This window comes from Pseudoalteromonas sp. CO342X, assembly GCF_004208915.1.
In the GTDB taxonomy this organism is placed as follows: Bacteria; Pseudomonadota; Gammaproteobacteria; order Enterobacterales; family Alteromonadaceae; genus Pseudoalteromonas; species Pseudoalteromonas maricaloris.
The window spans coordinates 1-57,671 of record NZ_SGPH01000010.1 but is presented as its reverse complement, the minus strand read 5'-3'; the positions used below and the strand labels follow the sequence as shown (position 1 = coordinate 57,671).

Genomic DNA, 57,671 nt, shown 5'->3' with positions numbered 1-57,671 from the left:
AGCGCCAACCCCATCGGCGGCCGCTGAACTAGTGAGCCCAGACTCAGAAGCACTAAAATTGCGTACTTCGCAGTTACTACAATATCTCAATCAAGCTTTTAAACGTCGCCTTGAAGGTGCATCACAGCGTTTGGCAAACTTTGAAGCCCGACTGCAGCTACAACACCCTAAGAATCAACTTATGCAGCAAACACAGCGAGTTGATGAGTTAGAACAGCGATTAATTCGTGCTCAAGCCCATCACTTACGTCAAAAGCAATCGCAATTCCATCTGCTGCAGCATAGATTTGATCGATTACATCCAGAACAAAGGATCGCTCAGTTCAAGCAATTGGTCGCACAACTCGGTGATAAGTTGCAGTATGCAATGGAGCAAAAGCTTAACACGCAAAGACACCAACTCGCGGTATCAAGCGCAAAACTAGACAGCGTCAGTCCACTGGCGGTATTAGCTCGAGGCTATAGTATTGCCAAGCAGGAAGATAGAGTGATTAAGTCAGTGGCGGATATCGACCCAGAAAAGCCGATAATCACACAACTGGCTGATGGTGAGGTGGTGTCTATGGTAAAAGCAACCCAATAAGCGGATATAAAAATGGGGAAGTGATTTCCCCATTTTTAATCTAATAACCTTACAACATCGCTGAAGTGATTGACTCATTTTCAAGCTTATCATCATCTTCGAGGAAGTTTTGGTTCATACTCTCTGCAGGGCATGGGCATGATGGCTTACCAACCACCTTAGCTGGTATCCCCACTACCGTAGTGTGCGGTGCAACAGGGCTGAGTACCACGGAACCTGCTCCAATTCGAGCGCCCTCTCCTACTTCAATGTTGCCAAGTACTTTGGCACCAGCACCAATCAATACACCGGCGCGGATTTTCGGGTGACGGTCACCCTGCTCGTTACCCGTACCACCAAGTGTGACTGATTGCAGAATAGAAACATTATCTTCAATAACCGCGGTTTCACCAATGACTATACCAGTCGCATGGTCAAACATAATACCATGACCGACTTTACAAGCAGGATGGATGTCAACACCGAATACTTCAGAGGTTCTGCTCTGTATAAAGCGAGCCAGCTCTTTTCTGTCTTGACGCCATAAGCAGTATGCCAATCGATGTGCTTGGATTGCATGAAAACCTTTCAGATTTAAAATTACGTTGAGATAACTATCGGCAGCTGGGTCGCGATCTTTAACGGCTTTTATATCATGTGCAACATGAGTCAGCATGGTATCGCAGTGCACAAAGGCCTGATCGAACAACTCACGAATTGTAAATGCTGACACCACGGCATCCGCCAACTTATTTGCAACGATAAAGCTTAATGCAGAACCAAGACACTCGTGATTTAAAATACTCGAGTAAACGTGACTAGCAAGCAATGGTTCGCGAGCGACCAACTCATTGGCTTCTTCGCGTAACTTATTCCAAATCTCATGTCTCATATGACGAACTTCCGATAATACTGATACTTCTCATAGTGTAACGCTTAGAGTCATTAAGTGTCATGTATTATAAAAAATCAGGCTTCAAACACTTGGTTATATCTAATAACCAACCAACATATTTTAGTCCGGTTTTAAATGCCCTCTGTTGGACCAAAGATTCTTACAATTTAGCACTGTCGAACTGAACAGATCTTCGTATAATAACGCCCCATTGAATACTACCAACGCGGGATCGCTAATATGTCGATAAAGATCAAGACAACGGATACCAACAAACCAAATGGCACAGGGCTTGCGCGGATAATCAAAGCAACGCATTGCTCAGCGAAAGGAATGAAAGCGGCCTATAAAGAAGAGTCGGCATTTAGACAAGAAACGTGGTTACTGGTGGCAAGTCTTCCTTTATCAATCATATTGGCGCAAAGTATTGCTCAGTGGGCATTATTGGTCGGTAGTGTACTGTTGATATTGGTCATAGAACTTATCAACTCGGCAATCGAAGCGCTGACAGATCGAGTGAGTACAGAGCATCACTTACTATCTGGTCGTGCAAAAGATATGGCATCAGCGGCCGTTACGCTGACATTATTAATTAGCTCATTAATTTGGATAGCTGCCGCAGTGGAGTGGTTCAACACCATAACCTAAAATTACGCGTGGTTTTGACACAATAAAAATGGCGGCTAAATTTTTAGCCGCCATTTTTATTAAGCTGAATAATCGTTATTCAAACACTTTTTCTACATCTAACGTTTTAATATTCTTACTTGGAATATTGAGCGGGTATGTAGCAATTTCAGCATCTTCTGCCAGTAATACATCTGGCTTTTTCGTGTTATAAGTCATAGGAGATGACTGCTCAGCACTTAGGCGCTGCGCCATATCTTTTGCATCACCAGTGATAAACACATAGTGAATATCTTCGGTCTGCAAGTTCTCTTTGATAACTCGATTGATGTCTTCAACAGACAGCGACGCTAGCTGCTTTGTCACATAAGCAACAAATTCATCGGTGTTGTAGAACTGGCTATCAAGTGCATAACCTAGCTGTCTATCTTGGCTCGCCACCATTTGTGGCACAAAGTTGATTAAGAAGTTACGTGTTGCTTCAAAGTCTGCTTTGCTCATCCCTTCTTTGATCAGCTTATCGAGTTCAAACAATGCGGTGCGCGTTGCAAAATGGGCATCGTTATTAGAGCGAAGTGGGCGTAACCACACCTGGAAAATTTGCTCACTACGACCTAAGTTTGCATCTGGCTTAGTTTGGAACATGCCACGTGGGAAGTATTCGATATAAGCGTAGTCACCATAGTTCATACCACGTACCTGACGGATACGCTGGTACAAGTGGCTGTTTGAACTGCGGTGCTCACCAAAGTATGAACGCACTAACCAAAGCGCAGCCCAGTCTTTGCTGCTACGAACCGTGTCGATTGGGAAACCAAAAGACACCGCTGTTGATTTTGCATTCTTTTCTACGATGGTTGCGTGATGGCCAGATAGCTTAGGGGCATCTGGCACTTGTAAACGCGCCTCTTCGCCTTTAGGTAAAGCCGCAAGGTCGTTAAACATCGCTTCTTTTAGCTGTTTATCGAGTGCACCTGTGATACCCACATTTAGTTTAGCTTGAGTAAATTGCTGAGCGTAAAAAGCCTTAACGTCGTCTAAAGTGATTGCTTCTAAGTCTGATAAATCACCAAAGTTATAGCTTTCGTATGGGTGGCCTTTGTACAACTCGTGATAAAGCACTTCTTTACCAAGCTCTTCATCATTTGACGCTTTCAAACCAGCCTTAATGCCGTCGATTAGCTCTTTTTTCAGACGTTTAAAATCATCTTCTCTGAACCCTGGGCTCAGTAGTTGCTGGCTCACAATGCCATACCATTGATCAGCATTGTCTTTATGAATACGACCACGTAAAGAAATCATTTCTTTATCGATTTGATAACCAAAGCTACCAGCGATCGGGTACAGCGCCTTTTGAATTTCTTTGTATGATTGCGATTCACTTCCACCATTGGCAATCATAGCCGCAGTAAGCGCAGCAAGACCTTTTTTACCTACAGGATCGGCAGCAGCACCTGTGTAAAAAAGAAAATTCACATCCACCAGCGGTGAATTATTCGTTTTATCTAGTACGTTGAAATGACGCGTTACTGGCTTGTCCATTTTTGCCACTAACTTGTCTAAGTTAACTTCCTTATCAAAACCAGAGACAGACTCAAGTGCAGACATAGTCACCGTTGTGCGGCTGCTGTCCACAAAGTATTTATTGGCAATATCACGAATATCTTTTGCAGTGACTTTATCAGCACTTGCGTATAGTGCATTCACCACTTCAGGGTCACGCTCAAAATGCATGTAGCTTGCAAGCGTCGAAGCAATAGATTGTGATGAGTCAAGGCCGTTAATAAAGCTGTACTTTAGGTTTGATTTAAGTGCAGCAAGTTTATTTTCATCTACCAGCTCTGTGCGTGCTTTTGCGTAAGTGTTATTGATTGCATCACGCACTGTCGCCAAATCTTTTTCATCTTCTACTTTAACGAAAACATGTAGAAGACCAGGGTCTTTGGTTTCAGGGTTATAGGTAAACATTTGGCTTGCAAGCTGTTTGTCTACCACAAGCTCTTGATACAGCGCTGAGTTTTCAGAGAAATAAAGCTGTGAGATCAGATCAAGTGCCGCTCGGTCCTTTTTCTTCGGCTCCCACGCTGCCCCTTTATACGAAACTAGCAACCAGTGACCCGGTAAGCCATCATATTTTTCGTGAACGTAACGCGCTTTGTCTTGCTTTGGCTCAACAGGAATATCGGCTTGGTAGTCACCCTTTTTCCAATTACCCCAATGCTTCTTCACCATAGCCATAGTTGCTTTAGGATCTACATCACCTACGATCACAAGTGATACATACTCAGGCTTATAAAAACGCTCAAAGAAGGTTTTACCATAGGCCATCTGATCTGGCATTGCTTCGATGTCTTCAAAAAAGCCCATTGTCATGTGTTTATAGGTATGCTTATCAAACGCTTCTTTTCTTACCGCAGAAAGCAGTTTTCGAACTGGACTGGCATTATTTTTAAGGTATTCACCTTTCACAGTTAGTGCTTCAGTACGAAACTGCTCTTCACTGTATGTTAGGTTTTGAAAGATATCCGCTTCGATTTCTAATACTTTATCTAAATGCTGCTTTGAGAAATTTAAATGGTAGTTCGTGTAATCATTGGTGGTGTAGGCACGATTATCAACACCTGAATTTTTCAAAATGTCCGAATAAACGTCTTGTGGATACTTTTCTGAGCCTTTGAACATCATATGCTCAAAGAAGTGAGCAAAGCCGGTTTTACCCGCTTCTACTTCATTACGCGAACCAACAGAAACCGGAATTTGTAGCGATACCACATCAGGATAGTTAGTTTTAACTACCATGACGCGAAGGCCGTTTTCTAGCTCTTCCAAAACATAATCTTGGGCGAATACTTTATTGGATTGGGCAGCTTGAGTACTTTCAGCTGACTGTTGAGCTTGGTCTGAATTCGTCGCTGCGCAGCCACTAAGCGCTAAGCTTACGGCAAAGCTGGTTGCTAGTAATTTGAATTTCATGAATTTGGTCCTAATCATATTTTTTATTCTAAGTAAGTCGTGTTCACTTACGTTAGCAAACCTCCTGATTATGCCCCAAAGTCATACTAATTCGCTAATTTCCAAGGTGATTTACCATCCTAATGTGTAAACAAATATGAAATTTTGATTTGAGCGCTTGAGATAAATTCATAATTATTGAAATTCTTTCATTAAAAAAATCTATCTAGACGTCTAAATGGCTGCTATATTAGTAAAGAGATACAGAAATGCTTTTGTGGAATGAGGATTATGGCTTTAACGCTTCAAGAGAAAATCATTGACCCTAACCAAGGGGTATATTTAATTGGGACCACACCACCTAAGATTGGCACCGACCCAGAGCAGCTAAAATCAATTGCCGCTAAGCTTTTGGGCCGTTTACATGAGATTGAATACGACGGCGTGATCATCTATGACATTCAAGATGAAAGCAGCCGTACTCAAGTACCACGTCCATTTCCTTTTAAGCACACCGTTGATCCGTGTGAATATAGTCAGTTGATCCGCGAATTGTCACACCTTGATGTAATTACGTATAAAAGTGTGGCACAGCGCGATAGTGAAGCTTTTGGCAATTGGTTAAGCAGCACCAAACAGCAATATGGGTTAAACAATCTAGTATTAGTGGGCAGTCCGTCTTCACAAGGCGATATTAAGTTGCCGCTTTCTGAAGCCTATAAGGTATTGAAGCATCATCAAGATGACTTTTTCTTAGGTGGTGTAACCATCGCAGAGCGCCACGCCAGTAAGCGTAATGAACACGAAAGGTTAATTGATAAAACAGAGCAAGGCTGCCAATTCTTTGTTTCCCAAGCGGTGTATGACGCTCAAGCAACCATAGATCTTATCACGAGCTACGCTCGCACCTGTAAACAGCAAGGGCAAACACCAAAGCGCATTATTCTTACCTTTACTCCATGTGGTGGGGAAAAAACCTTGCAGTTTATGGAATGGCTGGGGATCTCAGTACCAGAAGCAACCAAATGGCGCATGTTAGATTCAGAAAACACACTAAGTGAGTCAATTCGTATTTGTAGAGAGAATCTAGATCAAATTTTAAAAAGCTGCTCACATCTAGATATTTCTCTTGGCTTAAATATTGAGAGCTTAACAAACCGCAAAGAAGAAATTGACGCGTCAATAAACCTTTATAGGCTATTGAAGGCGACCATGGAATTATGCCTTGCGGAAAAGCAAATTGCTTAATGCAGTCTAGGGCCTGTTGATCTTCCAAGTTTGTTTTTGCAGCAGTTCGATTGGTATTTATACAAGGCAGAGCCTGCGTAGCATAGTCATTCTATGTAAGTCTGGCGATAAAGACTTTGTGTTCCTGCAAAGTCACCTTACCCCACATCCTTGTGGGGCAACACAGAAGAAATGCCAATCAAGCGCTGCCCTTTGGGTTCACCTGAGTGCGCTTTGTTCATTGTTGCTCAACTTTTGCCTAGATTACTAGGCGGCAAGTCGAGCGTCGCGACCAAAACACACTCAGAAGAACAAAAATCAAACAGCGAAGGCCTACAGGCCCTATAGCCAGCTTCATCTAGCTGGCTTTTCTGTTAACCTTGCTGACTTATTCAAAGCCTAGATTAACTTAGGCTCAAGAAAGCGATTAATCCCACCCCAAGTAACAAGCGGTAAATGACAAATGGCATCATACCCATGCGCTCTATGATTTTCAGAAAAAAGAAGATACAGGCATAAGCCGAGATAAACGACAGTGCCGCACCACTTAATAACGCATTCCAATCAACCACTTCATCGCCGGTAGCAAGCTCTAAACTGTAATACAATCCCATCATAGAAATGACTGGAATAGACATTAAAAACGAAAAGCGCGCCGCACTTTTCTTATCAAGCCCGAGTAATAAACCTGCGGTGATGGTAATGCCTGAACGCGATGTGCCGGGAATAACAGCGGTAATTTGCGCAAGTCCCAATATCAGCGCGCTTTTCCAGTTTAAGGCAAATTCGTCTTTGATTTGTTTCGCTTTCACGTCGGCGTACCAAAGCAGTAAACCAAATACTATCGTCGATGTTGCAATCACCCAAGCACTACGTAAGTAAACTTCTACGATGTCTTTAAGTAGTGGGGCTAAGATCACGAATGGAATGGTGGCAACCACAATACACCAAGTCAGCCGGCTTTCTTTCGAGTGCGTACCTGAGAATGACTTGAACCATCCTGCCAGTAGACTGACAATGTCTTGTCGAAAATAAATAACGACAGCCAGCAAAGTACCAACATGAACAGCAACGTCAAAGGCAAGGCCCTGATCTTGCCAACCTAGTACCTGAGAAGGTAGCAGTAAGTGGGCAGAACTCGAAATAGGTAAAAATTCAGTGAGACCTTGAATAATTGCAAGGACGACAATCTCAATAAAGCTCATTGCTTGGGAAACTCCACTTTCCATAATTTTTGAGTTGGGTTGTGATACTCCTGCCATAACTGAGCAATGGTTTTACCCTCAACAGGATGGATAAAATCAGGAGCTAGTTCAGCTAATGGCTGAAGCACGAAGGCATTTTTGGTTATTTCATCCCGAGGCAACTGAGCAGGTGATGAACAAATAAGGTGGTCATAAAAGAGAATATCGAGATCTAATGTGCGTGGACTAAACTTCTTTTCACTACAGCGACGACCATGATCGTATTCTATCGACTTGAGCAGTTTATACACTTCGTCTAAAGACAGCTGTGTTTGTGCAGCAAAGACCGAGTTATAAAAGTTATTTCCTGCAAATCCGACGGCTTCACTCTCAAAAACACTCGAATGTTGAAAATCCGGAAAGTGTTTTATCAATACCCTCAAGCCACTCAGCAAATTTTTTTCTTTTTCTATGTTTGAGCCGAGACTGATAAAAATTTGTGCCATGATAATTCTACTTCTTACGCACAATTTCTACACCAACCGTTTGTGCTTGTGGCACGGCAGCAGGTTTACTCACTTTTATAAGCACTTGTTGTACATTAAATTCATTTAGGATCATTGCAGCAAGCTGTTCAACTAAAGTTTCTAATAGCTCAACTGGTTTTGCTTGGGTATGCGCAATAATACGCTCACTCACTTTGGCATAATCAACCGCCAAATTAATATCGTCATGACGAGCGGCAGCGCTAATATCGGTCAACATCTCAACATCAAAGTAAAGGCTTTGTTTACTTTCTTTTTCAAAGTCGTACACTCCTATTATGGCTTCGACGTGTAGCTGTGAGATATAGACTTTATCCATGTAAACTCCAAACATGTTTATCGCTGTAATTCACCCGCATTTTCTAATCGCAATTCGCGATCTGTGCAGGACTTAAGACCGCCGATCATAGCCCAAAACAACGCAATAAAAAATAAGGAAGACAGTGTTAATCAGTTTAATGTGCGTATGTGCTTATTTATTGGGATCGATTTCCTCAGCGATTCTGGTTTGTCGGTTATTCCATCTACCAGATCCACGCTTTAATGGTTCTAATAATCCAGGCGCAACCAATGTATTAAGATTGGGAGGAAAGATCCCAGCTGCGCTAGTGCTCGTCTTCGATATTTTAAAGGGAACCATCCCGGTGTGGGGAGCTTACTTTCTGAAAATAGAGCCTGTATGGCTAGGTGCAATAGCCGTAAGCGCATGCCTAGGTCACATTTATCCTATTTTCTTCCACTTTAACGGTGGTAAAGCAGTAGCAACAGCATTTGGTGCGCTATTACCCATCGGCTTGTCATTGGGTGGGCTATTGATCAGTACGTGGCTCGTGGTGCTAGCGATAACGCGCTACTCTTCACTCGCAGCGATTGTCGCAGTCGCAGCTGCTCCACTTTACACATGGTGGATAAAACCGCTTTATACGGTGCCGGTAAGCTTTTTAACTGTGGTGATTATTATTCGTCATAGAGCAAATATTAAAAGGCTCTTGAGTGGTAAAGAGCCCAAGGTGGGGAAAAAGTCTAAAGACTAGACTTTTTCTAGACTATCCAGCGGCCAACGCGGTTTAGTCTTCATATCAAGTGGCGCATGCTGACCTGCTTTTAGGCGCTGCATTCCTGCATAAGCTATCATCGCCCCATTGTCTGTACAAAATTCAGTGCGCGGGTAATAAACTCGCCCTTTCATACCAAGCATCATGCGCTCAAGCTTTTGCCTAAGTTCAGTATTGGCGCTGACGCCACCTGCAATCACCAGGCTTTTAATGCCTGTTTCTTTCAGTGCTCGCTTACACTTGATCGCTAGCGTTTCTACGACCGCAGTTTGAAAAGCATGGGCAATATCTGCTTTCGTTTGCTCATCATCGCCTTCATTACGGATCGTGTTTGCCGCTGCGGTTTTTAATCCGCTGAAACTAAAATCCAGACCAGGTCTGTCTGTCATCGGTTTTGGAAAAGTAAATCGCCCTGCTTGGCCCTGTGTCGCCATTTTCGCAAGCATTGGGCCACCAGGATAATCAAGACCGAGCAGCTTTGCGGTTTTATCAAATGCTTCACCAGCGGCATCATCTACTGACTCACCAAGTACCTCATACTCACCGATACCTGAGACTTTGACCATCATGGTATGGCCACCAGAAACTAACAGCGCAACGAATGGAAACTCTGGTTTATCGTCTTCAAGCATAGGAGCAAGCAAATGGCCTTCCATATGATGTACGGCAACGGCAGGGATCCCCCAACCAAATGCTAACGAGCGACCAATTGAGGTGCCAACCAACAAAGCACCGACCAAACCCGGCCCTGCGGTATAAGCAATGCCATCAAGGTCTTCTGGACCACAACCCGCTTGGGCGAAAGCAGCTTCAATAAGAGGAATTGTTTTGCGTACATGATCACGAGAAGCAAGTTCAGGCACTACCCCACCATAATCGGCGTGTACTTTTACCTGAGAATATAATTGATGTGCCAACAACCCTTGCTCATCATCATAAATAGCAATACCCGTCTCATCACATGAGGATTCTATACCCAAAATACGCAAGTTACTTTCTCCAAACTCTTTACTGCAGCCGCTGATTATACGAAATCAACTACTCAAGTTCCAAACCAATATTTGTTTGGCCGTCAGCTAGTGCCAAGGCCTTTAGCGACTTCACCGATTCGCTGCTAATACGCCCCATATTTTCCACATGTTCGATAAGCTCAGCGAGGATTTCAATTTCATACTGCATCTGCGGGTGCTCACGCACTAACTCATTCGTAGGAGATATATCTTCCGCCATCAACATAAACTCGATGTATTTAGCTACCGTTGCCTGAGAAATTTTGGCAACGCTTACAAACTCATGTTCATCTTTTGTCATCAGACCTTGTAACATGCCTAACAGCGCTGTCGCTACGTCGATTGCGGGATAGGTACCAAACATATCAAACTCACTGAGCTCAGGTACATTTGGTTCTACCTTTTCAACCAGCTTCTCTAAGCTAATCTTGCTCTTTGGCAGTAATATTTTCTCCCAAATTAAATTCAGCGCATTTCTGAGTACTTGCTCGTCGCCAAAACCCGTTGCCTCACTAAATAGTGAATAATTTGGCAACATACGTTCAATAATAGCAGCGCCTAAGACTGCTTTTTGAAGATAATTTAACTCTCTAATTCTTTGAAAGTTATTTGCTTTGCTCATGCTTATTTCCACATTGCCAGCAATATTCAAACGCTGGTCCATTTAATTCTGCACAGTGATTACATAGCCAATCCGACAGCTCGGCGGCACTGCGATGTCGTGATTTGTTATAGTTTACCAATATTTCCTGAGCCTCGGGTAACTTTATTGCATAAACAAAGAGCTTGATGGCAGCTTGCTCTGCTGGAATTTCACCAATAGCACCCGACAAATGCTCACCTTGTAAGCGAACCTGAATATTCGCTTGTTCTAGTTGACCTTTGAGTAAATGTGCTTCAACAAAGCCGCTGATAGCGCACAATTGCACCCAATGAAAAGACTGTTCACTCATTGCATTATCTTCACTATCGAATTAGCACTCAATGTGCTCATTTGTTTCTTGATAAAATCATTCATTATCATCACACTTAAACATCAAGCCATTCCATTAAAATACGACTATGACTCTAACAACACCGGGCCTATTATTCCCAGCAATTTCTTTATTGCTACTCGCTTACACCAATCGCTTTTTGGTACTCGCACAATTGATCCGTGAATTAAACGCCCGAGAAGGCGACACCATAAGATCCTTGGTTAAAGCACAAATAGAAAACTTAAGAAAACGAATTAGATTGATCAGACGAATGCAAGTATGGGGCGTCATCGCATTTTTACTCTGCACGTCTTCAATGTTTGCCCTGTTTCTTGAAATATCCTTACTTGGCGTCACATTGTTTGGTGCGAGTCTGTGTAGCCTGACCTTGTCATTGCTACTTTCTCTTTATGAAATCCACATTTCTTGCGATGCAATCGAACTAGAATTGCAAAATATCGAGAAAAAACCTCAACAAGATTAGCGGCCTTGTTACTGCCGACTATACTAACGTTGAGTCAGCATAAAAAGAGGAGCAATCTGTGAGCGGATTTTTGTTCTCAGATGAAGTGCTAGAAAGCCCTACAAATAAAATGGCCGAAACCTACTGGGATATTCTGGTTGTAGATGATGAAGAAGACATTCACCAAGTGACTAAACTGGTGTTGTCTGGCTTTAAATTTGAGAATAAAGCACTGAGATTTCATCACGCCTACTCTGCACAAGAAGCAAAAGCCATCTTGGACACGGAGCAGAATATCTCTGTAGGCCTCATTGATGTCGTAATGGAAAGTAATCATGCTGGGCTTGATTTAGTGCGATATATCCGCGATGACTTAGCAAACTTTGATATTCGCCTTGTCCTACGCACTGGGCAGCCAGGAGAAGCCCCGGAAGAATCGGTCATTCGCGATTACGATATTAATGACTATAAGAACAAAACCGAGCTCACTGCCGTCAAGCTAAAAACACTACTCTATTCTGCTTTACGGGCTCACCGGGATATTCAAACCATCGAAAAGCACAAAATGGGACTTGAACGCATTATTGATGCATCCTCAAACTTTTTGAAGTGTAGCAATATTCAGGATTTCGCATCAACCATATTATCTCATGTATCCGCTGTAATGGGATTATCTGATTCGGAGATATATTGCGCAGCTGCGGTAAATCACCAAGCCAACGAACCGACGAAGTTTAAACTGCTTGCAGCCTCAGGGGCCGGCGTAGAACCCAGTAATGTTACCTTGCCAGAGAATGTACAAAATCTGTTTATAGAAACACATAATAAAAAAGCATCGCTCAAAACCCGTAATGAATATATTGGCTATTTCCCTTCTAGAGAAGGGAGTGAAACGATGATTTATGTGAGTAAGGACAGCGAACTTCATAGCATGGACTTCCAGCTACTTGAATTTTTTGCAAACAATATTGCACTAGCCTACGACAACTTGAAGTTGCGTGAAACCGTCAAAGATTCTCAAAAAGAGCTTTCTTATATTTTAGGTGAAGCCGTCGAAAAACGCTCGAAAGAAACAGGCTCGCACGTAAAACGCGTGGCACATTATAGTATGCTTTTAGCTCAGCTTTACGGACTCTCTCACTACCAAGCAGAAATCATCAAACTCGCCTCTCCACTCCATGACATTGGCAAAATCAGTATTCCAGATCAAATCTTAAATAAACCCGGAAAACTCACTGATGAAGAATGGATAATTATGCAGACCCATGCGCAGCAAGGGTTTGAAATCTTAAAAAATTCAACAAATGAGATTTTGCAGTGTGGTGCATTAATCGCACATCAACATCACGAAAAGTGGGATGGTTCAGGCTATCCTAGGGGTTTAAAGGGAGAGCAAATTAACATTGTCGGCAGGATCACTGCTCTGGCAGATGTCTTTGATGCACTAGGAAGTGAGCGGTGTTATAAGCCCGCTTGGCCACTAGATAAAGTAATAGATTTGCTAAATACTCAAAGTGGTAAACAATTTGAACCCAAATTGGTTGACCTTTTTCTAAAAAATCTGGAACAATTTATTGAGATACGTGACAGGTATCCTGACTAACTTTGTAATCAGAATGTAAAAACTTCACTTTCTTTTTCCCGATTGGTGTATTATTATTGGGAAAAGACGTAATAAATGTGTTTTAGTTGAAATTAAAAGGAATTTCACATGAGATTTGAACAACTCGAGCAGTTCGTAGCATTAGGTAATCTAAGACATTTTAGACAAGCCGCAGAACAAACCCAGATCAGTACTTCAGCGCTTACTCGAAGCATCCAAACCCTTGAAGATGAAATAGGTTGTGAACTCGTTAAACGCTCAACACGTTCAGTAAAACTGACTGAACAAGGTGAGCTGTTCTTAAAGTATTGCAAAACAACCTTATCAGAACTCGATCTAACCAAGAAAACCATTAAGCAAAGTTTGTTTGGCCGTGATAACCAAAAGTTAATTATTGGTTATACGACTCAAGCTAGCAGCATCGTGCCAGTTTCTTGCGGTCAGTTTTTAGCTCAGTACCCTAATGTGAAGATCGAAATGCAGTTGCAAGATGAGTTGGAGCTTACTCGTAAGCTACAACTTGGTGAGATTGATATCAGCGTGTATTTACAAAGTGCAAATAGCATAGTGAGTGATATTCACCTGCCTGATCAGTTAGTTTTATTTGTTTCGAGAAATCATCCTCTAGCAAATCAAGACAGCATCAGAAAAGCCGAATTAACGCAATACCCTATGTATGGCTGTTTCTCACAGTCGAAGCAAGTACAAAGTATGCTTAATGAAGCCGTTGACTCGTTAAACAAATCAACGAGCGTTAAGATTGGTAATATTGAACAAGTAATTGATGGTTTGAAGAATAGCAATAGCTTTGCAATTGCGAGTATCGAACATTCCAAAACTATCGCACAAGATCCTAACTTAGTTTTCTTAAAAACCAATAAGGCTTTGGATAGAGAACAATTGATTGTACAAACCAATCACCAAGTTGGCTCAAATGCACATATAAATCATCTGCTTGAGCTAATTGAGGATGCAGCATCTTCATCTAGCAAGCATACAGTAACTTATTAGTTGCTAAACAGACGGGCAAATAATCTGTATTACTTGCCCGTTTTTAATTACTCGCTTTAGAGCGGTAAAAAGCCCAGTACGACCCCGACAAAAATCGCCAAGCCCACATAGTTATTGTTTAAAAAAGCCCAAAAACATCTGTCTCTATCTCTGTAGCGTATGGCATATTGTTGTCTAATAAGCAGCACAGAAGCTGCTAGTAAGCCGCACCAAAAAGCGAGATTCAAGTCAAACGTTACACCAACTGCCGCCATCATCGTAATGAATGTGATGTTGAGCAACGCAATAATATGAAGATCCCATTTGCCGAATAAAATCGCAGTAGACTTGACCCCTATCTTCAAATCATCATCCCTATCTACCATGGCGTACATAGTGTCATAAGCGACCGTCCATATTAAATTCGCAACAAACAATACCCAAGCAAGCACTGGCACATTTTGATTTACTGCCATAAAAGCCATCGGTATTGCCCAGCTAAAGGCAGCCCCAAGTACGAGTTGAGGTAAGTTTGTATAACGTTTCATGAAAGGATAAACAGAGGCTAACGCAAGCGCGCCAAGCGATAATACAATGGTTTGCCAATTTAAAAAAAGCACCAAAATAAAAGCCACCGCGACCAAAATAGCAAATAGGCCTAGCGCTTCTTTACTCGTTACAGCGCCCCTTGCAAGCGGTCTTGTCGCCGTACGCTTTACAGCCCCATCAACCTTGCGATCAGCAAAATCATTGATAACACAACCCGCACTGCGCATTACTAATACACCCAGAGCAAAGATTACAATAAGCCAAATACTTGGAACACCTTCAGCTGCAAACCACAGTGACCAAAGCGTTGGCCACAATAATAGTAAAGTCCCGATTGGCTTGTCTAATCGCATAAGTTGGCTGTAAGCCTGCCATTTCTGGTGGTCAATCATAAAAGCTTTCCGATATAAAGACTTCACAAACTAAAATCTTTGCTTTGTCGTTTTTAAACCAGCTTCTTCTAGCAAATAAACGCTCTGGGGCGACGCCAGTAGTGGGTGCAATAAGTTCAATCAGGGCCGGATAGTCGGCAGTAGATAAGCGAAGAAACTCAAGGGTTCCGCGCTGCCAATTTGAATCAGTAAACAGTAACTCACCCAAAGGTGTCTCACCGATTGCATCCATGCCTACAGTACATGCGTCCTCATTGAGCCAACTTTGTCCAAATACAGCTGCTTTACCGTTACAATTTAACGTTACTTCTCGGCACCAAACCTGTTCAGAAAGCTCTGTACGTAACGCATCTGGAGCGCTCCTGAACTCATTAGCAAGCACAGTCACAGAAAATTTATCACAAGTTTCTTTCAATTTTGCGGTTAGAGATTGGGTCTCTAGTAAATAAGGAGAAAGTGCTGGCTCAACATCCACCAACTGTGTGTTCTTCAGCCAAGGGAGCTCTAAGGGTAATTGCAAAGGCAACGTTCTATTTCCGTTTTAAAAATCCGCGGTCATAATAGCAGAGCAGAGGCTTTCTAAAAAGTTTATGTTTGTATTGAAGCTACCTGTAAAATCAACGCAATTATGTATAAACTAAGTAAAAAGTAATTTGTATTAGGATACCTAATTAAACATGAGACTGTTGGCTGTTGTACTCACATTATGCATTGCATTAACCACGGCTTCCCCTGTAAAAGCGGACTCAACTATTGGGTATTACGGATTTGAGCCAGATATCATCACAAACTACATAGGCCAGTCCAACAAAAAACTCGGTTATGTCCGTGTTACCGTTGACCTAATGTTAAATGACGTTGCAAATATTGCCGTGGTTGAACACCATACTCCTTTACTAAGAGATGCAATCGTACAGATCCTGAGTAAAGAAAATGAAGAAACCATTAAGTCATTAACTGGCAGAGAAGAAATCAGAAAGCGCTGTGCTGAAAAGCTAAAGACACTGTTAAAAGAAGAAACTGGGCAGGAAATTGTTCGAGATGTGCTTTTTACCAAATATTTATATCACTAAACGAACCAACTCATACAAGAACTCGGAAGCGCTAGATCCCGAGTTCGAAGTAACTAGCCATTCTCTTTGCGTTGCCTGTTGATAGGCCAAAATACCGCAACCAACATACCTGATAGCAATCCGAACAAATGCGCCCAGTTAGCCATGTTGATGAAAAACATATCCGTAAATCCAAACAGCATCCAAAGCAGCATAAAACCAATAACAGGCTTAGAGACCAAAGCCGCTCCTGCTGGGTTTCGATGACCAATTACCCAGCAAAAGCCTAGTAGTCCGTAGACCACACCACTTAGTCCACCAAAATTAGCGTCAACGAATAGGAACTGCATAAAATTACTGGTTAAGCCGGTTACAAAGTAGATGCAAACTAATGCCCAGAGACCTAGTTTCTCTGAAATTTGCGCGCCAAGGTGCAACCACCAGCTTAAATTAAAAATCAAATGTATGGCGCTAAAATGTATGAGTGTAGGCGCTATCCAAGTCCAAGGTTTATCTAGGGAGAAACGTAGCGCAGAAAAGATGCCATTAGCGTCACCAAACAACATGGCAACAAAAATAGTAATACTGACACCAAAAACGCCCTGTAATAACCCGTTCAATCCCAAAAAGCGCTTTACTAAGTTTAAGTTTTGGCCTTGGTAGCTAAATAACCCTTGTGTACTTCCTGTTTGCCAAGAAGCCGCTTGATATAACTCTGCCTCTGGTTGCTCCAAAAACGTTTGCCAAAGACGCATAGCAAGCGCTTCATCACCACGCTCTAGCCAAACTTCAACTTGTTGCCCATCGTGACTTTGCAAAACACAATAAACCTCTTGCGTCTTAAAATAATCGACCGCACCTTGAGCTAGTCGTGCATTGTGATAATGGGCTATTAACTTCACTTTTCAATCTCATTTGGCAATTCACTTGCCCACTGCGTAAAACCGCCATCCATACTGTAAACATCTTCAAAGCCTTGCTCAACTAGGTAGTTAGCTGCGCCTTGTGAGGAGATCCCGTGATAACACACCACAACAATAGGTTGGTCAAACTCTTTCTCCTGCATGAAATGCGCAAGATTAGCGTTAGATAAATGTTCGGCGCCAGGAATATGCCCTTGTGAAAAGGTATTTTCATCGCGAATGTCTGCTACCACAACATCATCTTTGCCTAAAAGCGCCAGTGTGTCTGCTACTGAAATATGTTTAAAAGACATGTGTTACCCATTAAAAACTAAAAAATAAAAGACGGCTCAAGCCTTATCGACCTAGCCGTCTTTCTATTATAACTACTCATACATGCACTAAGCAAAGTTGAGCATTAATCCCAATTCAGAATAACTTTACCTGATTGCCCTGAAATCATCGTATCAAAGCCAGTCTGGAAGTCATCAACATGGAACTTGTGTGTAATGATTGGGTCAAGGTTTAAACCTGACTGGATCAAACTTGCCATTTTGTACCAAGTTTCAAACATTTCACGGCCGTAAATCCCCTTGATCACTAGACCCTTGAAGATCACTTGGTTCCAATCCACCGCCATGTCAGAAGGTGGAATGCCCAGCATTGCAATCTTACCACCATGGTTCATGCTGTTTAACATGCCTTTAAATGCAGAAGGAACACCTGACATTTCAAGCCCAACATCGAACCCTTCTGTCATACCAAGATCTTTCATCACCGTTTCGAGGCTTTCACTGGCAACATTTACTGCTCGCGTAGCACCCATTTTAGTGGCAAGTTCAAGGCGATATTCGTTTACATCTGTGATAACCACATGACGCGCACCGACGTGTTTCGCCACTGCCGCAGCCATAATACCAATTGGGCCCGCACCAGTAATGAGGACGTCTTCACCAACCAAGTCAAACGACAATGCGGTGTGCACTGCATTACCGAATGGGTCGAAGATAGAAGCGAGTTCGTCAGAAATGTTGTCAGGGATCTTAAACGCATTATAAGCAGGAATAACTAGGTATTCTGCAAATGAACCTTCGCGGTTAACGCCTACCCCAATGGTGTTACGACATAGGTGAACGCGACCAGCACGACAATTACGACAATGACCACATGTGATATGACCTTCACCAGAGACTCTGTCGCCAATGCTAAAACCACGTACCTCTTGGCCCATATCGACCACTTCACCTACGTATTCGTGTCCCACAACCATTGGAGTTGGGATCGTGTTTTGTGCCCACTCATCCCATTTGTAGATGTGTACGTCGGTACCACAAATTGCTGTTTTACGGATTTTGATCAATAGATCGTTGTGCCCTACTTCCGGTTTTGGCACATCCGTCATCCAAATTCCTTCTTCAGCTTTCAACTTGGATAATGCTTTCATAGTATTCGCTCGTTAGCTGCACCGGCTTAAGCCGGTGGCAAAATTAAATGACGCCTAGGTCTTTACCAATACGGGTAAAGGCTTCGATTGCTTTGTCTAGCTGCTCAGTCGTATGCGCAGCTGAAATTTGTGTTCTGATCCTAGCTTGACCTTTTGGCACGACAGGATAAGAGAAACCGATCACATAGATCCCTTCAGCTAGCAGTCTGTCAGCCATTTCTGAGGCCACTTTGGCATCGCCTAACATAACCGGAATAATCGCGTGATCTTTACCCGCACAAGTAAAACCAACAGCTTCCATCTTAGTACGGAAGTACGCTGCGTTATCCCATAGTTTAGCACGTAGAGCATCGCCTTCTTTCATCATGTCTAGTACTTTGATTGAAGCAGTAACAATTGAAGGCGCTAGCGAGTTTGAGAATAAATAAGGGCGTGAACGCTGACGTAACCACTCTACGATTTCTTTCTTACCAGAGGTGTAACCGCCCGATGCACCGCCAAGTGCTTTACCAAGCGTTCCTGTAATGATATCCACTCGGTCTAATACACCACAGTATTCCGGTGTTCCGCGGCCATTTTCGCCAACAAAGCCCACCGCATGTGAATCATCAACCATCACTAATGCGTCATACTTGTCCGCTAAGTCACAAACCGCTTTTAAGTTACAAATAACGCCATCCATTGAGAATACGCCATCGGTGGCGATAAGCTTGGTTTTCACACCAGCTTCATCAGCAGCTATTAACTGCTGCTCAAGATCAGCCATATCGTTGTTAGCATAGCGGAAACGCTTAGCTTTACATAAACGCACACCATCAATGATAGAAGCGTGATTTAATGAGTCCGAGATAATTGCATCTTCAGGGCCTAAGATAGTTTCGAATAAACCAGCATTGGCGTCAAAGCATGAAGAGTAAAGGATAGTATCTTCTGTTTCTAGAAATTCACTGATCTTTGCTTCAAGCGTTTTGTGAATATCTTGCGTACCACAGATAAAACGCACCGACGCGACACCAAAACCATGGTCATCAAGGCCACCCTGCGCCGCTTTAATGAGCTCTGGGTGGTTCGCCAAACCTAGATAATTGTTTGCACAGAAGTTAATTACACTTTCGCCAGTCGATACTGCAATTTCAGCTTGCTGCTGAGAAGTGATAATACGCTCTTTTTTATATAATCCTTCAGCTTTTACTTCTTCAATTTGTTGCTGAAGCTGGCTGTAGAAGGCCGATGCTCTCATCTGGGAGTCTCCATTTTTTGCACGGTGATAGTAAGCTACGTATCGCCATAGGCGGTTGTCATTCTCACTATCAGAAGTTTACGCTTGTGCTAATTAGCTCAAGTTAATTGGAACGTACCAATTCAATCATACCTGGTACATTAAAAGATATCTTTATTTTAAAAGGTTCACACAATAAATGCACGATTTGCGACAACTGGCAGCAAACTTTATTTTACTCAGACAAACATAGTGCGGCTGGTACCTCCGCCAACGAAGCACATACTTTGTCCGCGAGCTGTTGTTGCTCTTGACTAAAACTCTGCCCAGACTCAACTAAAATGGCTGTTTTTACGCCAGCAGCGCGGGCAGCCTTGATGTCTGAGACTTTATCACCAATCATAATACTTTGCGCAGGATCCAAGTCATGCTCGGCTATAGCTTGCAGCAGCATCCCGGGTTCTGGTTTACGACAGTCACACTCTACTTTATATGGACCTTGTGCCTTTTCTGGGTGGTGAGGACAAAAATAAACACCAGCGATGTCAACACCATGCGCCATAAACTGCGCGCACATCCACTCGCTTAACGCGTGAAATTGTGCTTCATCGTAGTAACCTCGGCCAATGCCCGACTGATTCGTCACGACCACAATTTTATAACCGGCTTTGCTAAATGCTTGGCAGGCACTGAATACCCCATCGATAAACTCAAAATCCGCAATTTTATGAACATAGGCGTGATCTTTATTAACAACGCCGTCTCTATCTAAAAATACAGCCTTATGCATTGGTCACAATCCCCTGATCTTTTATTACCCGATCAAACATCGTAATTACTGCATCAACCAAAATTTGAGACATGAGTTCGCTACCTTTTACCCGTGTTCCCCAGGGTAATTGTTCAGCAGTTTTACCCTTTTGTGCAATGAGGTTTTGATGATAAACCTCAACCACATAGTCTTGATACATGTATGGCCCTGTACGAGTTGGGTTGGAGTGAGCATACAAACCTATCACCGGCGTTCCAACTGTCACGGCCATATGAGCAGGCCCGGTATCAGGTGCTAGCACCAATTCGGCTTGCTCCAACACACAAAGTAGGGTTTTCAAGTCAGTTTTTCCCACTAAGTTTAATAACTCAGCTTGACTGTGTTTTTGAATTTCGGCTGCTAAATTTTGCTCAAGCTCCGTTGGGCCACCCGTTATCACTACCTGAAACCCCAATTCAGCAGCATGATCTGCAACCCTAGCATAACGCTCAGGAAGCCAATTGCGCTCGGCTTTACTCGCCGCAGGCGATATCACAAACACTTTCCCTTCGGGCAACAGTGATTTTGCCGCAGCTTGATGAGCTGCCGTCACTGGCATCTGCCATGTTGGCTCACCGCACTCAGCACCAATTGCACGGGCAAAGTTTTGGAAACCTTCGAGCACATGTGGCGACTGTTGAGGTGCGATCCGCTTGTTAATAAACAAACTGTGTAACTCTTTTGAGCGCCCTTTATCAAAGCCTATCTTTTGCTTTGCAGGAATAACTCGCGCAACAAGGTTGGCTCTTAACGCAACCTGCATATGTAGTAATACGTCAAACTTTTGCCCTTTGAACTTTGCCTTTAACGCCTTGAGCGCGGCTTTACCCTGCTTTTTGTCAAATACGACGAGCTCAACACCGGGTAGGTCAGCCAGTAACATGGCTTCCACTTTACCTATCACCCACGTTATTTTCGCTTGCGGATGTGCACGTTGGATCGCCTGTACAGCACTCACTGCATGGCACACGTCGCCAATCGCAGAAAGTCGCAAAATACAAATAGAGGTCAAGGATTTGCTCAAAACAATAGTTCTCATGGAAAGTAACAAGCGCTTGATCTTAAATTAATCAAACAAGTTTGCAAGTTTCACTGAGGATGAAAAATAGTTAGAATGTCACAATTGACTCTTAAGAATCCTATATTGTGCAAATCATCAAACAGCCGCATAGCTATTTACTAACGCCTTCAACCCTAGATTATGATGTTTCAGAAGAAATGTTTGACCCTGAATATTGGCAGAAAAATAATGCGATTGTCGGCTCGAAAGAAGGCCGAGCAACGGCGTGGTTCGTGCGGTTTAATCAAAGCGTTGCGGTACTTAAGCACTATTATCGTGGTGGCTTAATCGGCAAGCTGTTGAGTGATCAATATATTTTTACCAAACTAGAAAATACTCGCGTATATCAAGAGTTTGCTTTGCTAGAGCAACTACAACTACAAGGTTTACCAGTCCCAACACCACTTGGCGCAAGAATATCGCTTCATTTTGGTATTTATCGTGCAGATATTTTGACCGAAGCGGTGTCTGATGCCACCAGTGTTTGCGAAATTTTGCAAGCAAGAACGCTTAGTACAAATGAACTGGAAAGTATCGGCCACACCATTGCTCAGTTTCATCAAGCCGGTGCCTATCATGATGATTTGAACATCAACAATATTTTATTTGATGCCGACGGCAAAGTATTTCTAATTGATTTTGATAAGGGCAAAATCATGCAGCCAAACTTAAGTTGGCAGCACGCAAACATGGAGCGTTTGCAACGTTCATTTAAAAAAGAGGCCGGCAAATGGCCGACCTTTTATTTTGATGAAAATCAATGGCAAGTATTAATGCAAGCCTATCGCAGCGCACGTTAACTTTTTTGTAGCTGTGCCTTTTTAATCACATTGGAAGTCGAGCAACCATCCAAAAATGCTAACACCTCGACTTTTCCACCTTGATTAAGCACATGCTCTGCACCTGCAATATCTTCCACTTTATAGTCACCACCTTTGACCAAAATGTCAGGGCTGACCATTTCTATCAACTTAGCTGGTGTATCATTTTCTTCAACACTGCCAAACGGAATAACCCAATCCACAGAAGCGAGTGCAGATAACACCATAGCCCGCTCTTTCAGTGGATTGATTGGGCGTTCAGGCCCTTTAAGGCGCGAGATCGATTCATCATTATTTAACCCAACGACGAGTCTGTCACCCATCGCTTTAGCTTGCGCTAAATAACGCACATGTCCTGCATGGAGAATATCAAAGCAGCCGTTGGTAAATACAATGGTTTCGCCATTTTGCTTGGCAAAAGTAATGTGCTTAAGCACTTCTTCAAACGGCGTTTGGTAGTGCTCGCCCGTTTCTCTAAGATATTGACCCAGCTTGCGACTCAACTCTTCCGGTGACACCGTTGCAGCACCTAACTTACTCACGGCAATACCTGCGGCAATATTTGCTACTTCCACCGCGTCTTTAGCAGACATTCCAGCGCCTAACATCGTCGTCAGTGTGGCGATCACGGTATCACCAGCCCCCGTAACATCACTTACTTCCTGTACTTGAGCTGGGAAATCAAACTTTTCAGTATTGGTTATCAAAGACATGCCTTGCTCGGAGCGCGTCAGCAACATAGCGCCGATCCCTGACGTTTTAAGGAGTTCGCGCGCACTAGAGGTGAGTGCCTCTTCGCTACTTGTGTCTCCACCAGCGAGTTTAAATTCGTTTAAGTTAGGCGTAATAAAATCAGCACCTTGATAGAGGCTCAAGTCACTATTTTTAGGGTCGATAAGTACCGTTTTACCAGCAGCTTTAGCCACCGCAATCATTTCTGAAATGGCGCACAAAGCGCCTTTGTTGTAGTCGCTAAACAACACAAAGTCATACTTATCAACTTCTTGCTTTAGACGCTCAAGCAAGAGTTGACTGTGAGATAACTGAAAGGGCTCTTCTAAATCGAGTCTAACCACTTGCTGATGACGGCTGATCACACGCATTTTTGCGATAGTCGGCAGCTCAACGACGTTAACTAAGCTAGATTCAATATTTTCTTTGGTAAGAATAGCCTCAAGCGTTTTGCCATTGTCATCTTCGCCGATAAGTCCAAGCAAACCCACTTTACCATCTAGGTGAGCGATGTTTTTGGCAACGTTCGCCGCACCACCAGCTTTGTCTTCTAATGCGCTGACTTTCACCACAGGCACTGGAGCCTCAGGAGAAATGCGCCCAGTATCTCCATGCCAGTATCTATCCAACATCACATCGCCAACCACCAATACCTTGGCTTTATTTAGCTGTTGAAGCGCCGCTAACTTCATGCTTTTTGCTCCGCCGCAACGAGCATATCGACCGCTTCGCATAGCCAGTGACCAATAAACATATGCGCTTCTTGAATACGCGCTGTCTCATCGTTTGCGATAATAATCGGTAATTTAGCAATGTCCTTCACTTTACCACCAGTTCTACCTGTCAATGCCACGGTAAACGCGCCAATTTCATTTGCGGCTTGAAGTGCCAAATTGATATTAGGGCTCGTACCTGATGTGGTTAAACCAATCACCATATCTTCTGGTTTACAAAGTGCCTGAACCTGACGTTCAAATACTGAGTCAAAGTGATAGTCATTGCTGTGCGCGGTCAAAATTGAGGTGTCGGTAGTTAATGCAATCGAAGCTAAAGGACCGCGCTCTAATTTGTAACGCACCACAAATTCTGCAGCTAGGTGCTGCGCATCTGCCGCGCTACCACCATTACCAAACCAAATGACCTTACCACCGGCTGCTAACGTGCTTTGGCATGCTTCAAGTAGCTCAACACATTCTTGGTGATAGTTTGCCATTGTTTCAAAAACATCAACATGGCGCTGTAAGCTTGCGAAGTAGCTTTGTGCTACTTGTTCATTCAATGACATATTTGTTCCTAAACTATTCTATGCTTGTCCCGCGTGATACCTACCAGTATACATGGACTGATAACCAAGTGTAATTCTCACCGAAGACATCTTTACCCAAGGTTAATTTCGTTTCGATTTGCTTGCTATAAGCTTCACCAATATGCGCCAGCTCAAACTCGTAGCCACGTTCGTACTCAGCGCCAAGCTCACCAAGTTCATTCAAATAGTTACTTTCATTATCGATAACTGAAAGCTTAGCTCGCCATAATGAACGATAATCTGATTGGTAAGTACCTTCTAAAACGTGAATTTGCGTCGGTGCACCATCATCGAACTGGCGATGGTTTGCAGCAAAATGCCCAACGCCAAATCCGTCGATCGTATTGCCATAAGTATCGTAAATTTCGTTTACATACCATAAGCTTTCCATATCAGTAAACTCATAGCGTAATGAAGTCGTTGAAGTCAATTGAGGGAGAAAAACGCCAACATTGACAACCGTATTACCAAACAAATAGTTTTTATGGTTATTGCTATCCTCACCACCGTATTCTAAATACCATTGTGCTTGAGTGCCGTAATTTGTGGTAAAGCTGGTCGTGATAGTTGCCCATTGATCGCCCAGTTCATCATCTTGAGTGAGATCACCTATCTTATTATCGTTTCCAACAGGGTCAAAATATGCCTTAACAAAGTCCTTAAAATCTACTTTTCTAGGCCCGCCTCCGAATTGCATGACTCTGTTTAGACCGATTTTCCATCCAGCTAATGGCTCTATACTAAAGTGACTACCCGCTATTTTAGGTGTTCCATCGTGAAGCGTGCCTTGAAAACGAATCCCGTCATGGACTTTCTCTAGTTCAGAATAAAACAGCTCAAAATCGAAGTTCCACCAATTTCGAATAGGCACAACTAAACCCAAAGAAGCTGATAATGAGGGTCTAGCGTTATTAGAATATACTTGAGCCGAATGCTTAAATGGTGAAAACCAATGTTCTTTATATCCTAAATTAAGCTGCAAGTTACCGTAGGACATGCCATAAAAAGTATTGTATGGAACAAGTTTGTTTGCATCTACTCGATACTCAGCACCGATTTGTAAAATGCTTGATTCGCTTCCACGCCAAACACCACCGAGCCCCAATTCAGCATATTCACCGCTGTAATTACCTCTATCGTTGGCTATTTGCTTTTCTTCACCGCTATCAACACGCAGTGTTATCGATCTTTGTGTCAACGCATCGTCCTGCAGATAAGGTGCAATCCCCTGACTAATACTCTGCTGTAATGTGGCGTCAATATGCCTAAGCTTCATCAAATGCATCTTGATTTCACTGATACGGTAAGGCTTTGCCATAGGCGTACCAACGGTCAACGCAAACATTTTATCGATTTGATATTCCAACAGCGGATCTTGTCCAATGGGTAAATAAGCTGTGGGGCTCGCAAAAGCGAGATTCGAAGCTAATAAACTACAGCAAGCGAGTACTCGAGCTAAATTCATTTTGTTATTCCATTACTTTTAATGCGCTAAATACTACCAAACCAAAAGCCCCTAGGCATCTGTTGAACTGTGTAAAATTGTGTTGTTCATTCAATTTCGCCTTGGAACAAGGTAAAATACTGATTTTTGAGCTTAAGCGACTCCTATGGCGCGCCGACTATATTCCTTATTATTGCTAGTATTAGCACCTATTTTATTGAGTTATCTGTATTTTATTCGAGGTAGGAAAAACCCTGGCTATCGAACTCATTTTACAGAGCGCTTAGGCTTTAACCCAAACAAGCTGCCGCAACATGCTGTTGTGATCCATTGCGCCTCTGTTGGGGAAGTGCTTGCAGCCACACCTCTCATAAAATCAGTACTTAAAGAACAAGCTGCAGCTCCAATCATTGTCACTTGTAACACCCCGACAGGTAGAGAAGAGATAACAAAAGCTTTTCACAGTAATGTACAAGTACATGTCTGTTATTTACCTATAGATTTTGCTTTTGCGGTCAGAAAGTTTTTCATGACCTTGAAGCCCAAACTCCTTATTGTGATGGAAACTGAGCTGTGGCCTAATATTTTTCATTACGCCAAACAAAATCAATGTAAAACCTTAGTAGTCAATGCCAGACTCTCTGAAAAATCATACCAAGGTTATAAAAAGCATGCATGGTTAACCAAAGGCTTAATGAGCAACATAGATCTGCTTGCAGCCCATAATGAGGAAGACGGCGAGCGTTTCATCAAGCTCGGGCTTGTTCAATCTAAGCTTCACATTACCGGCTCAATCAAGTTTGATATCTCAATCACCGAAGAAGAAATTGCAAAGGCAAGACAGTTTCAAGCAAATTACCCCGAGCGGTTAATTTGGCTTGCAGGATCTACGCATCCTAAGGAGCATGAGCAAGTCATTGCTGCACATCAGCGAGTATTAAAACAGGTAAGTAATGCGTTACTCATTATTGCACCTCGCCATCCCGAGCAGTTTCAAGCGGTTGCTGACTACCTCAGTGAACAAGAGATCGCTTTTACCAAAAAGAGTAGTAACGGTATAAACGCAGAAGCTTCGGTCTTGTTAGCGGATACTTTAGGGGAATTAAAGTGGCTATTTGGCGGTGCCGATATCGCCTATATTGGTGGTAGCTTGATTGAGCGCGGCGGTCATAACCCACTAGAAGCGGCGGCTCATGGTGTGCCAATATTAACCGGCCCACATACCTATAATTTTGCGCATATATACCCTCAACTTATCGCGCAACAAGGTGCCATCGTAGTCGATGATAAGGACAAGCTTGCCGCTCAAATTATTACGCTATTTGAAGATAAATCGCTTCGAACGCAAATCGGTGCTAACGCTCAATCGGTACTAGTTGAAAATACCGGGGCTATTGCTAAAACCATGAAACTAATCAATAAGAGCTTGGAATAATTCATGAATACAGTCATCTCTACAATGCAAAACTGGGTTAGCCAAGTCATTGTAAAATACAACTTTTGCCCGTTTGCTCGACAGGAAGTTGAAAGTAACAGCATTCATTATTTCGTGTCTCAAGCGATAAGCCACGACGATGCCGTGATGGATATGTTAGAGCAGTGCTCAGAGTTAAACCATGAGCCAGAGCGAGAAACAACACTAGTTATATTTGATAAAGGTTTTAGCAATTTTGACGACTTTTTGGATCTCGTCGACCTAGCAAACGCTTTATTAGTAGCGCAAGGGTTTGAAGGTACTTATCAAATTGCCACTTTTCATCCAGATTATGTTTTCGCTGATAGCGATGAGCATGACGCAGCAAACTACACTAACCGCGCGCCCTACCCAACACTCCACTTGATCCGCGAAGAAAGTATGGCTCAAGCATTAGTAGAGTATGACGATCCTGAGCAGATCCCAGAAAATAATATCCGTCTCGCAAGGCGTAAAGGGGAAGCGTTTTGGCAGCATTTGCTTCAGCAATGCCACAAAGCTAATTAACCTAAGCTTCGGATAAATAGTCAAAAGGCTGGTTTAGCCAGCCTTTTCTTGTAAGATTTTGGAAGTATTACTTTTTCACCCAGCTGCCATTGACTTGAATATAATGGCCTGAATGCGTTTTGTTATACGCTTTTTTAGCAGCTAAAGCTTCCACTTGCTCAAGGGTAATACCGTTCTTTTTCGCTAATTGCTGGTATTTTTCTTTGCGCTTTTCATTCACTTCATCAACTAGCTGCTGCACACCTTGGCCATTTTTAACTACGCCAAGATAGCCCGATGTAGTTTCGCCAACTAAACCCTGTGATTTAGCATCGTCAATGGAAATTGCGAATGCGGCGAAACTCATACTGAGCCCAATAATTAGGGTAGAGATTGCTTTTAGCTTCATAAATCCTCCTTAGAATAGCTCGCTGTCTTCGCTGAATAAATTGTCGAGTTCTTTGTCCACCTTCACGCGGATCTCATGATCTACTTTTACATTTAAGTTGATCGTAATAGGCTCTTTGGTTTCTACTTGCACCTTATGAGTACAAGCGCTCAATACCAATAAAGCTGATATCACTAGCATCCATTTCATTCACTAACGCTCCTCTTTATTTAACGCATTTTCTACTTCGCGCGTAATCTCGTCGCTTAAGCGTAGGGCTCGTAATAAGGTAAACACATTTTCTGAGTGTGTATAGTTAAAGTTTACTGGTTGTTGTTGGAGTTTGTTAATTCCTGTAATTTTAACATCTAAGTCCAACCAGCCGTCTTCACTTAAATTTACGCCACTACTCAATTGCTCAATGGTCAACTCGTCAAGTACACCGATCACCGTTTGTAAGCTAGGTTGCTGCTCTTTTAGCGCATTAATTGATGCATTGTTTTCAACCTTTAACAGCCCTTCACCAACATTATGGATATGACCAGATTCAATACGCACCCCAGATGAAGACACTTGTACTGGTAACTTGCCTGAGATCAGCCCTCTCAGCTCAACGCCTGCATCATGCCCAGAGGCGGCAATAAGGTCCAAACTCAGTTTATCTAGCGATACCTGAACGACCTGCGGCGTTGGGACCAAACTAACTTCATCAATCCCCACGTTACCGGCAAAAACCTGTGCGTTAATATCTCTCAGTTTAGCCACGCCTGCTTCGCTGAGTAGTTGGCCTGTTATGGCTTGAACGATAACACCAGCTCTCAACTCTTCAACACTCAGTGTGGTTGGCTTGAGTTGAATATTAGCTGAACTTAATAGACCAAAGACATCAATCGTTGCATTTTGAATAAGCCGTTCATTAAATAACGCAGAGCCGTTTTGAACGCTCCCGTCTAAGGTAAATATGCGCGTGGATAAATCCCCTTCGAGTACTGCATAGAAGTTACCATGGGTAATTTTTAAGTTCGGTAAAAGCGCGTCAATATATGGCTGAAGTTGAGCGAGCTGCTGCGTGGGCACGTGTATTTGTGCTGGATGTTTTAAGCTTGAATATTGATGCTCAAGCAACGCCTTTACACCATCAATATTAATCACATGTGACGCCATCAATCCGCGGCTTTGCTGCCCTTTGCTGTCAATGCTCACGTTTTTCAAACTGAGATCAGCTAAGTTAACTTCTGCTACCTTAGTATTGCCCGACAAGGTTGAAAAGATTTCTCCGGTCGCGACTGAGCCTTGCCAGTGCAGTGTCTGCGCAAACTCATTCAGTTTATAATTCTGCTGTTGTATCTGTGCACTGGTTAAGTTGAGATTGATATCAAAATCATGTGTAGGCTTGAGCACAACTCGCCCGCTCAACGCACTCTGTTTTGCTGTTACATTCTCAGCACTCAGGTTTTGCAGTTTTGAATCAAGCGTTATCGCAAAACTCATTCCTTCAGGTAAGACTCTGTGTAGTAGATGTCCACTTTTGAGTTTTGGCACATCTAGCTGCGCATGTAAATCAAGCATCAAAGATGGATTATCAATCACCAAATCTGATGTCAACAACTGGGTTGAGAATATACTCGGCTGAGCCTCAACTGTAATTAGCTCGGTTGGATCACCCGATATTTTGAAGCGGCTATTGAGCTCGAGATTCTCAGCAATAGCATCTTGCAGTGTAAGCTTTTGAAGGTCACTTGTGATTTCCCCGCTCATATTAACAAAATTTGGCCGCGCACTCAGCGCTCCAGCCAGTGTATGCGCCCCCCACTTATCATCGGAAAATTCAAGGCGAATATCACCATTGACGAAAAGCTCAGTTAAGTCGACTGCCAACTCGTTAACTTCAAGTTGTAACGGTTTATCTTTACCTGTCACTTGAAGTAAACCTGTCGCAATTGAATCCGCAGAAATAGTAATTTCACTCGGTATACGAAGCTGCCAAGTGGTCGGTAACAGTTTGTTATATTCAGAAGTAAGACAATTAAGCGTTGCTTTCGCTGAAATCGGCTCGGCAAGTGCTATCTTCCCCTGCTGTGTGGCTAAATCATAGCGCCCTGACACAGCGCCTATATACGCAACGGTACCTTTACACTCAGCCTGTTCAAGCGCCACTAAAGTTTCAAGTTCTAGCTCTGCGTCCATAGCTAGACCATCGAATTCAAGTTGGCTAGTTCCTGAAAGGGCTTGGAGCTGAGGAGGTAACAAAGCGCTGAGGTACTCGCCACTAAGATCAATATTTGCAGCAATACGCTCTGGCTGCAACGTAACTTCTGCAGCAATGTCACCTGAAACTACAAATTGATTCAGCTCGGACTCCGAAATCGACACAACTAATGGCTTTGGTAATGGCTCGCCAGATATAGAGAGCTTGGCTACATGCATTTTGGGTCTGGTGATGTCGAGTGGTAATGCGAGGCGCTGTGGCCGAGTTGCATCTGACTTTTTGGGCGGAAGAAGTTGCATGTCCGCTTTTTTAATATTGACTTGGCGCATGCTTAGTTGCGCATCATAAAGCTGGGCCTTAAACGCATCTGTCTGCACACATGCTTTTGTAATATGGATACGATTGAAGCCCGACAAACGCCAGTCAAGACAACTGACCTGAAGTTCATTAACTGGTATAAAATGTTTAATGGCCCAGAGCGACAAAGGAACTCTGGCAAGGTAAACACCCACGAAAACACTGAGTATCAACACTAAGCTCCAAAGCCATTTTTTCATTCGTATCCCTAAAATATGATTGGTATTTCCTTTTCAGTGTACCCGATAGATAATTATCGAGCCATGAATAAAAAAGGCCACCGAAGTGACCTTTTTTAATTTCGTTAGCCTACTAGCTTACGCGCATTGCGGAACATACGCATCCAAGGGCTATCTTCTTGCCACTCATCTGGGTGCCAAGAGTTTGCTACTGCTCTGAATACACGCTCTGGATGCGGCATCATCACAGTTGCACGACCGTCTGTTGACGTCATGCCCGTAATACCAGCAGGAGAGCCATTCGGGTTAGCTGGGTACTGAGTGGTTGGATCACCGTAGTTATCAACAAACTTCACAGCAACTGAACCTGAATTCAGTGCCGTTTGTACCGCCGCTTCGCTTGCAAACTCAGCATGACCTTCACCATGTGATACCGCGATTGGCATACGCGAGCCAGCCATACCATCAAAGAAGATTGACGGGCTTTGCTGTACTTCAACTAAGCTGAAACGCGCTTCAAAACGCTCTGACTTGTTGGTGACAAAACGTGGCCAGTTTTCCGTGCCAGGGATTAGCTCTTTCAATGTAGAAAGCATCTGACAGCCATTACACACACCTAAGCTGAAAGTATCTTGGCGTTGGAAAAAGCCTTGGAATTGCTCGCGTGCTGAGTCATGGAATAGAATTGATTTAGCCCAGCCTTCACCAGCACCTAAAACGTCACCGTATGAGAAGCCACCACATGCCACTAGGCCTTTGAATTGCTCTAGCGTTAAGCGACCTTCAAGGATATCGCTCATGTGTACGTCGATTGCCGCAAAGCCAGCACGATTAAATGCAGCCGCCATTTCGATATGTGAGTTAACGCCTTGCTCACGCAAGATGGCAACTTGAGGCTTTACCCCTTTTGCAATGTAAGGCGCTGCGATATCTTCGTTTAGGTCAAAGCTTAGTTTAACGTTAAGGCCCGGATCTTTGTCATCGAACTTAGCGTCAAACTCTTGCTTCGCGCAATCTGGGTTATCACGTAGTGCTTGCATCTGGTAAGTTGTCTCAGCCCAGATAGTGCGAAGCTCTGTGCGAGTATTTTCAAGTACTGCCTGACCGCCACGAGTAAAGATAACCTTGTCTTCACCGTTTAGCGTACCGATGCGATGTGCAATATCGGCAATACCGTGCTCGGCAAATACTGCTTCAACCGCGGCGATATCGTCATTGCGAACTTGTAATACTGCGCCAAGCTCTTCATTAAATAACACTTCTAAGTCTGTACCTTGCAGCGCATCTAATTCAATGCTAACACCTGTGTGGCCTGCAAACGCCATTTCCGCAGCAGTGGTGAATAGACCACCGTCAGAGCGGTCGTGGTAAGCGATAAGCTTGCCTGACTCAACTAATGCTTGTACCGCATTGTAGAAGCCTTTTAACAGCTCTGGGCTGTCAACATCAGGTGTCTTGTCGCCAAGTTGCTTGTACACTTGCGCTAAGCTTGACGCACCAAGACGGTTTTGACCAGCACCTAAGTCAAGTAGGAATAGGCTGGTTTCACCCTTATCAGTACGAAGCTCAGGCGTGACTGTTTTGCGAATATCCTCAACACGACCAAATGCAGTGATGATAAGTGATAATGGCGCAGTCACTGACTTTTCTTCGCCATTCTCATCCCACTGAGTCTTCATCGACATTGAATCTTTACCAACTGGGATTGTAAGGCCTAATGCAGGACATAATTCTTCACCAACCGCTTTAACCGCTTCGTAAAGACCCGCATCTTCGCCTGGATGACCCGCAGCCGCCATCCAGTTTGCCGAAAGCTTAATGTTGTTTAGGCTACCGATATTAGCACCAGCGATATTGGTTAACGCTTCTGCTACTGCTAGACGCGCTGATGCACCATAGTTAAGTAGTGCTGCAGGGGTGCGTTCACCCATCGACATCGCTTCACCGTGGTAAGTATCGTAAGTTGCCGCCGTTACCGCACAGTTAGCGACAGGTACCTGCCAAGGGCCAACCATTTGGTCACGTGCAACCAGACCCGTTACGGTTCTGTCACCAATCGTGATAAGGAATGTTTTCTCAGCAATCGTTGGTAGGCGAAGCAAACGCTTAGCAGCATCTTCAAGCTCAATACCCGCAGTATCTAATGCTGTACCCACTACACGCTTTGACTCAACGTCACGATGCATTTTTGGTGGCTTGCCAAGTAATACGTCTAGTGGCAGGTCCACAGGATTATTATCAAAGTGGCTATCAGCGACTGTTAGGTGACGCTCTTCTGTCGCTTCACCAATTACCGCATATTGTGCGCGCTCACGCTTACAAATTGCTTCAAAGCGAGCAAAGTCTTCAGCTGCAACTGCCAATACATAACGCTCTTGCGACTCGTTACACCAGATTTCGTGTGGTGCCATGCCTGGTTCATCGTTCGGGATGTTACGTAGCTGGAACTTACCACCACGGCCGCCGTCGTCGACAAGCTCAGGAAATGCATTTGATAAACCACCCGCGCCCACATCGTGAATAAACGCAATTGGGTTATCATCACCAAGCTGCCAACATTTGTCGATCACTTCCTGACAACGGCGTTCCATCTCAGGATTTTCACGCTGAACAGAAGCAAAGTCTAAATCTTCGTTTGATTGGCCAGATGCCATTGATGAAGCAGCCCCACCGCCAAGACCGATGTTCATTGCGGGACCACCAAGTGCGATTAGCTTAGCACCTACAGGGATTGAGCCTTTTTGCACGTGATCTTCACGGATGTTACCTAAACCACCAGCGATCATGATTGGCTTGTGGTAACCACGTACTTCCGCGCCATTATGGCTTTCTACTTTTTCTTCGTAAGTACGGAAGTAACCCAATAGGTTTGGACGACCAAATTCGTTGTTAAATGCAGCGCCACCAAGTGGGCCATCAAGCATGATGTCTAATGCATTAACAATGCGTCCTGGTTTACCAAAGTTAGTTTCCCAAGGTTGCTCAAAACCCGGAATACGAAGGTTAGAAACCGTAAAGCCAACTAAACCTGCTTTTGGCTTAGAACCACGACCGGTTGCACCTTCATCGCGGATCTCACCACCAGAACCTGTTGATGCGCCAGAAAATGGGGCAATCGCCGTTGGGTGGTTGTGCGTTTCCACTTTCATCAGAATGTGGATATCTTCCTCGTGGTAAGCATATTCGCCGTCTGTATTTGGGAAGAAACGACCCGCTTTAGAGCCAACCATTACCGCAGCGTTATCTTTATACGCCGACAATACGTTGTCGCTATTGGTTTCGTAGGTGTTTTTAATCATTTTAAACAGCGACTTAGGCTGTTCTACACCATCGATAGTCCAATCAGCATTGAAAATTTTGTGACGACAGTGCTCAGAGTTTGCTTGAGCGAACATGAACAGTTCGATGTCATTAGGGTTACGGCCAAGCTTTTCAAAGCTTTCTACCAAGTAGTCAATTTCGTCATCAGCAAGTGCAAAGCCTTGCTCAACGTTCGCAACCGCGAGTGCTTCACGGCCGCCGCCAAGAATATCCACCGAAGACATTGGGCGAGGCGTTTCCGTGCGGAATAATTTAGCTGCATCATCAAGCTCTGCATGAACAGATTCGGTCATGCGGTCATGAAGTAATTGTGCAACTTCGTCGAACTGAGCTTGTGTTAGTTCACCCTCAACATAATAAGCAATACCACGCTCAACACGGTGTACTTGCGTAAGACCACAGTTGTTTGCAATATCTGTCGCTTTAGAAGCCCAAGGAGAGATAGTTCCGATCCTTGGTGTTACCAAGATCAGTTTGCCCTCTGGCGTGTGCTCCGTAATAGTCGGTCCATACTTTAACAGGCTGTTTAGCTTAGTTAACTCAGCCTCTGAAAGCTCAGCCGTTAAATCAGCAAAATGCATGAACTCGGCATAAACATTGGTAACTGGTAATTGAGCTGCAGCGCAGGTTTTAAGGATCTTTTGGACTTTGAAATCTGAAAGTGCAGGTGCACCACGTAGGATTAACATAGGTATTTTCATCCGGGGTTAAGGATTGAACGATATCTTTGGGCGCTCATTATAGTGGAAATAGCGCGCGGAATTAACACTAATTTGTCAAAACTAGAAAATATCATGCAAATCTATCATTACCTTAAGTTAATTCGGCTTTTGCAATTATGATTTTGCTGCGGTAAGTTGGGATTTCGAGCGCAAAAGAGAACCTAGGCCATGTTTAAATACATCTTTATGTGCTTTGTTGTCATCTGTTTAGTTGGGTGCGACAAAGCCCCTCTTAATCAGTTGCAACATGTAAAACAAAATAAGGTATTACGTGTTGGCACGCTCGCGGGCCCGGGAAACTACTACCAAGGCACCACTGGAGAACAAGGGTTCGAATATGAACTGGCGAGTGAATTTGCCAATGAGCTTGGTGTTGAATTACACATTGTTCCTTACTTTAACTTAGATGAGTTATTTGCAAGGCTAGATGCCGGAGACTTAGATATCGTCGCCTCCGCGGTGAGCTTTCACCCATCAAGAACAGTACAATATCGTTTTGGCCCAACGTATAGAATGATCAGTCAAAAACTCGTGTACAAACAAGGGAGAGAGTGGCCAAGAGACTTTGATGATATTAAAGCGCCAATTACCGTACTTGCACACAGCAATCATGTTATTGCGCTTGAAGAGGCGAAAACAAGCCACCCTCATTTGAGTTGGGAGGTTGTTTCAGATAAAGGTGAGGAAGAGCTGCTTCAGGCCATCATTGATGGAGAGATTGACTACACCATTACAGACTCACATTCACTGGCCCTATTTAGACGCTACCACCCGACCGTCAGTATTGCGTTTTCAGTTACAAAAGATGAACATGTGGCGTGGATGATGCGTAATGAAAAAGACGATTCGTTATATGCGTTGCTGCCTGCATTTTTCGCTCGAGTACAACAAAATAACTTTTTGGCCACGCTCGAAGAGAAGTATTTTGGTCATATCGAAGAGTTTAACTATGTAAACACCTTAGCCTTTGTCGAAGCTGTACATAGTACTTTACCAAACTATCTCAAATGGTTTAAAAGTTATTCGAAACAGCACAATATCGATTGGCGTTTGCTGGCTGCAGTCAGCTATCAAGAATCAATGTGGGATCCCAGAGCTAAGTCTCCTACTGGGGTTCGTGGCATCATGATGCTAACACAACCCACGGCTAAAAAAGTTGGCGTGACAAACCGCCTCAATGCGCAGCAAAATATTGAAGGTGGTGCCAAATATCTACGTATTTTATTCGACCGTATGCCTGAAGAAATACAGCAGCCCGATAGTACTTGGCTTGCCCTTGCTTCTTACAATGTGGGCTGGGGACATGTGCGAGATGCACGTAACATTACTGCGGATCAAGGAGGCGATCCGAATAACTGGGCAGACGTTAAAAAACGACTACCACTACTTACTAAAAAGCGCTACTATCGAAATACAAGATATGGATATGCTCGTGGTGATGTCGCGGTAACGTATGTAGATAATATTCGCCGCTATTATGATGCACTTGTGTGGTTGGAAGACAACGGTGCACTCCTACCTGACAGCAGTAAAGCCTCTTCGCAAACGACTCCGGTTGATAATCCAGACAAAGCCAGTGAAGTCGAGAAGCAACAGTAATTTATATTTACTAAACTGGCTTGATAAATGCTTCAAAAGGTCATAAATCTGTCATAGGCATAGCGTATTTATACTAAATTAATATTTGGGGGCGTTACCCCCACCTAATCTCTCACATTCGGAGGTTCTATGTTGAGAAGACGTCGGAATCATCAATTTAAACGTAACACCAAATACACGTCGCCAAATCGCCGTCGTGTCATGATGAAAAATGCACATCGTAAAATGCTCTTGCGCCATCGTATTTTTGCGCTAATTCAAATGGAAGAGCAAAGGGACGCGAAAACAGCCACTGCGGTAGTACAGCCCTAAGTACTACCGTTTTTCAACTTTTTTGCTGCTTTAATCTCTTGGCGTCTGCGCTTAAAAAATGCAGACAGCTTTTCGCCACATACTTCACTCAATACGCCCGATGTAACTTCTAGTTGGTGGTTGAGCTTTTCATGCTGTAACAAGTTCATTATCGAACCAGCCGCGCCCGTTTTTGCATCCGAGGCACCAAACACCACTCGGCTCAAGCGGCTATGGACCAGTAAACCAGCACACATAGGACATGGCTCAAGCGTCACATATAAAGTGCAATCAATCAGCCGATAATTTTCAACGACTTTGCCAGCTTCTCGAATAGCCATCATTTCAGCGTGAGCCGAAGGATCATGACAGGTAATTGAACGGTTCCAGCCCGCAGCTATCATTTCACCATCTTTCACTACAACAGCGCCGACAGGAATTTCGTTTTCGGCTTCAGCTTTGTCAGCAAATGCTAACGCCACTTTCATCCAATATTGATCATCTTTTACTTCTGACATGGTAATTTTATAGTCGTCCTCACCTAAAATGGAGTATATCACCTCCAGCAGAGCTCCGGTTAAGCTGCTATTCTTAAATAATCATAGTCACCAATACAGCTGTTTTTATAAGCAAACTCAGGATGTTACCAACATCTTTTTAATATTTTGCGGACATTATTGATAATTTTCGCAATTTTGCCGTGGCTCACAGGGTTGGATTTACGCTATAATTCGCCGCTTTTTTTATTTCGTAAGCTCAAAAACACACGGGTAGAATATGAAATTTCCGGGACGCCGTAGGCATAAACACTATTTTCCGGTGGAAGATAAAGATCCGCTTATTAACCAGTTACACGCTGATGATCGGCTAAAAAGGAGCTATATCTGTGGTATAGATCAAATCGTCGTTGATATCGAAGCGAAAGTGGATCAAGCTTTTCTTGATGAATTCCACTTACAGCGTGGTATGTCACAAGTGATAGACAATGATGTCACCAACGCCCTTTATGATAGGCTAAAACGTGATGACATGATCGACTATGAATTTGCCGGCGGTACCATAGGTAACACCATGCACAACTATTCAGTGCTAGCAGATGACCGCTCAGTTCTGCTTGGGGTGATGAGTGAAAACATAAAGATTGGCAGCTACGCCTATAAGTTTTTATGTAACACCTCAAGCCGAGTTGATCTGGACTACTTGCAGCCAGTTGATGGCCCCATTGGTCGTTGTTTTACGCTTATCGATGACAGTGGTGAGCGAACTTTTGCTATCAGCGCAGGATTAATGAACCACCTACGTCCTGAGTCTATTTGCCAAACGCTTATCGAAGAATCATCGGCGTTAGTGATCAGCGCTTATTTGATGCGCACGAGTGGCGACGAAACCATGACACAAGCAACGATGCAGGCGGTTGAGTATGCCAATAATGCTGGCATACCCGTAGTATTGACGCTTGGCACTAAGTTCTTAATTGAACAAGACCCCAAGTGGTGGGCTGATTTCGTTGCTAAACATGTTGATATCCTTGCGATGAACGAAGAAGAAGGTGAGGCGATCACAGGCTTTAGCGATCCACTTCTCGCTGCGGATAAAGCACTGGACTGGGTTGATTTGGTCATTTGTACCGCTGGCCCTAAAGGGCTGTTTATGGCGGGTTATGTTGATGACAGCTGCAAGCGTGTGACTGAATACCCCTTGCTGCCTGGTGCTATTCCTGAATTTAATCGCTACGAATTCTCACGCGCGATGAAAAAAGCCCAATGTGAACAGCCGATCAGGGCATACAGCCATACTGCTCCTTACATGGGTGGACCGGATATCATCAAGAATACGAATGGTGCCGGTGACTGTGCCCTTGCCGCTGTTCTGCATGATATTTGCGCCAATGAATATCATAAGCTAAATGTCCCAAACTCGGCGAAGCATGAACAAAGTGCTATTACCTATTCATCTTTGGCACAGATAAGCAAATATGCAAACCGTGCAAGCTATGAGGTACTCGTTCAGCATTCACCAAGGCTATCTCGAGGACTACCTGAGCGTGAAGACTCACTAGAGCAATCATACTGGGAACAATAACGGTCCTCAGCATGTTTAGGATTGGTAAAAATAGCGACTACGGTCGCTATTTTTATATCATCTAGTTTGTATATAACTTGGCATCAAAAAATAGCAGTACCAAGTTCATTGGATAGATATTCTAATGCCGCGATCCCAGCCAAAGAGTTACCAACTTTATCAAGCCCAGGCGACCAGACCGAAATTGTAAAACGATTCGGCACAATAGCGATTATTGCTCCCCCGACGCCCGACTTGCCAGGCATTCCTACTCGATAACCAAAGTCACCTGCTGCATCGTAAAGACCACTCGTAAACAACAGCGAGTTCATTTGCTTGGTTTGTTTTTTGGTTAGTATCCGCTGTTTTGATAAGTTGCAGTAACCCTGACTAGACAGATAGGAAAATGACTTCGCCAACTCAGTGGTATTCATTTCAATTGCACAAAAATTGAAATAAGACCACAACACATCCTCGACTTCATTATTAAAATTGCCAAATGACTTCATCAAATAAGCCGTCGCTGCATTTCTATACCTGTGATCATACTCAGACTGCGCCACAATCTTATTAATACACAGCTTGTCGTTACCAGACATCGCTCTGTAGCTTTCTAGCATGGTATGAATTGGAGCAGATAAACGAGAGTACAGCGCATCACAAGTTACAATGGCACCTGCATTTATAAAGGGATTTCTTGGAATACCATTTTCGAACTCAAGCTGAGTTAAGGAGTTAAAAGCAGTACCCGAAGGCTCTTTCCCTACCCGACTCCACAGCTCGTCACCATAGCGCTGCAGTGCTAGCGTCAATGTCATTACTTTGGATACTGATTGAATTGTAAATCTGGCTTCAGTATCTCCAGCACTAAATGTTTCGCCATCTACCGTGTGCAGTGAAACAGAAAATTGTTCTAACGGCTGCTCAGCTAAAGCGGGAATATAGTTAGCAACTTTGCCTTGGCGTAACAACGGTTGAACTCGCTGTGCAGCCTGCTCTAAAATTTCTTGGTAATTTGGCATATGCTCGTAATTAAGGCTAGCTAGGATGATTTGGGAAGTGTATCAAAAAAGGCCCCGTAGGGCCTGATGTTTATCTGAAACTAAGGTTATTTCAGTTCCATTTCTTGAATAATCTCGTGCGCAATAGGTGGCGTTGTACTCACCGGCTTCTGATGTTTATTGGCTTTTAACTGACCTTTTCGGTGCTTCAAAGCTGCATCAAGCTTTTTAGACGCTTTAGCAATAGCAGGATACATCACTTCGTCTTCACCTTTTACTGATATTCGGCTACCTGCGTAGTTTGTACTTATCTCCGTGTAAAATTGTTTGTGTTCTTTACTGACGATGATGTCTAGGGATAACAACGACGGAAAATGGTTAGCGATCTTGGCAAACTTTTCATGAACGTGGTTTTTAACAGCATCGGTTACATCTACGTGATGGCCAGATAAATTAATCTTCATATGCAATCCTTCTTTTGCGTTTACCCTTAACAATAGTATTGGCACGATTGCTCGATTTCTCAAGAGCCTTAGCAGAAATTTATTACAAAAATTGGAAGGAAGCTGATTCTAATCAAAAAATAAATAAGGAGAATTAGTGAGGCCTTTGATCTCAAATGTATGTTTATTAGAACTCAGGCATAAAAAAAGCCCTAGCAAGGGCTCTTTTCATATTGCGTAAACTTTACAATTAAAGGCCTGCACGCTCTTTGATGACCGCAATCAATGCTGAACCACCGTGGTTTGATTCAGCCCATGCTAAATCTTTACCATCTTCTAGCGCGCTTTTTGGAATACTTTTAATAATGTACTCGCCCGAATCGACCGCGTTGCTAGCAATAGCATGTCTAAGTAAGTTATTACCGTTGCACTGGATTGCGTCGTAAACATTACGCATTTTCAGGCGTGATGTTTTCAAAGCGTTACGAATGCGATTTTTATCGTCCGCTGCGATATATTCACATATAGAAAGCGCCAACTGATCGTTTGCACTTACTGGTTTGCTGAAAGAAAAAGCTGCAACAGCGATAGAAGCTGACAGTAGCACGGTAGTTAATTTCATTACACAGACCCTTTAATACTTTATTCGTAGCATATAACTGGCTATATTTTAGCAACCTAAACAATTGTTAGCAAGAAACTCATAGTTTTTTGTTCAGAGTTACGAATTTATAACTATGGTTATTTCTTTCATCAGGTTCGTTACACTCAGTTTCAAGCACTTCCCACTCAGCAACTTGCTCGTAGTCCGGAAATTGAGTATCTCCTTCAACTTCTAAATCGATGAAGGTCAAATAGAGCCGCTGAGCATAAGGCAGAAATATGTCATATATATGACCACCACCAATTATCATAATTTCGTCACAATCCCTAACAGCACTAAGTGCGGCTTCAGGTGAAGCAAGGACTTCAATACCTTCTTGAGTATAGCCAAGATTTCTGGATATCACTATGTTTCTACGACCAGGAAGAGGCCTACCAATAGACTCAAATGTCTTTCGGCCCATAATCACAGGTTTACCTAGCGTAACCTTTTTGAAATGTTGAAGATCTGCAGGCAAGTGCCACGGCATATCGTTATCTTTTCCGATAATACGGTTATTTGCCATCGCAGCTATCATTGAAATTACCACAACGCACCTTTATAGTATTTTAGTATTAGTTTATACACACAATTAGCATGCAAGATGTTTGATTAACCTGAACTCGGGATAAGAAGTAAGTTAATCCACTAAAATCACTAAGCTCAAAAGCGTAGTATCACTCTAGCCAGAAGTTATTTCTTAATACAAGGCAAATTTGTGCGTCAATAGCTGGCCTATTGCAAACAAATTTAACGCAGTAGTAAGAGATAACAGCTGCTAGAGAACAAGTTGTTATCCCGAGTTCAGGTTGATTAGTATATCATCTTCAATACAATTGCGGCGAGAATACTGAGTTGAAGTAATATACCGTTCAAATAGGCATAAAAAAGGCCCATTTAATGGGCCTCTTAGAATAAATTCAATGTAACTTAACGCTCGTAAATAACTTCAACATCATAGTCGTCGTCATCCCAATCATCCCAGTCATCATCGTCGCTCTTATCATTTTTAGTTGCATGTCTGTGGTATGTGTCCCACTTAAATTCAACTTCTTCTTGCTGCTCTTCTTCGAATTTATCTTTTGGCATGCTTTCAAGAAGGTTCATGATATCAAAGCATAAAGGTTGCGTATTTAACTTGTTTGCAGCAGAGATCATATAAAAGTTTTCTGCGTCTAGCTCTTCAGCAATACGAGCGCATACTTCTTCTCTTTCTTCTTCAAGCAATAAATCCACTTTATTTAGCACTAACCAACGAGGCTTTTCCGCTAATTTAGGGCTGTACTGATGCAGTTCGTTAATAATAGCGAAGCCATTCTCAACAGGATCACTACCGTCAACCGGCATCACATCAATAATGTGCAATAACACTCGACAGCGCTCTAAGTGCTTTAAGAAACGAATGCCAAGACCTGCGCCGTCCGCTGCACCTTCAATTAAGCCTGGGATATCAGCAATTACAAATGACTTGCTCGCTTCAGGTCTTACAACACCTAAATTAGGCACTAGCGTGGTAAATGGATAGTCAGCGACCTTTGGTTTAGCGGCAGATACACTGCGGATAAACGTAGATTTACCGGCATTTGGCAAACCTAACAAACCAACGTCTGCAAGCAGCATTAATTCTAAGCGAAGGTTACGAACTTCACCTTGAGTACCCAGCGTTTTCTGTCTTGGTGCGCGATTAGTACTTGACTTAAAACGCGTATTACCAAGACCATGATACCCACCTTTCGCTACGATCAGCTTTTGTCCGTTTTTGGTCAAATCGCCTAAACACTCTTCAGTATCGACATCTGTAACTCTTGTACCAACTGGTACCTTAAGTACTAAGTCCTGACCTTTTTTACCGGTACAATTACGGCCTTGACCATTGGTACCACGCTCAGCCCTGTGAAAGCGTTCAAACTGATAGTCGATAAGCGTATTTAAATTTTCATCAGCCTGCAGGAATACACTACCGCCATCGCCACCATCACCACCGTCTGGGCCACCATCTGGCACAAACTTTTCGCGGCGGAATGAAACGACACCACTGCCCCCATCTCCGGCTTCCGCTCTAATCTCTACTTCATCGACAAACTTCATGGTTTAAACTCTTTAACTCTGTCTGAATTCACTACACCATTATAGCAGCAGCGACAAATCGCTCCTAATACCAATTGTATTAATACGCCTTGATATAGCTAATTTGGTAATTGATGTGCTGAAAACAAAAAACCCCGCCTAAGCGGGGTTTTTTAGTATTTAATACCGATTACTCAGCAACGATGCTAACGTATTTACGGTTTAAAGGACCTTTCTGCTCAAAAACAACTTTACCGTCTGCTTTTGCGAAGATTGTGTGGTCTTTACCGATACCTGCGTTAGAACCAGCGTGGAACTTAGTACCACGTTGACGAACGATGATGCTACCCGCTAGAACTGATTCGCCACCAAAACGTTTAACACCTAAGCGTTTACTTTCTGAATCGCGACCGTTACGAGTACTACCAGCTGCCTTCTTATGTGCCATCTTTCTGTACCTCTAAAAATTAAGCGCTAATGCCAGTGATTTTAACTTCAGTGAACCACTGACGGTGGCCCATCTGCTTACGAGAATGCTTACGACGTCTAAATTTAACAATCTTAATCTTCTCGCCACGACCGTGAGATACAACTTCAGCTGTAATTTTACCACCGTTAACAAACGGTGCACCGATCTCGATCTTTTCACCATCAGCAATTAGAAGTACTGAATCAAATTCAACTGCTGCACCAGTTTCAACGTTTAGCTTTTCTAAACGAATTGTTTGACCTTCAGTCACACGGTGCTGTTTACCACCACTTTGGAAAACCGCGTACATAATTAACTCCGTCTGTGCGCCCTCAAATCGACGCAACTTAATATTCTTCAATAGGGCGCGAAGTTTACGCTAATGCGTATCTTGGCGCAAGAGTAAATTTGAAGAAAGTGAATAAAATTTAGCTCGTATGAGGGCAATCAAATATTTACCCCTATTCTAGTCAAAAAAATGTCAAAGCCAAGCTCTTTTTTCTCTCAATTCATCAGACAAAAGGCGAATCCATAGTTTACCTAATACAGTACCAAATGAGATTTCACTGTACCTATTTCACCCATTACGCGACCATCAAAAGCACAAAAAGTAAGCATAAAAACGTTTTTTTATAAGCAACTACGACAATTTATCGAGTCGATGATTTTTTTGTAGTACAATCGCCGAGTTTATTCATTTTCGGTTAATAGATTGGCTCGGAGCGCAATGGATATAAAAACTATCCAAAATTTGGTTGAGCAAGATATGCTTGACGTCAACCAACTTATACATCAACAAATGCAATCTGATGTTGCACTTGTAAAACAGCTAGGTTTATACATTGTAAATAGCGGAGGAAAACGCATCCGCCCAATGTTAGCCCTTTTGGCTGCACGAGCATTAGGTTACGAAGGTGATAAACACATCACACTAGCGACAATTGTAGAGTTTATTCACACAGCAACCTTACTCCACGATGACGTGGTTGATGAGTCATTACTGCGCCGTGGAGAACCGACTGCAAATGCTGAATTTGGAAATGCGGCAAGCGTATTAGTCGGTGACTTTATCTACACTCGTTCATTCCAGTTGATGGTTGGTCTTGGTAATATGGAAGTCATGCAGATCCTAGCGGATGCAACCAATATTATCGCTGAGGGCGAAGTGTTACAGCTAATGAACTGTAATGACCCAGATACAACTGAAAAGAGTTATATGCAGGTTATCTACAGCAAAACGGCAAAGCTTTTTGAAGCTGCAACTTTACTACCCGCTGTAGTGCTTGAGCAATCAGACGAAATTAAAACTGCGCTTAAGCTTTACGGTATGCATTTAGGCACAGCCTTCCAACTTGTAGACGATATTCTTGACTACAGTGCTAACGCAGAATTGCTGGGTAAGAATATTGGTGATGATCTCGCCGAGGGTAAACCTACGCTTCCGCTTATTTATGCAATGCAGCATGCAACTGCTCAGCAAACAGCTCAGATCAGAACAGCAATAGAAAGTGGTAATGGGCTTGATTATCTTGAAGATATTTTAGCAACACTAGCCGAAACCAAAGCACTTGACTTCACGATGGCTAAAGCCCAAGAAGAAGCCCAAAAAGCGATTGCACAATTGAGCGTTTTACCTGACTCTGTGCACAAAGAAGCACTGATAGGACTTGCTAAACTTTCTGTGGATAGAGAGTATTAATCGTCCCCTAGCCAGTTTATAAGCTATAAAAAGGTCGCTGATGCGACCTTTATTTTTCTGGTGGCCTGTAGCCTTCAATTTCGACTTCTTTATCTTCAAACAAAAAGCCGACCATCTGCTCTTCAAGCATTTGCCTGTGCTCAGGATCCATCATATTAAGATGCTTTTCGTTGATTAGCATAGTTTGCTTATGCTGCCATTGCTGCCAAGCTTCTTTGGAGATGTTATTAAATATACGTTCACCAACTTCTCCTGGATACAGTTGAAAATCCAGTCCAGGCGCTTCCTTTTGTAACTTTTGACAAAATACCGTACGTGCCATGAGTATCTACCTCTTCAATTTTAATCGTGCACTCAATGAGAGTCAGCACCAGTGATAGCGTCAGTTTACCCTATTGCGGTTAATACTTTAACCAACTTTTTAGTCGGCGCAGCGAGCCCAACCTCTGGCGGGTTATGAGTATCGAACCACAGCAATTGCTGATCATGCACACAATCTGGCATACTTTTTACTTCTACAACCACGGGGGTAATAGTTAACTCAAAATGCGTAAAAATATGCACAAAGGGTTCAAGTGTATTTGTACATTCAAGTTTAAGTTCTTGCTGCTTAATAAACGCGTCTAACTCATCTTGCTCTGCAAACTCAAAAAAGCCGAATAACCCCCCCCATATTCCACTCGAAGGGCGCTTCTCCATCAAAACTTTATCACCACATTTAATTATTAAGTGGTGAGTACGCTTTTTTGGTTTCTCTTTTTTGGGTTTAGGGTTTGGAAACTCTTTAACCCGATTATTTTTGAACGCCGAACATTCCTCAACAAGTGGGCAAACATCACAGTTTGGTTTACTTCTGGTACATACGCCTGAACCTAAATCCATCATAGCCTGATTAAACGCTCTTACATCACCGCTTGGCGTGACGGCATCACTCAAAGACCATAACTGATTTTCGACCTTTTTTACTCCGTACCAGCCCTCAACCATATAAAACCGAGCTAGGACTCGCTTAACATTACCATCGAGTATTGGATGATGCTGACCAAGCGCAAGAGAGAGTATCGCACCTGCGGTAGAGCGACCAATGCCCGGTAAGTCCATCACCGCTTCTAATGTTTGTGGGAATTCACCCTTATAGCTATCTCTGATCACTTTTGCAGCTTTATGAAGGTTTCTTGCTCTGGCGTAATAACCAAGCCCAGTCCAATGGTGTAACACTTCATCTTCCGGTGCATCCGCCAATGCAATTACTGTTGGGAAGCGCGCCATAAAGCGCTCAAAATAAGGAATAACTGTGGTTACTTGAGTCTGCTGTAACATCACCTCTGAAATCCATACTTTATACGGTGTTTTTCCGAGTTGCCACGGCAGTGTTTTTCTACCATGAAGGTGATACCAAGACACAACTTGCTCACCAAACCACTTAGCTTGTTGCTGGCTAACTTTCATAAACTTGACTAGTACTTGCTACAAAAGCCGCCAGTGTAATCACAATTGCTTTAATAGTCACCACGTAAAATTTCACTCTATGCTTGTTTATTGCCAACTGAATGACGATAATGTGCGACCATTTTCACGAGCATAGAAATGACCATGAACGAATCAAGCAAAAGTGCGCTCGAACAGGCGCAGGAAGAAGGCAAGTACATCAGAAAAGTGCGTAGCTTTGTTAAGCGTGAAGGACGTCTTACTAAAGGCCAAGCAGCATCGCTAGAAAAATGCTGGCCAACAATGGGACTGGAGCACCAACAAGGTTTGCTAGACTTTACAGAAGTATTTGGTAACAGCAATGAAGTCGTTCTTGAGATTGGATTTGGGATGGGCAAGTCTCTCGTTGAGATGGCAAAAAATAACCCACAACAAAACTTTATTGGCATAGAAGTACACCGTCCAGGTGTAGGCGCTTGCTTGATGGATGCAGATGAACAAGGCATCACTAACTTACGTGTTTTTGAACACGATGCAGTTGAAATTTTAGCGGATTGTATCGCTGATGGCAGCCTTGCTAAATTACAGCTATTCTTCCCTGATCCATGGCATAAAAAGCGTCACCACAAACGTCGCATTGTACAACTTGAATTTGCTGAGAAAATACGCCAAAAGCTTAAAGTAGGTGGCGTGTTCCATATGGCAACTGACTGGGAAAACTATGCCGAGCATATGCTTGAAGTGATGAGTGCAGCACCTGGTTATAAAAACCAGTCGCAAAGCAATGATTATGTTCCTCGTCCAGACTTTAGACCGCTTACTAAGTTTGAGCAACGAGGCCATCGTTTAGGACATGGCGTTTGGGATTTAATGTTCGAGCGTATTAGCTAAACAACCCCTCTTTATAATGGAGCGGCTCAACAGGCTGCTTCATCGCCCAGCTATTTGAGTACATTCACTAGGAGCTAGCGTTGCAGTTTACCAACCCGAGTTTATTATTACTTCGTAATGAAGAAGAGCTTATTGCCAACAATATTCTGGTTATTAACCATCAGCGCGATGGCTTCCTACGTGAATTAAAAGCGCTCAATCCAAGTTCGGCAATTCATGCGTTTAGTTTCGATTTTGCAGACCACCTTCACGCCGATAAAATCGCCAACGTTAAGAGCTATGTAGACCATCAACTACCGCAGTTGCAAGATATTGATTTAGTTATTTATTATTACCCTAAATCAAAACCTGAAGCGCAAATGGTATTTGATAATATTCGTCACTTGAGCACGGCTGAAACTAGGTTACTCGTTGTTGGCGAAAACAAAAGTGGGGTGAAAAGTGCAGAAAAGCAACTTAAAGAGCACGCTGCACACTGTTATAAATTAGAAAGCGCAAAACACTGCATTTTATATGAGTTTGATCAGCTTACTGCCAACCCAAACTTTGATTTAAGCCATTATGTACAGACATTTTCAGTGCGTATCGCCAAGACAGAGTTTACTGCCGCAAGTTTGCCGGGTGTATTTAATCATGGGAAGCTCGACGCTGGTACTCAACTATTACTAGAAAATGTCACCCTTCCCTATAAAGGTAAAGTGTTAGATTTTGGCTGTGGTGCTGGACTTATAGCCTGCTACGCCTTATTGAACAGCCCAACTCTTAAGTTTACCTGTTTGGATGTCAATGCGCTTGCGCTGTTTGCCACGCAGCAGACTTTAGCTTTAAACAACCTCAGTGCAACTTTGCTACTTAGTGACGGTTTAAGTGAATTGAATGGTAAATTCAACCTTATTTTAAGCAATCCACCATTTCATACAGGCCTTTCAACAGACTATGATATCGCTGAGCAATTTCTACATAACATCAAGCGTCATATGGATACCAAGTCTAATATTCAGCTAGTTGCAAATAGCTTCTTAAAATACCCTCCTATTTTAGAAGCTCAGTTTGAACAGTTTGAAGTTGTCACTAAAAACACTAAATTCGCCATCTATAAAGCGCAGTAGTTTACTAACTCTAAGGTTTACTTGCTTATATCAAGTAAACCTTAACTCAAACCTACCTTTTATCTTTTCATTTTCAAAGATTTGCTCTACTTTATTATAATGAGTTATTGGATCTCAAAAGCTCTGTAGCCGCAGCTAAGGCTGATCATACAGCTGGAATAAGAATGAGTAAGCAATTAACCAAAACAAGCATAAGAAAAGTATTGATCAGCGCAGTGATGCTTGTAACCGCGCTGTGCCTCTCTTTATCCATATCTATTTCCACTTACCTTGATGTAAAAGAGCAAAAGCAACTGATCATCAACAAAATAGAGATGATAGCCGATATCGTTGCGTTCAATTCTCAGATCACAATTTTATTCGATGATCGAAAAACCGAAGATGCACGTCTAAAGTCTTTTCAACAAGTGGATATCATCAAAAACATCCATATCTATGCCATGGATGACGTAACCAACAGCCCTGTATTTTTTACCAGTTACAACGCCAGTCGAACACCACCAGTACCGCTAAAGGTTAATCAAATTGAAGAGTTAAAAACCCCGAAGGTCTCAGAAGACTACATTGAATTGATTAAACCTGTAATTTATGAGGGGAATATTGAAGGTTATGTTTATGTCCGCGGTGGCTTAGAAAGGCTCTCAAACTATATAAATAAAAAAATCTTGGTAGATATCGCGCTCACCTTATTCGTACTCCTCCTCGTATTGCTAGTTTCAAGGGGGATCCAAAAGCGTATAGCGACGCCAATTGAAGGACTCTCAGCACTATTGCAGGACGTTTCAAAAAATCATAATTACAGTGCAAGAGCGCCTGGCAGCAATATTTCTGAACTAAACGTATTAGCAAATAACTTAAATATCATGTTAGCTCGCACCGAAAATCAACTTGAGCGTCATAAAGCGGATAAACAAGAGATAAAACAGCTCAACCAGAGCTTAGAAGAAAAAGTGAATCAACGCACAATTGCGCTGAGAGAGGCTAACCAAGAACTGCTGAACGCTTTAGAGCGTATGCATCAATACCAGAACCAAATCATCGAGAACGAGAAAATGGCTTCGCTGGGGCAAATGGTGGCAGGTGTTGCCCACGAGGTAAATACCCCTATCGGTTTGGGTATCACAGGCTCTACGTTGTTAAGAGATAAATTATCCGATATTCGCGAAGCGTTTCAAACAAAGTCTTTGACCTCCAAACAGTTAGAGCGCTTTGTTAACGATGGAATTGAAAATCTTGATCTCATCTACCGCAACCTAAACCGAGCGGCTGAGCTGGTTTCTAGCTTTAAGCGCCTTGCCGTAAGCCAGGATCTAGAAGTGAACTCACAAATAGATTTGTCAAACCTGCTTACTGAAGTCGTAGCATCTATGCGAGCTGAACTCTCCACAAAACAACCTGAAGTGACTATTGACTGTGACTCTGGACTTGCAATCGAAAGTAAAGCTGGACCACTACAACAAGTATTAGAGCAGCTTATATCCAACTCCTTACTCCATGGTTTTAAAGATCAACAAAACAATAGCATTGCAATTACTGTGAAACCATCAATGGGACAACTTGCTATTGAATACGCAGACAACGGAATGGGTGTACCCAAAGCAATTAAAAAGCGCATCTTCGATCCGTTTGTCACAACTCGTAGAGGTGAAGGAGGAAGCGGCCTAGGTATGCATTTGGTTTATAACCTAGTAACCCAAGCACTTGGAGGCTCGATCACTTTAGATGAAGAATTTAGCCAAGGTGCTAAATTTATTATAACTCTTCCTCTGTCGGGTAATCTAAAATGAGGTTGATTAATCTAGTTATTTTGCTTTTATTTGTCTCCTTAAATACAACTGCAAAATCACCAGATCAGGTTCGTTCTGCTTTTCTCTATCAGATGGCAAAATTCGTCGAGTTTCCCGACGAAAACACAAAAACCAGTATTCAATTTTGCTTCTATTCACTTGAATCAGGGCCTGCTGCTGAACTAAAAAGTGCAACAAAGCTGAATGTGCGAGGCAAACCCATTGAGCTCGTAGAAGCAAAAAAAACGTGGAGTTATAGGGAACTTTCCAGCGCTTGCGATATCACATACATTGATGAAACTAGCGAAAATGATATACTGTCCGCTTGGACCGATACAATAGAGTCAAACATGTTGACCGTGGGCGAAAGTATTGAGTTTTTAGAAAGAGGCGGGATTGCTTCTTTGGTCCAAGAAGGGAGCAAAATTCGACTGTATATAAATAAGCAAGCACTAGAAAAACAGTACTTCATCGTGCGCTCAAGGCTGCTTGCCGTATCCAAGTTTCATCCCAACTGATTTTACTTGTTAACAATTGGATAAGCTCCTATAATCGTAAATATTCGGATTTATTATATAAGTCCGGACACATTGTAAATTATATATTCCGAAAAGGTTAATTAATAATGCAAACGCCAGTCATTCTAATTGTAGAGGATGAAGACGTAACTCGACTGAACCTCGTTAGTTTATTTGAAGCGGAAGGTTACAAAGTAATCGAAGCCATTGATGGCGATGACATGCATGACAAGTTGACATCAAATGATGATGTCAACCTTGTAATCATGGATATCAACCTTCCTGGTAAAAATGGTTTAATTTTGGCGCGTGAATTACGTCAGAAGAAAAACATCGGCCTTATTTTCCTAACAGGTCGTGACAATGATGTTGACCGCATTCTTGGTCTTGAGATTGGTGCTGATGATTACATCACAAAACCATTTAACCCGCGTGAACTAACGATTCGTGCTCGCAACCTAATCTCTCGTACTGGCACGTCTGCAGAAGAGTCAACAATTGATAGCAACGGCGTTATTACTTTTAATGGTTGGGAATTAGATGAAAACAGTCGCTGTTTAACATCTCCAACAGGCGATTCAAAGCGTCTACCAAAAGGTGAATATCGTGCACTTCGTCTAATGCTAGACTCGCCGGGCCGTATTTTTAGCCGTGAGCAGCTTATCAAGCACATGACTGGTCGTGAACTTCGCGCAAATGACCGTACTGTTGACGTTACTATTCGTCGTATTCGTAAGCATTTCGAAACTGATAACAATACGCCTGAATTAATTAGTACAATTCACGGTGAAGGTTACCGTTTCATTGGTAAACTCGACGCTCAATAATCGTTTTTACTGATCTTCAGCGAGTTTTGCAATTAATGGATGAAGGGCTTCTTGCCCTTCTTCTATTTTTACCTCTAACTCAGAAACCCAATTCAATAGTGTCTCTTCCTCTTTGCCTTCTGATTCTAATTCCATTTTCTTCGCTTGTAATTGGGCAAGTTGCAGCCCTACCGAACCAGCAGCACCTTTAACTTTATGTGCAACCGCACCATATTCCTCGATATCATTTTGTGCAACAGCCTCTCTGAGCTCTTGACAGTACTTAGGACTGAGCTTAGTAAATAGGTCACAGCTTCTTTGGAATGCAGCAGCCCCCATAGACTCAACAAAGTCGCAAATGGTCTCTATATCTAAATCGGAGTACTCAGGTTGTGATAACGCTTCTCGAATATCGATACTTTGTTTGTTTTTCTGTGCCTCAATTCCAAATAACTCAGCGAGCATTTTGTCGAGCTTAGTAGTATTTATTGGTTTGGCCAAAGCTCCCTGAACATTAATCCCCTCAAGCTCTTGCTCGGCGCTTCTGACGTTTGCGGTTAAGGCAACTATTGGTAAGTGATCAAAGTGGCTGTCTTCTCTTATTTGACGCGCAACAACATCACCATTGATATCTGGTAGCTGCATATCCAGAAGAATGAGATCTAGGTCATCTTCAGTTTCAACAAACGAAAGAGCGTCCTCGCCAGTTTCAGCCCAAATAACTTCATGCCCTCGCTGTTCTAATAGATTTGTTGCAATTTCAGCGTTTAACGGCACATCCTCAACAAGTAAAATGTACAAGCTTCTACCAGCGTAACTTTGTTCTTTCGGTGCATTACATAGCTGTAACGGGATCTCAACATCAAAACGACTCCCCTTACCTTCTTGGCTAGTAACCGCTATCGTTCCTTTCATAGCCTGAACTAAAGCTTTAGTAACCGCAAGGCCAATGCCCGAGCCAATCGCATTGCTGCCCGATGCATCCGGAGCCTTGTAATACATCTCAAAGATCCGCTCAAGCTGATCTTCGGATATTCCCATACCTGTATCTATAACACTAATTGTCAGCCAAGGCCCATCATCTCGATTCTCACGGCGGCATTCCAGCGTCACATTACCCTTGTGGGTAAACTTCACTGCATTATTAATTAGATTCCAGAGTACCTGACGTAGACGTGTCGGATCGAGTAACGCATAAACGTCTAAGATTCCAGAACGATTGATAGTAAATTCTAAGCCCTTTTGATCGGCAATTAGACCTGCAAAGTTGACCACATCATTTATAAAATCAGAAACATTGATACTGTCCGTTGCTATATCTAGCTGCTCCCTATCAATTTTATCTAAATCAATGATGTCGTTAAAAATATTGCCAAGCGTCTCCGCACTTGAAAACACGGTATTACACCAGCTTTTTTGTTGCGCAGTCAGGTCGGTGTCTAACATCATGCGCGTCAGACCAACAATACCATTGAGCGGAGTTCTTAATTCATGACTTAGCGTAGCAATAAACTTACCTTTATCCTTATACGCAGTTTCTAACGCCTGCTCGGCTTCTTTACGACTAGTAATATCACGACCAAAGGCCAACAAGCCTATATATTCGCCTTTATCATTGATAAATGGCAGCTTGCGCATTTCAAACCAACGAGGTTCGCCTTCAACGGGATACTCTACGTCAAGTGTTAATGGTTGCTGTGTTTCTGATACCTGGCTATCTGTTTCAAGTACTTTTGGAAGATATTGCTCTGAATATATTTGTTCGACTGATTTACCAATTAGTTCTTCACTGCTTTTGCCCATCACTAATTCGAACATCTTGTTACAGCCTGCGAATACACCGTTTTCATCGCGGTAATAGAACAGATCAGGAGATGAATCAACAATGCTTCGCAGTAACATACCTTGCTGCGCAAGTTCTTGTTGGGTCTTTTTACGTTCTGCAATTTCTTTTCTTAATTCATCTATCGCGCGGTGTTTAGCATGCAGAGCAATTTTACGCTCGTCAATCTCACTATTTAAACGATTAATATTGTCCTTCAGCGTTTGGTTCAGCATCTTTTCTTGTTGTGTTGCCGACTCCAAATAGGCCTTGGATGAATGTACCTCCCGCATTGCCGCGACGGACATCATGATAAGAGCGGGCGCAATGACAGCGGTTAAGAAAAAGAGTGCCGATATATCGACAATTTCAACTACACCTAATGCAACATAGTAAAACATGCAAGATAGAATAACTGCAACGAAGAGCGTAAAAGCATAAGCGATGGCAAACGCCCGCTTGTTACCGTATCTTTCTACCAAGTTTGATAAAATTCGAGCCCATGAGCCAAACGAATTTTCTGTCATATTATTACTTCACCATTGTTAAACACTTGTCAGGCAAGTTTATATTCTACCGCTTGAGCCTGACTGAATTGCTTTTCAAGCCCTCAAAGTAAATATTATACAAAAGCCCTAGTAATAAGCGAGTATAGAAATTGCAGGGTCAGATCATTCACTCATTTTCATACACACTAAGCAGAACGATAGATAACAGAAATGAGACTCTGTATCACTAAATGCACAATTCATCTAATTTAGTGCGGATAGATTTAAGCGCACCATCCCAACTTAATCTGATTTCGTGTAATATGCCCGTTTTTTAAGTCGTGAGAAAAGAGAGCGTCGATGCAAAATAACATGCCAGACATTGCACACAGTGCTAGTGCGTTACAAACAGGAACTTTAGACTGGGTAGGCATGGGTAACATAGAGTTGCCTTTAGTATTAGAAAGCAAAGGCCTAAATCAAGTTACTGTTACAGCCAAAGCCGATGCATTTGTTAATTTGCAAAAAGAAGACGCAAAAGGCATTCACATGTCACGCCTCTTTCTTGCCCTTGACACGCTTTCTTGTGAGCAAGTACTTACACCTAAAACTCTAAAGCAGTTGTTAGATAACTTTTTAAGTACGCATAGCGACTTAAGTACAGGTGCAAAAGTAACCCTGCAGTTTGAACTGCCTATCAGACGCCCTTCGCTTTTAAGTAAAAAAATGGGATGGAAATCATACCCAATTACCCTTGATGCGACGTTAATAAACGGTATTTACAAGCTAGAACTGGCGCTTGACGTTGCTTACTCATCGACTTGCCCCTGTTCGGCAGCATTGTCTCGTCAACTGATCCAAAACGCTTTCCAACAAGCTTTTGATGGCAAACAATTAGATTTCCATAGTGTGCATAACTGGCTAGGTAGCACAGAAGGGATCGTTGCAACACCCCACTCTCAGCGCTCGATTGCAAATATAAAAGTTAAGCTTACGAATAATAGTACTGAATTTGAGATTTTGGATCTAATTGAGTTGGTTGAAAATGAGTTGAAAACCCCCGTTCAAGCCGCAGTAAAACGAGAAGATGAACAAGAGTTTGCGCGCCTAAATGGCCAAAACCTAATGTTTTGTGAAGATGCAGCTAGAAAGTTAAAAGCATTGCTAAACCAGCAAGCTTATTTAGATTTCTATGTGAAGATAAACCATTACGAATCTCTTCATGCTCATGATGCAGTAGCCTATGCCGTGAAAGGGGTTGAAGACGGCTACAGTGTTTAATTAATGCAATTGGTATTAGGTCCGCTCCGTTTACTACTACTATTATTAATCAGAGCTAGATAGCTCTGATTAATCTCCCCCATACACAACGAGGTAAGTGCTGTATTACTTTAAGTTATCTATTCAACGGTGGGCACTGTTTAATTTTCGAATAAACTGCTCAACAAGCACCTCTTGATTTTCTAAAGCCTGCTCTGTGTTTTTCATCGTTTCATGCGTTTTACGCGCACTTTTCATAGACTCATCCGCAAGACCCGAAATTGTCACAGCATTTGCGTTAAGCTCATTAGAAACACTCGACATCTCTTCTGTCGATGTCGCAATTTGATAGTTCAAACCTGATATTTCATTGACTATTGTGTTTATCGTTTCAAGGCTCACTTTAGTACCTTCTGCCTTTACTACACATTCAGAGGAGCGCTCTACTCCACTTTGAATGGCAGTAACCGCCCGTTCTGCTCGTTGCCTCAGATCGGCAATAATACCATTAATCTCGGCTGTCGAATCTTGTGTCCTTTGCGCAAGCGCTCTCACCTCATCTGCAACAACCGCAAATCCTCTACCTTGTTCACCTGCACGAGCAGCCTCTATAGCGGCATTTAAAGCAAGTAAGTTGGTTTGCTCGGAGATCCCACGGATCACGTCAACAACCCCTTCGATGTTAACTGTTTGCGCATTAAGATCTTCTATATCTTTTTGCGTGCGAGATAACTCTTCCGATAAGGCATAATTATTTTCCATATTGTCATCAACGGCTTTGTTGCCTTTCACAACGGATTCAAGCGCCGCTTCGGATTGCTGCGCTGCATTGTTAGTATTAGAAGCTATTTCACCAATCGACACTGACATCTGATTAATAGCTGTTGCTAAGGAGCCGGTTTGCGCTTGCTGTCGATTTAAAATATCAGAACTCGTTTTGCATTCTTGCATCGTTTTGGTTGCGTATTCAGAAACTGTGGCACTAGCATCTTTAACACGTCCAAGCACAGCCCGAAGCTCGGATTCTCTAGCAAGTAAGGCAAGCTCTATAGAAGCGACATCATTAACCTTATTAAGATACACTTTTTGCATCAGAGGGTTATCGTATACTTTTTTTGCCTTTTCGCTGAGCGACCGCACTGGAGCAAGGCGAGAATAAGTAATAAATAAAACAGCAAGAGTAAGCAGAGTTTCAGCGAGGTAATTCCAAGGTGATGATAAAGTTGAGATCAACATGGTTAGGGCATAGAAAACAATGATTATTGCCATCATTTGAGCTGACAAAGACCAAGAGGCACGAGTAAATTTACTTGGTGACACACCGTTATTTAAATCAGTGTAGATTTCCTCTGCACGGTTAACGACTTCCCGGCTCGGCTTTGTCCTCACTGATTGATATTCGACAGTCTTACCAGATGCATCTTTAATAGGAGTAACAAAAGCATTAACCCAATAGTGATCGCCATTCTTGCAGCGGTTTTTAACCATTCCCATCCAAGGTTTACCCGCTTCGATATAATCCCATAGATTCTTGAAAGCGGCTTTAGGCATTGTTGGATGCCTAACGATATTATGGGGCTTCCCCTCTAACTCACTAAGTGAAAACCCTGCAACTTCACAAAACTGCGAATTCGCATACTTTATCTGACCTTTTACGTTTGTCGTTGAAAGTAGATTGTAAGAACTTGGATAATCATTCTCTTTTCCTGTGTAATCAGCTCTACCTTTTGTCATAGCTCGCTCTCGATTAAAAAGGGCAATAGATAATAAATTATTACTTTCTTAAAAACCGTAAGAGATTTCACCGAAAGACTGATTGAGATCATAGTGAAATATAATTTGATACCAATTTACACAATTAAGTGTGCAATTTTGAAGGATCAAGTACTAAGACAAATTGGTATGAATACTTAACGAACAACAGAAAGTTAATATAAAAACTAGCAGAGTTCTGAACTTAAACAACAAAGGAAGGCGAATATGAATATTTTTATGATGAGAGTAGAATAAAAAAGTAAGTGGCGTCCCCTAGGGGATTCGAACCCCTGTTACCGCCGTGAAAGGGCGGTGTCCTAGGCCTCTAGACGAAGGGGACGCAGAAATTGTTTTGCAAATCACCGATTTGCTATTTCTGTGTTAGATGAGACCGAGCCTGCGAGGCGAATGGCCCTATCAAAAACAGAAAGTTTTCTGTGTCACTAGGACTTTATTTAGCTGTTTATTCTCTTGCTAACCGAGTTACTTACCAAAGTAAGTGGCGTCCCCTAGGGGATTCGAACCCCTGTTACCGCCGTGAAAGGGCGGTGTCCTAGGCCTCTAGACGAAGGGGAC

General features: G+C 42.8%; 56 protein-coding genes and 2 tRNA genes (1 of these 58 running past the window's edge). 21 read left to right on the top strand and 37 right to left on the bottom strand.

The features are described from left to right. On the top strand, positions 1-583 hold the 3' portion of the coding sequence (gene xseA / locus EXT47_RS02280) for an exodeoxyribonuclease VII large subunit (protein WP_130125804.1). The gene continues 755 nt to the left of window position 1, outside the view; only the last 583 of its 1,338 coding nucleotides appear in the window; the start codon falls outside the window, past its left edge; its stop codon occupies positions 581-583. A gap of 49 nt (positions 584-632) precedes the next feature. Here xseA and cysE read toward each other — a convergent pair whose 3' ends face one another. Continuing rightward, positions 633-1,454 (bottom strand): serine O-acetyltransferase, encoded by an 822-nt coding sequence (cysE, locus tag EXT47_RS02275; RefSeq protein ID WP_045987778.1) that lies wholly within the window; start codon positions 1,452-1,454, stop codon positions 633-635. Positions 1,455-1,697: 243 nt separating this feature from the next. On the opposite strand from cysE, the gene EXT47_RS02270 reads away from it, so the two are divergent. Next, complete coding sequence (locus EXT47_RS02270; RefSeq protein WP_010374636.1) at positions 1,698-2,105, top strand: diacylglycerol kinase; 408 nt, start codon at positions 1,698-1,700, stop codon at positions 2,103-2,105. Between the two features lie 75 nt (positions 2,106-2,180). Here the strand turns inward: EXT47_RS02270 and EXT47_RS02265 are convergent, their stop codons facing one another. Then, on the bottom strand, positions 2,181-5,057 hold the full coding sequence (locus EXT47_RS02265) for a pitrilysin family protein (protein WP_130125803.1): 2,877 nt from the start codon (positions 5,055-5,057) through the stop codon (positions 2,181-2,183). 270 nt (positions 5,058-5,327) lie between these two features. Between EXT47_RS02265 and EXT47_RS02260 the strand changes: the two genes are divergently transcribed. Continuing rightward, entirely contained in the window at positions 5,328-6,284 is a 957-nt protein-coding gene (locus EXT47_RS02260) for a methylenetetrahydrofolate reductase (protein ID WP_039491358.1), read from the top strand. A gap of 383 nt (positions 6,285-6,667) precedes the next feature. On the opposite strand, the gene EXT47_RS02250 is transcribed toward EXT47_RS02260, so the two are convergent. The 3 genes from EXT47_RS02250 to folB are packed head-to-tail and all read right to left on the bottom strand — an operon-like array spanning position 6,668 to position 8,311. Next, positions 6,668-7,468 carry an undecaprenyl-diphosphate phosphatase gene (locus EXT47_RS02250; RefSeq protein ID WP_010607635.1) on the bottom strand — a complete coding sequence of 267 codons (801 nt, stop codon included), beginning with the start codon at positions 7,466-7,468 and terminating at the stop codon, positions 6,668-6,670. Further along, positions 7,465-7,953: a 2-amino-4-hydroxy-6-hydroxymethyldihydropteridine diphosphokinase gene (gene folK / locus EXT47_RS02245; RefSeq protein WP_039491361.1), complete on the bottom strand. Its 489-nt coding sequence runs from the start codon at positions 7,951-7,953 to the stop codon at positions 7,465-7,467. The genes EXT47_RS02250 and folK overlap by 4 nt, the downstream gene beginning before the upstream one ends. 7 nt (positions 7,954-7,960) lie before the next feature. Further along, positions 7,961-8,311 carry a dihydroneopterin aldolase gene (gene folB / locus EXT47_RS02240; protein ID WP_017216518.1) on the bottom strand — a complete coding sequence of 117 codons (351 nt, stop codon included), beginning with the start codon at positions 8,309-8,311 and terminating at the stop codon, positions 7,961-7,963. A 124-nt stretch (positions 8,312-8,435) separates the two neighbouring features. On the opposite strand from folB, the gene plsY reads away from it, so the two are divergent. After that, positions 8,436-9,026: a glycerol-3-phosphate 1-O-acyltransferase PlsY gene (gene plsY / locus EXT47_RS02235; RefSeq protein WP_130125802.1), complete on the top strand. Its 591-nt coding sequence runs from the start codon at positions 8,436-8,438 to the stop codon at positions 9,024-9,026. Here the strand turns inward: plsY and tsaD are convergent. The 3 genes from tsaD to EXT47_RS02220 are packed head-to-tail and all read right to left on the bottom strand — an operon-like array spanning position 9,023 to position 11,010. Then, positions 9,023-10,036: a tRNA (adenosine(37)-N6)-threonylcarbamoyltransferase complex transferase subunit TsaD gene (gene tsaD / locus EXT47_RS02230; RefSeq protein WP_010607631.1), complete on the bottom strand. Its 1,014-nt coding sequence runs from the start codon at positions 10,034-10,036 to the stop codon at positions 9,023-9,025. The genes plsY and tsaD overlap by 4 nt on opposite strands. 49 nt (positions 10,037-10,085) lie before the next feature. After that, positions 10,086-10,679, bottom strand: a complete 594-nt coding sequence (locus EXT47_RS02225; protein ID WP_010374628.1) for a YjaG family protein — start codon at positions 10,677-10,679, stop codon at positions 10,086-10,088. Continuing rightward, entirely contained in the window at positions 10,663-11,010 is a 348-nt protein-coding gene (locus tag EXT47_RS02220; protein ID WP_010607629.1) for a DUF2007 domain-containing protein, read from the bottom strand. The genes EXT47_RS02225 and EXT47_RS02220 overlap by 17 nt, the downstream gene beginning before the upstream one ends. A 109-nt stretch (positions 11,011-11,119) precedes the next feature. Here EXT47_RS02220 and EXT47_RS02215 point away from each other — a divergent pair, with 109 nt between their 5' ends. From EXT47_RS02215 to EXT47_RS02205, 3 genes are all read left to right on the top strand, one after another. Further along, the gene (locus EXT47_RS02215; protein WP_010374626.1) at positions 11,120-11,518 is read left to right on the top strand and encodes a DUF2721 domain-containing protein; all 399 of its coding nucleotides are present in this window, start codon (positions 11,120-11,122) and stop codon (positions 11,516-11,518) included. A 58-nt stretch (positions 11,519-11,576) separates the two neighbouring features. Then, a complete protein-coding gene (locus tag EXT47_RS02210) occupies positions 11,577-13,100 on the top strand; it encodes a DUF3369 domain-containing protein (protein WP_039491371.1) in 1,524 nt (507 codons plus the stop codon). Between the two features lie 108 nt (positions 13,101-13,208). Continuing rightward, a complete protein-coding gene (locus EXT47_RS02205; RefSeq protein WP_045988224.1) occupies positions 13,209-14,111 on the top strand; it encodes a LysR family transcriptional regulator in 903 nt (300 codons plus the stop codon). 56 nt (positions 14,112-14,167) lie between these two features. Here EXT47_RS02205 and ubiA read toward each other — a convergent pair whose 3' ends face one another. Then, a complete protein-coding gene (ubiA, locus tag EXT47_RS02200) occupies positions 14,168-15,031 on the bottom strand; it encodes a 4-hydroxybenzoate octaprenyltransferase (RefSeq protein WP_130125801.1) in 864 nt (287 codons plus the stop codon). Further along, positions 15,024-15,551, bottom strand: coding sequence for a chorismate lyase (locus EXT47_RS02195; RefSeq protein WP_240701582.1), 528 nt, complete (start codon positions 15,549-15,551; stop codon positions 15,024-15,026). Before EXT47_RS02195 ends, ubiA begins: the two co-directional genes overlap by 8 nt. A 157-nt stretch (positions 15,552-15,708) precedes the next feature. Here EXT47_RS02195 and EXT47_RS02190 point away from each other — a divergent pair, with 157 nt between their 5' ends. Next, complete coding sequence (locus EXT47_RS02190; protein ID WP_039491379.1) at positions 15,709-16,104, top strand: flagellar basal body-associated protein FliL; 396 nt, start codon at positions 15,709-15,711, stop codon at positions 16,102-16,104. Between the two features lie 53 nt (positions 16,105-16,157). Here the strand turns inward: EXT47_RS02190 and glpG are convergent, their stop codons facing one another. From glpG to EXT47_RS02160, 6 genes are all read right to left on the bottom strand, one after another. Next, entirely contained in the window at positions 16,158-16,985 is an 828-nt protein-coding gene (gene glpG / locus EXT47_RS02185) for a rhomboid family intramembrane serine protease GlpG (protein WP_130125799.1), read from the bottom strand. After that, on the bottom strand, positions 16,982-17,299 hold the full coding sequence (gene glpE, locus EXT47_RS02180; protein WP_130125798.1) for a thiosulfate sulfurtransferase GlpE: 318 nt from the start codon (positions 17,297-17,299) through the stop codon (positions 16,982-16,984). Before glpE ends, glpG begins: the two co-directional genes overlap by 4 nt. A 104-nt stretch (positions 17,300-17,403) precedes the next feature. After that, positions 17,404-18,429: an L-threonine 3-dehydrogenase gene (gene tdh, locus EXT47_RS02175; RefSeq protein ID WP_130125797.1), complete on the bottom strand. Its 1,026-nt coding sequence runs from the start codon at positions 18,427-18,429 to the stop codon at positions 17,404-17,406. A 43-nt stretch (positions 18,430-18,472) separates the two neighbouring features. Beyond that, positions 18,473-19,669, bottom strand: a complete 1,197-nt coding sequence (locus EXT47_RS02170) for a glycine C-acetyltransferase (RefSeq protein ID WP_010374617.1) — start codon at positions 19,667-19,669, stop codon at positions 18,473-18,475. A gap of 214 nt (positions 19,670-19,883) precedes the next feature. Then, a complete protein-coding gene (gene gmhB / locus EXT47_RS02165) occupies positions 19,884-20,438 on the bottom strand; it encodes a D-glycero-beta-D-manno-heptose 1,7-bisphosphate 7-phosphatase (RefSeq protein WP_039491386.1) in 555 nt (184 codons plus the stop codon). Then, positions 20,431-21,498 (bottom strand): glycosyltransferase family 9 protein, encoded by a 1,068-nt coding sequence (locus EXT47_RS02160; RefSeq protein ID WP_130125796.1) that lies wholly within the window; start codon positions 21,496-21,498, stop codon positions 20,431-20,433. Before EXT47_RS02160 ends, gmhB begins: the two co-directional genes overlap by 8 nt. 107 nt (positions 21,499-21,605) lie before the next feature. Between EXT47_RS02160 and EXT47_RS02155 the strand changes: the two genes are divergently transcribed. Then, positions 21,606-22,319, top strand: coding sequence for a 3-deoxy-D-manno-octulosonic acid kinase (locus EXT47_RS02155; protein ID WP_130125795.1), 714 nt, complete (start codon positions 21,606-21,608; stop codon positions 22,317-22,319). Here EXT47_RS02155 and hldE read toward each other — a convergent pair. From hldE to EXT47_RS02140, 3 genes are read right to left on the bottom strand one after another with little or no spacing between them, the layout of a single operon-like run. After that, positions 22,316-23,764: a bifunctional D-glycero-beta-D-manno-heptose-7-phosphate kinase/D-glycero-beta-D-manno-heptose 1-phosphate adenylyltransferase HldE gene (gene hldE / locus EXT47_RS02150; protein WP_130125794.1), complete on the bottom strand. Its 1,449-nt coding sequence runs from the start codon at positions 23,762-23,764 to the stop codon at positions 22,316-22,318. The two genes, EXT47_RS02155 and hldE, sit on opposite strands and share 4 nt — an antisense overlap. Then, positions 23,761-24,357, bottom strand: coding sequence for an SIS domain-containing protein (locus EXT47_RS02145; RefSeq protein WP_039491395.1), 597 nt, complete (start codon positions 24,355-24,357; stop codon positions 23,761-23,763). Before EXT47_RS02145 ends, hldE begins: the two co-directional genes overlap by 4 nt. A gap of 40 nt (positions 24,358-24,397) precedes the next feature. After that, a complete protein-coding gene (locus tag EXT47_RS02140) occupies positions 24,398-25,843 on the bottom strand; it encodes a capsule assembly Wzi family protein (RefSeq protein ID WP_039491396.1) in 1,446 nt (481 codons plus the stop codon). A gap of 145 nt (positions 25,844-25,988) precedes the next feature. On the opposite strand from EXT47_RS02140, the gene waaA reads away from it, so the two are divergent. Continuing rightward, entirely contained in the window at positions 25,989-27,257 is a 1,269-nt protein-coding gene (waaA, locus tag EXT47_RS02135; protein ID WP_039491397.1) for a lipid IV(A) 3-deoxy-D-manno-octulosonic acid transferase, read from the top strand. A 3-nt stretch (positions 27,258-27,260) separates the two neighbouring features. After that, positions 27,261-27,803 carry a DUF1415 domain-containing protein gene (locus EXT47_RS02130; protein ID WP_039491398.1) on the top strand — a complete coding sequence of 181 codons (543 nt, stop codon included), beginning with the start codon at positions 27,261-27,263 and terminating at the stop codon, positions 27,801-27,803. A gap of 67 nt (positions 27,804-27,870) precedes the next feature. On the opposite strand, the gene EXT47_RS02125 is transcribed toward EXT47_RS02130, so the two are convergent. The 4 genes from EXT47_RS02125 to purL all read right to left on the bottom strand — a co-directional run bounded on the left by EXT47_RS02125 (position 27,871) and on the right by purL (position 34,925). After that, the gene (locus tag EXT47_RS02125) at positions 27,871-28,191 is read right to left on the bottom strand and encodes a YdbL family protein (protein ID WP_017216535.1); all 321 of its coding nucleotides are present in this window, start codon (positions 28,189-28,191) and stop codon (positions 27,871-27,873) included. A 9-nt stretch (positions 28,192-28,200) separates the two neighbouring features. Beyond that, positions 28,201-28,380 carry a YnbE family lipoprotein gene (locus tag EXT47_RS02120; protein WP_010374602.1) on the bottom strand — a complete coding sequence of 60 codons (180 nt, stop codon included), beginning with the start codon at positions 28,378-28,380 and terminating at the stop codon, positions 28,201-28,203. A 3-nt stretch (positions 28,381-28,383) separates the two neighbouring features. Next, positions 28,384-30,936 (bottom strand): YdbH domain-containing protein, encoded by a 2,553-nt coding sequence (locus EXT47_RS02115; protein ID WP_039491399.1) that lies wholly within the window; start codon positions 30,934-30,936, stop codon positions 28,384-28,386. A gap of 104 nt (positions 30,937-31,040) precedes the next feature. Next, the gene (purL, locus tag EXT47_RS02110; protein ID WP_039491401.1) at positions 31,041-34,925 is read right to left on the bottom strand and encodes a phosphoribosylformylglycinamidine synthase; all 3,885 of its coding nucleotides are present in this window, start codon (positions 34,923-34,925) and stop codon (positions 31,041-31,043) included. 201 nt (positions 34,926-35,126) lie between these two features. On the opposite strand from purL, the gene mltF reads away from it, so the two are divergent. Both mltF and EXT47_RS02100 read left to right on the top strand, forming a co-directional pair. Beyond that, positions 35,127-36,557 (top strand): membrane-bound lytic murein transglycosylase MltF, encoded by a 1,431-nt coding sequence (gene mltF, locus EXT47_RS02105; protein ID WP_039491403.1) that lies wholly within the window; start codon positions 35,127-35,129, stop codon positions 36,555-36,557. Positions 36,558-36,686: 129 nt separating this feature from the next. Then, complete coding sequence (locus EXT47_RS02100; RefSeq protein ID WP_010374594.1) at positions 36,687-36,869, top strand: hypothetical protein; 183 nt, start codon at positions 36,687-36,689, stop codon at positions 36,867-36,869. On the opposite strand, the gene tadA is transcribed toward EXT47_RS02100, so the two are convergent. Continuing rightward, the gene (gene tadA / locus EXT47_RS02095; RefSeq protein WP_039491405.1) at positions 36,866-37,366 is read right to left on the bottom strand and encodes a tRNA adenosine(34) deaminase TadA; all 501 of its coding nucleotides are present in this window, start codon (positions 37,364-37,366) and stop codon (positions 36,866-36,868) included. The two genes, EXT47_RS02100 and tadA, sit on opposite strands and share 4 nt — an antisense overlap. Positions 37,367-37,625: 259 nt before the next feature. Between tadA and EXT47_RS02090 the strand changes: the two genes are divergently transcribed. After that, on the top strand, positions 37,626-38,930 hold the full coding sequence (locus EXT47_RS02090) for an inosine/guanosine kinase (RefSeq protein ID WP_010374590.1): 1,305 nt from the start codon (positions 37,626-37,628) through the stop codon (positions 38,928-38,930). 83 nt (positions 38,931-39,013) lie between these two features. On the opposite strand, the gene glsB is transcribed toward EXT47_RS02090, so the two are convergent. The 7 genes from glsB to rplU all read right to left on the bottom strand — a co-directional run bounded on the left by glsB (position 39,014) and on the right by rplU (position 43,842). Continuing rightward, entirely contained in the window at positions 39,014-39,931 is a 918-nt protein-coding gene (gene glsB / locus EXT47_RS02085; protein ID WP_130125793.1) for a glutaminase B, read from the bottom strand. A gap of 86 nt (positions 39,932-40,017) precedes the next feature. After that, the gene (raiA, locus tag EXT47_RS02080; RefSeq protein ID WP_010374586.1) at positions 40,018-40,374 is read right to left on the bottom strand and encodes a ribosome-associated translation inhibitor RaiA; all 357 of its coding nucleotides are present in this window, start codon (positions 40,372-40,374) and stop codon (positions 40,018-40,020) included. Positions 40,375-40,603: 229 nt separating this feature from the next. After that, complete coding sequence (locus tag EXT47_RS02075) at positions 40,604-40,975, bottom strand: DUF3718 domain-containing protein (protein ID WP_010374584.1); 372 nt, start codon at positions 40,973-40,975, stop codon at positions 40,604-40,606. A 79-nt stretch (positions 40,976-41,054) separates the two neighbouring features. Next, entirely contained in the window at positions 41,055-41,546 is a 492-nt protein-coding gene (gene folA, locus EXT47_RS02070; RefSeq protein WP_366921432.1) for a type 3 dihydrofolate reductase, read from the bottom strand. 380 nt (positions 41,547-41,926) lie between these two features. Next, positions 41,927-43,084: an Obg family GTPase CgtA gene (gene cgtA, locus EXT47_RS02065; protein WP_010374580.1), complete on the bottom strand. Its 1,158-nt coding sequence runs from the start codon at positions 43,082-43,084 to the stop codon at positions 41,927-41,929. A gap of 169 nt (positions 43,085-43,253) precedes the next feature. After that, positions 43,254-43,511: a 50S ribosomal protein L27 gene (gene rpmA, locus EXT47_RS02060; RefSeq protein WP_010374578.1), complete on the bottom strand. Its 258-nt coding sequence runs from the start codon at positions 43,509-43,511 to the stop codon at positions 43,254-43,256. A 19-nt stretch (positions 43,512-43,530) separates the two neighbouring features. Beyond that, complete coding sequence (rplU, locus tag EXT47_RS02055) at positions 43,531-43,842, bottom strand: 50S ribosomal protein L21 (RefSeq protein ID WP_010374575.1); 312 nt, start codon at positions 43,840-43,842, stop codon at positions 43,531-43,533. 417 nt (positions 43,843-44,259) lie between these two features. On the opposite strand from rplU, the gene ispB reads away from it, so the two are divergent. Beyond that, entirely contained in the window at positions 44,260-45,231 is a 972-nt protein-coding gene (gene ispB, locus EXT47_RS02050; RefSeq protein ID WP_039491414.1) for an octaprenyl diphosphate synthase, read from the top strand. Positions 45,232-45,280: 49 nt separating this feature from the next. On the opposite strand, the gene EXT47_RS02045 is transcribed toward ispB, so the two are convergent. Beyond that, positions 45,281-45,553 (bottom strand): oxidative damage protection protein, encoded by a 273-nt coding sequence (locus tag EXT47_RS02045; RefSeq protein ID WP_010379401.1) that lies wholly within the window; start codon positions 45,551-45,553, stop codon positions 45,281-45,283. Between the two features lie 65 nt (positions 45,554-45,618). Next, positions 45,619-46,680 (bottom strand): A/G-specific adenine glycosylase, encoded by a 1,062-nt coding sequence (gene mutY / locus EXT47_RS02040; protein WP_039491416.1) that lies wholly within the window; start codon positions 46,678-46,680, stop codon positions 45,619-45,621. Between the two features lie 144 nt (positions 46,681-46,824). On the opposite strand from mutY, the gene trmB reads away from it, so the two are divergent. The 5 genes from trmB to arcA all read left to right on the top strand — a co-directional run bounded on the left by trmB (position 46,825) and on the right by arcA (position 51,791). Next, complete coding sequence (trmB, locus tag EXT47_RS02035) at positions 46,825-47,550, top strand: tRNA (guanosine(46)-N7)-methyltransferase TrmB (RefSeq protein ID WP_017216543.1); 726 nt, start codon at positions 46,825-46,827, stop codon at positions 47,548-47,550. A gap of 80 nt (positions 47,551-47,630) precedes the next feature. Continuing rightward, positions 47,631-48,659 carry a methyltransferase gene (locus tag EXT47_RS02030; RefSeq protein WP_039491418.1) on the top strand — a complete coding sequence of 343 codons (1,029 nt, stop codon included), beginning with the start codon at positions 47,631-47,633 and terminating at the stop codon, positions 48,657-48,659. Positions 48,660-48,823: 164 nt separating this feature from the next. Beyond that, the gene (locus tag EXT47_RS02025; protein ID WP_039491421.1) at positions 48,824-50,446 is read left to right on the top strand and encodes a sensor histidine kinase; all 1,623 of its coding nucleotides are present in this window, start codon (positions 48,824-48,826) and stop codon (positions 50,444-50,446) included. Next, on the top strand, positions 50,443-50,964 hold the full coding sequence (locus EXT47_RS02020; RefSeq protein ID WP_010379409.1) for a YfiR family protein: 522 nt from the start codon (positions 50,443-50,445) through the stop codon (positions 50,962-50,964). Before EXT47_RS02025 ends, EXT47_RS02020 begins: the two co-directional genes overlap by 4 nt. A gap of 107 nt (positions 50,965-51,071) precedes the next feature. Further along, positions 51,072-51,791 (top strand): two-component system response regulator ArcA, encoded by a 720-nt coding sequence (arcA, locus tag EXT47_RS02015; protein ID WP_010379411.1) that lies wholly within the window; start codon positions 51,072-51,074, stop codon positions 51,789-51,791. A 6-nt stretch (positions 51,792-51,797) separates the two neighbouring features. On the opposite strand, the gene arcB is transcribed toward arcA, so the two are convergent. Then, the gene (gene arcB / locus EXT47_RS02010; RefSeq protein WP_130125792.1) at positions 51,798-54,119 is read right to left on the bottom strand and encodes an aerobic respiration two-component sensor histidine kinase ArcB; all 2,322 of its coding nucleotides are present in this window, start codon (positions 54,117-54,119) and stop codon (positions 51,798-51,800) included. A 321-nt stretch (positions 54,120-54,440) separates the two neighbouring features. Between arcB and folE2 the strand changes: the two genes are divergently transcribed. Continuing rightward, complete coding sequence (gene folE2 / locus EXT47_RS02005) at positions 54,441-55,361, top strand: GTP cyclohydrolase FolE2 (RefSeq protein ID WP_039491428.1); 921 nt, start codon at positions 54,441-54,443, stop codon at positions 55,359-55,361. A 123-nt stretch (positions 55,362-55,484) separates the two neighbouring features. Here the strand turns inward: folE2 and EXT47_RS02000 are convergent, their stop codons facing one another. From EXT47_RS02000 to EXT47_RS01990, 3 genes are all read right to left on the bottom strand, one after another. Next, the gene (locus EXT47_RS02000; protein WP_069022798.1) at positions 55,485-57,074 is read right to left on the bottom strand and encodes a PAS domain-containing methyl-accepting chemotaxis protein; all 1,590 of its coding nucleotides are present in this window, start codon (positions 57,072-57,074) and stop codon (positions 55,485-55,487) included. A 285-nt stretch (positions 57,075-57,359) separates the two neighbouring features. Then, a tRNA-Glu gene (locus tag EXT47_RS01995) sits at positions 57,360-57,435 on the bottom strand. Between the two features lie 160 nt (positions 57,436-57,595). Further along, positions 57,596-57,671 (bottom strand) — tRNA-Glu (locus tag EXT47_RS01990).

What these genes read in the sequence shown, in the direction of transcription:
- EXT47_RS02215 (WP_010374626.1), top strand. Translation starts at nt 11,120, where the DNA reads ATGACTCTAACAACACCGGGCCTATTATTCCCAGCAATTTCTTTATTG.
- rplU (WP_010374575.1), bottom strand. Translation starts at nt 43,842, where the DNA reads ATGTACGCGGTTTTCCAAAGTGGTGGTAAACAGCACCGTGTGACTGAA.
- EXT47_RS02000 (WP_069022798.1), bottom strand. Translation starts at nt 57,074, where the DNA reads ATGACAAAAGGTAGAGCTGATTACACAGGAAAAGAGAATGATTATCCA.
- EXT47_RS02025 (WP_039491421.1), top strand. Translation starts at nt 48,824, where the DNA reads ATGAGTAAGCAATTAACCAAAACAAGCATAAGAAAAGTATTGATCAGC.
- waaA (WP_039491397.1), top strand. Translation starts at nt 25,989, where the DNA reads ATGGCGCGCCGACTATATTCCTTATTATTGCTAGTATTAGCACCTATT.
- trmB (WP_017216543.1), top strand. Translation starts at nt 46,825, where the DNA reads ATGAACGAATCAAGCAAAAGTGCGCTCGAACAGGCGCAGGAAGAAGGC.
- EXT47_RS02020 (WP_010379409.1), top strand. Translation starts at nt 50,443, where the DNA reads ATGAGGTTGATTAATCTAGTTATTTTGCTTTTATTTGTCTCCTTAAAT.
- EXT47_RS02130 (WP_039491398.1), top strand. Translation starts at nt 27,261, where the DNA reads ATGAATACAGTCATCTCTACAATGCAAAACTGGGTTAGCCAAGTCATT.
- EXT47_RS02170 (WP_010374617.1), bottom strand. Translation starts at nt 19,669, where the DNA reads ATGAGAGCATCGGCCTTCTACAGCCAGCTTCAGCAACAAATTGAAGAA.
- EXT47_RS02260 (WP_039491358.1), top strand. Translation starts at nt 5,328, where the DNA reads ATGGCTTTAACGCTTCAAGAGAAAATCATTGACCCTAACCAAGGGGTA.
- EXT47_RS02270 (WP_010374636.1), top strand. Translation starts at nt 1,698, where the DNA reads ATGTCGATAAAGATCAAGACAACGGATACCAACAAACCAAATGGCACA.
- EXT47_RS02145 (WP_039491395.1), bottom strand. Translation starts at nt 24,357, where the DNA reads ATGTCATTGAATGAACAAGTAGCACAAAGCTACTTCGCAAGCTTACAG.
- glpE (WP_130125798.1), bottom strand. Translation starts at nt 17,299, where the DNA reads ATGTCTTTTAAACATATTTCAGTAGCAGACACACTGGCGCTTTTAGGC.
- cysE (WP_045987778.1), bottom strand. Translation starts at nt 1,454, where the DNA reads ATGAGACATGAGATTTGGAATAAGTTACGCGAAGAAGCCAATGAGTTG.
- EXT47_RS02125 (WP_017216535.1), bottom strand. Translation starts at nt 28,191, where the DNA reads ATGAAGCTAAAAGCAATCTCTACCCTAATTATTGGGCTCAGTATGAGT.
- folE2 (WP_039491428.1), top strand. Translation starts at nt 54,441, where the DNA reads ATGCAAAATAACATGCCAGACATTGCACACAGTGCTAGTGCGTTACAA.
- tdh (WP_130125797.1), bottom strand. Translation starts at nt 18,429, where the DNA reads ATGAAAGCATTATCCAAGTTGAAAGCTGAAGAAGGAATTTGGATGACG.
- ispB (WP_039491414.1), top strand. Translation starts at nt 44,260, where the DNA reads ATGGATATAAAAACTATCCAAAATTTGGTTGAGCAAGATATGCTTGAC.
- mltF (WP_039491403.1), top strand. Translation starts at nt 35,127, where the DNA reads ATGTTTAAATACATCTTTATGTGCTTTGTTGTCATCTGTTTAGTTGGG.
- tadA (WP_039491405.1), bottom strand. Translation starts at nt 37,366, where the DNA reads ATGTCAGAAGTAAAAGATGATCAATATTGGATGAAAGTGGCGTTAGCA.
- rpmA (WP_010374578.1), bottom strand. Translation starts at nt 43,511, where the DNA reads ATGGCACATAAGAAGGCAGCTGGTAGTACTCGTAACGGTCGCGATTCA.
- EXT47_RS02115 (WP_039491399.1), bottom strand. Translation starts at nt 30,936, where the DNA reads ATGAAAAAATGGCTTTGGAGCTTAGTGTTGATACTCAGTGTTTTCGTG.
- EXT47_RS02120 (WP_010374602.1), bottom strand. Translation starts at nt 28,380, where the DNA reads ATGAAATGGATGCTAGTGATATCAGCTTTATTGGTATTGAGCGCTTGT.
- hldE (WP_130125794.1), bottom strand. Translation starts at nt 23,764, where the DNA reads ATGAAGTTAGCGGCGCTTCAACAGCTAAATAAAGCCAAGGTATTGGTG.
- EXT47_RS02090 (WP_010374590.1), top strand. Translation starts at nt 37,626, where the DNA reads ATGAAATTTCCGGGACGCCGTAGGCATAAACACTATTTTCCGGTGGAA.
- glsB (WP_130125793.1), bottom strand. Translation starts at nt 39,931, where the DNA reads ATGCCAAATTACCAAGAAATTTTAGAGCAGGCTGCACAGCGAGTTCAA.
- EXT47_RS02140 (WP_039491396.1), bottom strand. Translation starts at nt 25,843, where the DNA reads ATGAATTTAGCTCGAGTACTCGCTTGCTGTAGTTTATTAGCTTCGAAT.
- folB (WP_017216518.1), bottom strand. Translation starts at nt 8,311, where the DNA reads ATGGATAAAGTCTATATCTCACAGCTACACGTCGAAGCCATAATAGGA.
- EXT47_RS02190 (WP_039491379.1), top strand. Translation starts at nt 15,709, where the DNA reads ATGAGACTGTTGGCTGTTGTACTCACATTATGCATTGCATTAACCACG.
- EXT47_RS02160 (WP_130125796.1), bottom strand. Translation starts at nt 21,498, where the DNA reads ATGAGAACTATTGTTTTGAGCAAATCCTTGACCTCTATTTGTATTTTG.
- EXT47_RS02225 (WP_010374628.1), bottom strand. Translation starts at nt 10,679, where the DNA reads ATGAGCAAAGCAAATAACTTTCAAAGAATTAGAGAGTTAAATTATCTT.
- cgtA (WP_010374580.1), bottom strand. Translation starts at nt 43,084, where the DNA reads ATGAAGTTTGTCGATGAAGTAGAGATTAGAGCGGAAGCCGGAGATGGG.
- purL (WP_039491401.1), bottom strand. Translation starts at nt 34,925, where the DNA reads ATGTTAATCCTACGTGGTGCACCTGCACTTTCAGATTTCAAAGTCCAA.
- EXT47_RS02045 (WP_010379401.1), bottom strand. Translation starts at nt 45,553, where the DNA reads ATGGCACGTACGGTATTTTGTCAAAAGTTACAAAAGGAAGCGCCTGGA.
- arcA (WP_010379411.1), top strand. Translation starts at nt 51,072, where the DNA reads ATGCAAACGCCAGTCATTCTAATTGTAGAGGATGAAGACGTAACTCGA.
- mutY (WP_039491416.1), bottom strand. Translation starts at nt 46,680, where the DNA reads ATGAAAGTTAGCCAGCAACAAGCTAAGTGGTTTGGTGAGCAAGTTGTG.
- EXT47_RS02265 (WP_130125803.1), bottom strand. Translation starts at nt 5,057, where the DNA reads ATGAAATTCAAATTACTAGCAACCAGCTTTGCCGTAAGCTTAGCGCTT.
- arcB (WP_130125792.1), bottom strand. Translation starts at nt 54,119, where the DNA reads ATGACAGAAAATTCGTTTGGCTCATGGGCTCGAATTTTATCAAACTTG.
- EXT47_RS02250 (WP_010607635.1), bottom strand. Translation starts at nt 7,468, where the DNA reads ATGAGCTTTATTGAGATTGTCGTCCTTGCAATTATTCAAGGTCTCACT.
- EXT47_RS02075 (WP_010374584.1), bottom strand. Translation starts at nt 40,975, where the DNA reads ATGAAATTAACTACCGTGCTACTGTCAGCTTCTATCGCTGTTGCAGCT.
- gmhB (WP_039491386.1), bottom strand. Translation starts at nt 20,438, where the DNA reads ATGCATAAGGCTGTATTTTTAGATAGAGACGGCGTTGTTAATAAAGAT.
- folK (WP_039491361.1), bottom strand. Translation starts at nt 7,953, where the DNA reads ATGGCACAAATTTTTATCAGTCTCGGCTCAAACATAGAAAAAGAAAAA.
- ubiA (WP_130125801.1), bottom strand. Translation starts at nt 15,031, where the DNA reads ATGATTGACCACCAGAAATGGCAGGCTTACAGCCAACTTATGCGATTA.
- EXT47_RS02220 (WP_010607629.1), bottom strand. Translation starts at nt 11,010, where the DNA reads ATGAGTGAACAGTCTTTTCATTGGGTGCAATTGTGCGCTATCAGCGGC.
- EXT47_RS02205 (WP_045988224.1), top strand. Translation starts at nt 13,209, where the DNA reads ATGAGATTTGAACAACTCGAGCAGTTCGTAGCATTAGGTAATCTAAGA.
- raiA (WP_010374586.1), bottom strand. Translation starts at nt 40,374, where the DNA reads ATGAAGATTAATTTATCTGGCCATCACGTAGATGTAACCGATGCTGTT.
- EXT47_RS02100 (WP_010374594.1), top strand. Translation starts at nt 36,687, where the DNA reads ATGTTGAGAAGACGTCGGAATCATCAATTTAAACGTAACACCAAATAC.